57 protein-coding genes and 1 riboswitch (1 of these 58 only partly in view) are annotated in these 54,399 nt (G+C 71.9%); of the genes, 28 read left to right on the top strand and 29 right to left on the bottom strand.

Annotation, left to right across the window (positions count from 1 at the left end; all coding sequences use genetic code 11):
• Positions 1-504 precede the first annotated feature (504 nt).
• The 3 genes from IG05_RS0124235 to IG05_RS0124220 all read left to right on the top strand — a co-directional run bounded on the left by IG05_RS0124235 (position 505) and on the right by IG05_RS0124220 (position 2,487).
• Positions 505-750: a hypothetical protein gene (locus tag IG05_RS0124235; RefSeq protein ID WP_158839006.1), complete on the top strand. Its 246-nt coding sequence runs from the start codon at positions 505-507 to the stop codon at positions 748-750.
• 459 nt (positions 751-1,209) lie between these two features.
• Positions 1,210-2,151: a DUF2637 domain-containing protein gene (locus tag IG05_RS0124225; RefSeq protein WP_063760101.1), complete on the top strand. Its 942-nt coding sequence runs from the start codon at positions 1,210-1,212 to the stop codon at positions 2,149-2,151.
• Between the two features lie 132 nt (positions 2,152-2,283).
• Positions 2,284-2,487, top strand: coding sequence for a hypothetical protein (locus tag IG05_RS0124220; protein ID WP_030345722.1), 204 nt, complete (start codon positions 2,284-2,286; stop codon positions 2,485-2,487).
• A 36-nt stretch (positions 2,488-2,523) separates the two neighbouring features.
• Here the strand turns inward: IG05_RS0124220 and IG05_RS0124215 are convergent, their stop codons facing one another.
• The 4 genes from IG05_RS0124215 to IG05_RS0124200 all read right to left on the bottom strand — a co-directional run bounded on the left by IG05_RS0124215 (position 2,524) and on the right by IG05_RS0124200 (position 7,531).
• On the bottom strand, positions 2,524-3,444 hold the full coding sequence (locus tag IG05_RS0124215) for a hypothetical protein (RefSeq protein ID WP_234335991.1): 921 nt from the start codon (positions 3,442-3,444) through the stop codon (positions 2,524-2,526).
• 503 nt (positions 3,445-3,947) lie between these two features.
• Positions 3,948-4,886 (bottom strand): N-acetylneuraminate synthase family protein, encoded by a 939-nt coding sequence (locus IG05_RS0124210; protein ID WP_030345719.1) that lies wholly within the window; start codon positions 4,884-4,886, stop codon positions 3,948-3,950.
• Between the two features lie 12 nt (positions 4,887-4,898).
• On the bottom strand, positions 4,899-6,188 hold the full coding sequence (locus tag IG05_RS0124205; RefSeq protein WP_030345717.1) for an N-acylneuraminate cytidylyltransferase: 1,290 nt from the start codon (positions 6,186-6,188) through the stop codon (positions 4,899-4,901).
• A gap of 23 nt (positions 6,189-6,211) precedes the next feature.
• Positions 6,212-7,531 carry a DUF6716 putative glycosyltransferase gene (locus IG05_RS0124200; RefSeq protein WP_030345715.1) on the bottom strand — a complete coding sequence of 440 codons (1,320 nt, stop codon included), beginning with the start codon at positions 7,529-7,531 and terminating at the stop codon, positions 6,212-6,214.
• Positions 7,532-7,729: 198 nt separating this feature from the next.
• On the opposite strand from IG05_RS0124200, the gene IG05_RS0124195 reads away from it, so the two are divergent.
• Genes IG05_RS0124195 through IG05_RS0124185 form a run of 3 tightly spaced genes read left to right on the top strand, consistent with a single transcriptional unit; the run spans position 7,730 to position 11,212 of the window.
• On the top strand, positions 7,730-8,707 hold the full coding sequence (locus IG05_RS0124195) for a glycosyltransferase family 2 protein (RefSeq protein ID WP_030345714.1): 978 nt from the start codon (positions 7,730-7,732) through the stop codon (positions 8,705-8,707).
• Positions 8,704-10,038 (top strand): alpha-2,8-polysialyltransferase family protein, encoded by a 1,335-nt coding sequence (locus IG05_RS0124190; protein ID WP_030345712.1) that lies wholly within the window; start codon positions 8,704-8,706, stop codon positions 10,036-10,038. The genes IG05_RS0124195 and IG05_RS0124190 overlap by 4 nt, the downstream gene beginning before the upstream one ends.
• Before the next feature lie 25 nt (positions 10,039-10,063).
• Entirely contained in the window at positions 10,064-11,212 is a 1,149-nt protein-coding gene (locus IG05_RS0124185; protein WP_199808371.1) for an acyltransferase family protein, read from the top strand.
• Here IG05_RS0124185 and IG05_RS0124180 read toward each other — a convergent pair.
• Positions 11,205-11,855, bottom strand: coding sequence for a TetR/AcrR family transcriptional regulator C-terminal domain-containing protein (locus IG05_RS0124180; protein WP_030345709.1), 651 nt, complete (start codon positions 11,853-11,855; stop codon positions 11,205-11,207). The genes IG05_RS0124185 and IG05_RS0124180 overlap by 8 nt on opposite strands.
• Before the next feature lie 71 nt (positions 11,856-11,926).
• Here IG05_RS0124180 and IG05_RS0124175 point away from each other — a divergent pair, with 71 nt between their 5' ends.
• Positions 11,927-13,303 carry an FAD-dependent monooxygenase gene (locus IG05_RS0124175; protein WP_030345707.1) on the top strand — a complete coding sequence of 459 codons (1,377 nt, stop codon included), beginning with the start codon at positions 11,927-11,929 and terminating at the stop codon, positions 13,301-13,303.
• A gap of 145 nt (positions 13,304-13,448) precedes the next feature.
• Here IG05_RS0124175 and IG05_RS0124170 read toward each other — a convergent pair whose 3' ends face one another.
• Entirely contained in the window at positions 13,449-13,811 is a 363-nt protein-coding gene (locus IG05_RS0124170) for a hypothetical protein (RefSeq protein WP_030345706.1), read from the bottom strand.
• A 14-nt stretch (positions 13,812-13,825) separates the two neighbouring features.
• On the bottom strand, positions 13,826-15,058 hold the full coding sequence (locus IG05_RS0124165; protein ID WP_030345700.1) for a helix-turn-helix domain-containing protein: 1,233 nt from the start codon (positions 15,056-15,058) through the stop codon (positions 13,826-13,828).
• Positions 15,059-15,248: 190 nt separating this feature from the next.
• Here IG05_RS0124165 and IG05_RS0124160 point away from each other — a divergent pair, with 190 nt between their 5' ends.
• The 3 genes from IG05_RS0124160 (at position 15,249) to IG05_RS0124145 (ending at position 16,772) form a co-directional block, all read left to right on the top strand.
• Positions 15,249-15,599: a hypothetical protein gene (locus IG05_RS0124160; RefSeq protein ID WP_234335990.1), complete on the top strand. Its 351-nt coding sequence runs from the start codon at positions 15,249-15,251 to the stop codon at positions 15,597-15,599.
• A gap of 363 nt (positions 15,600-15,962) precedes the next feature.
• Positions 15,963-16,193 (top strand): DUF397 domain-containing protein, encoded by a 231-nt coding sequence (locus IG05_RS0124150; protein ID WP_030345698.1) that lies wholly within the window; start codon positions 15,963-15,965, stop codon positions 16,191-16,193.
• A 78-nt stretch (positions 16,194-16,271) separates the two neighbouring features.
• Entirely contained in the window at positions 16,272-16,772 is a 501-nt protein-coding gene (locus IG05_RS0124145; RefSeq protein WP_030345697.1) for a hypothetical protein, read from the top strand.
• A gap of 380 nt (positions 16,773-17,152) precedes the next feature.
• Here the strand turns inward: IG05_RS0124145 and leuE are convergent, their stop codons facing one another.
• Together leuE and IG05_RS0124130 are read right to left on the bottom strand one after the other, a co-directional pair.
• Entirely contained in the window at positions 17,153-17,797 is a 645-nt protein-coding gene (leuE, locus tag IG05_RS0124135; protein ID WP_030345695.1) for a leucine efflux protein LeuE, read from the bottom strand.
• An 86-nt stretch (positions 17,798-17,883) separates the two neighbouring features.
• Positions 17,884-19,503 carry an acyl-CoA mutase large subunit family protein gene (locus IG05_RS0124130; protein ID WP_030345694.1) on the bottom strand — a complete coding sequence of 540 codons (1,620 nt, stop codon included), beginning with the start codon at positions 19,501-19,503 and terminating at the stop codon, positions 17,884-17,886.
• A gap of 87 nt (positions 19,504-19,590) precedes the next feature.
• Between IG05_RS0124130 and IG05_RS0124125 the strand changes: the two genes are divergently transcribed.
• A complete protein-coding gene (locus tag IG05_RS0124125; protein WP_030345692.1) occupies positions 19,591-20,433 on the top strand; it encodes a L,D-transpeptidase family protein in 843 nt (280 codons plus the stop codon).
• Between the two features lie 208 nt (positions 20,434-20,641).
• Here IG05_RS0124125 and IG05_RS0124120 read toward each other — a convergent pair whose 3' ends face one another.
• Both IG05_RS0124120 and IG05_RS0124115 read right to left on the bottom strand, forming a co-directional pair.
• A complete protein-coding gene (locus tag IG05_RS0124120; protein WP_030345690.1) occupies positions 20,642-21,820 on the bottom strand; it encodes a hypothetical protein in 1,179 nt (392 codons plus the stop codon).
• Positions 21,820-22,482 (bottom strand): RNA polymerase sigma factor, encoded by a 663-nt coding sequence (locus IG05_RS0124115; protein ID WP_030345688.1) that lies wholly within the window; start codon positions 22,480-22,482, stop codon positions 21,820-21,822. Before IG05_RS0124115 ends, IG05_RS0124120 begins: the two co-directional genes overlap by 1 nt.
• Before the next feature lie 470 nt (positions 22,483-22,952).
• Here IG05_RS0124115 and IG05_RS0124110 point away from each other — a divergent pair, with 470 nt between their 5' ends.
• Positions 22,953-23,426, top strand: a complete 474-nt coding sequence (locus tag IG05_RS0124110) for a VOC family protein (protein ID WP_030345687.1) — start codon at positions 22,953-22,955, stop codon at positions 23,424-23,426.
• A 34-nt stretch (positions 23,427-23,460) separates the two neighbouring features.
• On the opposite strand, the gene IG05_RS0124105 is transcribed toward IG05_RS0124110, so the two are convergent.
• From IG05_RS0124105 to IG05_RS0124070, 7 genes are all read right to left on the bottom strand, one after another.
• Positions 23,461-24,396: a DUF5996 family protein gene (locus tag IG05_RS0124105; RefSeq protein ID WP_030345685.1), complete on the bottom strand. Its 936-nt coding sequence runs from the start codon at positions 24,394-24,396 to the stop codon at positions 23,461-23,463.
• A 158-nt stretch (positions 24,397-24,554) separates the two neighbouring features.
• A complete protein-coding gene (locus tag IG05_RS47955; RefSeq protein ID WP_051790156.1) occupies positions 24,555-25,445 on the bottom strand; it encodes a hypothetical protein in 891 nt (296 codons plus the stop codon).
• Positions 25,446-25,656: 211 nt separating this feature from the next.
• Positions 25,657-26,274, bottom strand: a complete 618-nt coding sequence (locus tag IG05_RS0124095; RefSeq protein WP_030345682.1) for an RNA polymerase sigma factor — start codon at positions 26,272-26,274, stop codon at positions 25,657-25,659.
• A 131-nt stretch (positions 26,275-26,405) separates the two neighbouring features.
• Positions 26,406-26,753 (bottom strand): hypothetical protein, encoded by a 348-nt coding sequence (locus IG05_RS0124090; RefSeq protein WP_030345680.1) that lies wholly within the window; start codon positions 26,751-26,753, stop codon positions 26,406-26,408.
• 203 nt (positions 26,754-26,956) lie between these two features.
• Positions 26,957-27,532: a hypothetical protein gene (locus tag IG05_RS0124085; protein WP_030345679.1), complete on the bottom strand. Its 576-nt coding sequence runs from the start codon at positions 27,530-27,532 to the stop codon at positions 26,957-26,959.
• Positions 27,533-27,624: 92 nt separating this feature from the next.
• Positions 27,625-28,344: a DUF4328 domain-containing protein gene (locus tag IG05_RS0124080; protein WP_030345677.1), complete on the bottom strand. Its 720-nt coding sequence runs from the start codon at positions 28,342-28,344 to the stop codon at positions 27,625-27,627.
• Positions 28,345-28,488: 144 nt separating this feature from the next.
• Positions 28,489-30,165, bottom strand: coding sequence for a beta-N-acetylhexosaminidase (locus IG05_RS0124070; protein WP_420707620.1), 1,677 nt, complete (start codon positions 30,163-30,165; stop codon positions 28,489-28,491).
• A gap of 154 nt (positions 30,166-30,319) precedes the next feature.
• Here IG05_RS0124070 and IG05_RS0124065 point away from each other — a divergent pair, with 154 nt between their 5' ends.
• From IG05_RS0124065 to IG05_RS0124020, 10 genes are all read left to right on the top strand, one after another.
• Complete coding sequence (locus IG05_RS0124065; RefSeq protein WP_030345674.1) at positions 30,320-30,895, top strand: 2-oxo-4-hydroxy-4-carboxy-5-ureidoimidazoline decarboxylase; 576 nt, start codon at positions 30,320-30,322, stop codon at positions 30,893-30,895.
• A gap of 191 nt (positions 30,896-31,086) precedes the next feature.
• Positions 31,087-31,467, top strand: coding sequence for a succinate dehydrogenase, cytochrome b556 subunit (gene sdhC, locus IG05_RS0124060; RefSeq protein ID WP_043195476.1), 381 nt, complete (start codon positions 31,087-31,089; stop codon positions 31,465-31,467).
• A 5-nt stretch (positions 31,468-31,472) separates the two neighbouring features.
• The gene (locus tag IG05_RS0124055) at positions 31,473-31,955 is read left to right on the top strand and encodes a succinate dehydrogenase hydrophobic membrane anchor subunit (RefSeq protein ID WP_030345670.1); all 483 of its coding nucleotides are present in this window, start codon (positions 31,473-31,475) and stop codon (positions 31,953-31,955) included.
• 19 nt (positions 31,956-31,974) lie between these two features.
• Entirely contained in the window at positions 31,975-33,729 is a 1,755-nt protein-coding gene (sdhA, locus tag IG05_RS0124050) for a succinate dehydrogenase flavoprotein subunit (protein ID WP_030345669.1), read from the top strand.
• Positions 33,729-34,508, top strand: coding sequence for a succinate dehydrogenase iron-sulfur subunit (locus IG05_RS0124045; RefSeq protein WP_030345667.1), 780 nt, complete (start codon positions 33,729-33,731; stop codon positions 34,506-34,508). The genes sdhA and IG05_RS0124045 overlap by 1 nt, the downstream gene beginning before the upstream one ends.
• 190 nt (positions 34,509-34,698) lie before the next feature.
• Positions 34,699-35,109, top strand: a complete 411-nt coding sequence (locus IG05_RS0124040; protein ID WP_030345665.1) for a VOC family protein — start codon at positions 34,699-34,701, stop codon at positions 35,107-35,109.
• Between the two features lie 87 nt (positions 35,110-35,196).
• Complete coding sequence (locus IG05_RS0124035; RefSeq protein ID WP_030345662.1) at positions 35,197-35,604, top strand: hypothetical protein; 408 nt, start codon at positions 35,197-35,199, stop codon at positions 35,602-35,604.
• Positions 35,605-35,609: 5 nt separating this feature from the next.
• Positions 35,610-36,131, top strand: a complete 522-nt coding sequence (locus IG05_RS0124030; RefSeq protein WP_037814588.1) for a thiol-disulfide oxidoreductase DCC family protein — start codon at positions 35,610-35,612, stop codon at positions 36,129-36,131.
• Between the two features lie 11 nt (positions 36,132-36,142).
• Positions 36,143-36,883 carry a TetR/AcrR family transcriptional regulator gene (locus tag IG05_RS0124025; RefSeq protein WP_030345659.1) on the top strand — a complete coding sequence of 247 codons (741 nt, stop codon included), beginning with the start codon at positions 36,143-36,145 and terminating at the stop codon, positions 36,881-36,883.
• A gap of 90 nt (positions 36,884-36,973) precedes the next feature.
• The gene (locus IG05_RS0124020) at positions 36,974-37,582 is read left to right on the top strand and encodes a Uma2 family endonuclease (protein ID WP_030345657.1); all 609 of its coding nucleotides are present in this window, start codon (positions 36,974-36,976) and stop codon (positions 37,580-37,582) included.
• Here IG05_RS0124020 and IG05_RS0124015 read toward each other — a convergent pair whose 3' ends face one another.
• Positions 37,583-39,127: an ABC transporter substrate-binding protein gene (locus IG05_RS0124015; RefSeq protein ID WP_078894413.1), complete on the bottom strand. Its 1,545-nt coding sequence runs from the start codon at positions 39,125-39,127 to the stop codon at positions 37,583-37,585.
• A 235-nt stretch (positions 39,128-39,362) separates the two neighbouring features.
• Positions 39,363-39,602: an SCO4848 family membrane protein gene (locus IG05_RS0124010; protein ID WP_030345654.1), complete on the bottom strand. Its 240-nt coding sequence runs from the start codon at positions 39,600-39,602 to the stop codon at positions 39,363-39,365.
• A gap of 91 nt (positions 39,603-39,693) precedes the next feature.
• Between IG05_RS0124010 and IG05_RS0124005 the strand changes: the two genes are divergently transcribed.
• On the top strand, positions 39,694-40,959 hold the full coding sequence (locus IG05_RS0124005) for a D-alanyl-D-alanine carboxypeptidase family protein (RefSeq protein WP_030345652.1): 1,266 nt from the start codon (positions 39,694-39,696) through the stop codon (positions 40,957-40,959).
• Here IG05_RS0124005 and IG05_RS0124000 read toward each other — a convergent pair.
• A complete protein-coding gene (locus IG05_RS0124000) occupies positions 40,907-41,815 on the bottom strand; it encodes a YihY/virulence factor BrkB family protein (protein WP_030345650.1) in 909 nt (302 codons plus the stop codon). The two genes, IG05_RS0124005 and IG05_RS0124000, sit on opposite strands and share 53 nt — an antisense overlap.
• Before the next feature lie 85 nt (positions 41,816-41,900).
• Here IG05_RS0124000 and IG05_RS0123995 point away from each other — a divergent pair, with 85 nt between their 5' ends.
• Complete coding sequence (locus IG05_RS0123995; protein WP_030345648.1) at positions 41,901-42,656, top strand: decaprenylphospho-beta-D-erythro-pentofuranosid-2-ulose 2-reductase; 756 nt, start codon at positions 41,901-41,903, stop codon at positions 42,654-42,656.
• A gap of 19 nt (positions 42,657-42,675) precedes the next feature.
• Here the strand turns inward: IG05_RS0123995 and IG05_RS0123990 are convergent, their stop codons facing one another.
• The 3 genes from IG05_RS0123990 to IG05_RS0123980 form a co-directional block, all read right to left on the bottom strand.
• Positions 42,676-43,257 carry a 2'-5' RNA ligase family protein gene (locus tag IG05_RS0123990; RefSeq protein WP_030345646.1) on the bottom strand — a complete coding sequence of 194 codons (582 nt, stop codon included), beginning with the start codon at positions 43,255-43,257 and terminating at the stop codon, positions 42,676-42,678.
• Positions 43,258-43,390: 133 nt separating this feature from the next.
• Complete coding sequence (trpS, locus tag IG05_RS0123985) at positions 43,391-44,407, bottom strand: tryptophan--tRNA ligase (RefSeq protein ID WP_037814585.1); 1,017 nt, start codon at positions 44,405-44,407, stop codon at positions 43,391-43,393.
• Between the two features lie 146 nt (positions 44,408-44,553).
• Positions 44,554-46,008 carry a glycine hydroxymethyltransferase gene (locus IG05_RS0123980; RefSeq protein WP_030345643.1) on the bottom strand — a complete coding sequence of 485 codons (1,455 nt, stop codon included), beginning with the start codon at positions 46,006-46,008 and terminating at the stop codon, positions 44,554-44,556.
• A 33-nt stretch (positions 46,009-46,041) separates the two neighbouring features.
• Positions 46,042-46,130, bottom strand: a riboswitch (ZMP/ZTP riboswitch).
• 104 nt (positions 46,131-46,234) lie between these two features.
• On the opposite strand from IG05_RS0123980, the gene rocD reads away from it, so the two are divergent.
• A complete protein-coding gene (gene rocD, locus IG05_RS0123975) occupies positions 46,235-47,443 on the top strand; it encodes an ornithine--oxo-acid transaminase (RefSeq protein ID WP_030345641.1) in 1,209 nt (402 codons plus the stop codon).
• 6 nt (positions 47,444-47,449) lie between these two features.
• On the opposite strand, the gene IG05_RS0123970 is transcribed toward rocD, so the two are convergent.
• Positions 47,450-47,911 carry a nuclear transport factor 2 family protein gene (locus IG05_RS0123970; protein ID WP_030345639.1) on the bottom strand — a complete coding sequence of 154 codons (462 nt, stop codon included), beginning with the start codon at positions 47,909-47,911 and terminating at the stop codon, positions 47,450-47,452.
• Between the two features lie 84 nt (positions 47,912-47,995).
• Between IG05_RS0123970 and IG05_RS0123965 the strand changes: the two genes are divergently transcribed.
• On the top strand, positions 47,996-48,601 hold the full coding sequence (locus IG05_RS0123965; RefSeq protein ID WP_030345637.1) for a TetR/AcrR family transcriptional regulator: 606 nt from the start codon (positions 47,996-47,998) through the stop codon (positions 48,599-48,601).
• Here IG05_RS0123965 and IG05_RS0123960 read toward each other — a convergent pair.
• Together IG05_RS0123960 and IG05_RS0123955 are read right to left on the bottom strand one after the other, a co-directional pair.
• Positions 48,598-49,782: a glutathionylspermidine synthase family protein gene (locus tag IG05_RS0123960; RefSeq protein ID WP_030345636.1), complete on the bottom strand. Its 1,185-nt coding sequence runs from the start codon at positions 49,780-49,782 to the stop codon at positions 48,598-48,600. The genes IG05_RS0123965 and IG05_RS0123960 overlap by 4 nt on opposite strands.
• 13 nt (positions 49,783-49,795) lie before the next feature.
• Positions 49,796-50,209 carry a hypothetical protein gene (locus IG05_RS0123955; protein WP_030345634.1) on the bottom strand — a complete coding sequence of 138 codons (414 nt, stop codon included), beginning with the start codon at positions 50,207-50,209 and terminating at the stop codon, positions 49,796-49,798.
• Between the two features lie 117 nt (positions 50,210-50,326).
• Between IG05_RS0123955 and IG05_RS0123950 the strand changes: the two genes are divergently transcribed.
• Positions 50,327-51,169 carry a hypothetical protein gene (locus IG05_RS0123950; RefSeq protein ID WP_030345632.1) on the top strand — a complete coding sequence of 281 codons (843 nt, stop codon included), beginning with the start codon at positions 50,327-50,329 and terminating at the stop codon, positions 51,167-51,169.
• 264 nt (positions 51,170-51,433) lie between these two features.
• Positions 51,434-52,420 carry a Gfo/Idh/MocA family protein gene (locus tag IG05_RS0123945; protein WP_030345631.1) on the top strand — a complete coding sequence of 329 codons (987 nt, stop codon included), beginning with the start codon at positions 51,434-51,436 and terminating at the stop codon, positions 52,418-52,420.
• Positions 52,421-52,426: 6 nt separating this feature from the next.
• On the opposite strand, the gene IG05_RS0123940 is transcribed toward IG05_RS0123945, so the two are convergent.
• Positions 52,427-53,878, bottom strand: coding sequence for an SIR2 family protein (locus tag IG05_RS0123940; RefSeq protein WP_030345630.1), 1,452 nt, complete (start codon positions 53,876-53,878; stop codon positions 52,427-52,429).
• A gap of 41 nt (positions 53,879-53,919) precedes the next feature.
• Positions 53,920-54,399 carry the 3' end of a GMC oxidoreductase gene (locus IG05_RS0123935; RefSeq protein ID WP_107051402.1) on the bottom strand. It continues 987 nt past the right edge of the window, so 480 of the gene's 1,467 nt are visible here — the last part of the coding sequence; its start codon lies beyond the right edge, outside the window; the stop codon is at positions 53,920-53,922.

Below are 54,399 nucleotides of genomic sequence, written 5' to 3'. Positions count from 1 at the left end.
CCCGTTAGGGGAAGAAAATCTTGACCGGCGGACGCTTGGCGGCGGACTAGGGTGGGTAAAACCTCTCTTTTTCCTCCTCCACGCATACCACGCCTCACCGGGATCACGCGCGCGATGTCCACGCACCGGACCCCCTGGGTTCCCGGTTCCCTGCCGTGACAACCGCCGGGCGGCCCTCGCCTCCGCGGCGACCGGGCCCCGGGAGCCGTACGGGGGACGGAGGCGGGAGGATCTTGTGCTCCTTCGGCCCCCGCGGAGCCGCGCCGGCCGCCGACGGCCTCGGTGCCCGCCTCCGGCTGCTTCCGCTCGCCCCAGGAGACAGGACGTGGGTGTGGTCCACCCCGTTTCCCCGTTGCCGGCAGCCCCCGGCGGCACGGCCACGCTTTCCACGACCAGGGCAAAAGAGCAAGCCGAGGGGGCGCTCGTCCCTCATTTGCTTTTCGGTCCGCTCTTCGAGTGACGAGTTATCCCGTATCGCGCATATTCAGGAGGACGCGCCTCGGGGTGGATAACCTGCGAGCCCATCCGTACGTCACGCAGGAGAAAAAAATGTGGAACATGCTCGTCTGGACGATGATCACATGCACCTCCCTCTGCACCGCGGGATCCATTTTCGTACGACCTCACCAGTGTCAGCGGCAGACCGACACCGTGGAATTGCGACGGCGGCGGCGCATGGTGGAGGTGCTGCAGCGCGAGGTGCGGGCCATGAATGACGCCCCGGGCTACTCCGACGGCAACAAATCCTAATAATCCGCTCCAGGGGCTGCTGGCGAGAGAGAACCAGCCCCCTACGCTTGGCAGAAACTTTTCTCCTGCGCCAGCCGCCAGCGCGTACGACCTGCTTTTCCATTTCTCATACAGGATGGGCATAGGGCCGAACGACACCGGGAAAAGGTGTTTGTCCGGCTACTTTCTTCACTCGTTTGCCGCACACCCATCGCCGCATGGTGCCGTTAGTTGCAGCATGACGAAGGCTCTGAGGGGTCCCGTGCGACTGGGTTCTTACACCTATCTGCCGGCACCCGCCGAAAAGCACAGCGCCAGAGGAGTCCTGATGAGGGGGGGCCTTCCTGTCACACTGGAGGCCACCGAGGAGATCCTCCAGGAATTCATGGACAGAATGAACTCGCTGGAGAGTGACATCTCCCGACGCTGGGTGGGCGCGGACGCCTGGTTCCGTCTTTCGCCGGCGGAATGACATCGCCCATGCAGCACGAGACGATGGGATCGTACCCGGATCTCCCCGCCGACTATGCGGACGACTATTACCACGGCAGGGGGCGGCACCGATCGCCCACGGAGGATTTCTCGCATCCTCTGGTCCCCCCGGACTCCGGCTGGGACCCTGCGGAAGAGCTGGCCTACATGCTCCGGGACACCATGGAGCAGCAGGGGCGGGTCCCGGGCGCGCGCCATGAGGAACACCTCGTGGATCCGGAGCCGAAGACGCCCCGTGAGGCCCTGGTGGAACTCACGGCGGAGCTGCCCCCGGTGAAGGCGGCTCCGCGGGGCCACCGCAAGGACCGCCGCAGGCCCCGTCCCGGCAAGATCAGGGTCGCCAGCCACCTCATCGCCGCCGCCGCGACCGTCATCGCCTCGGGCGTGAGCATCTTCGGCGGCCTGATCGCCTACGACCCGCTGCGCTTCGTCGCGGCGGCCCGGACGGAGAGCGGCGCGGTCTCCTGGTGGCCCCTGCTGGTGTTCGGCCCCTGGCTGGTGGCGTCGCTGTCCATCCTCCGGGCGGCGCTGCACCAGCGCCGGGCCTTCCACTCCTGGTCCGTCCTCCTGGTGTTCTCCGCCATCGCCATGGCGCTGTGTGTGGCGCAGGCGCCGAAGCACATCGTGGACACCGTGGCCGCCGCCCTGCCGAGCCTCGCCTCGCTGGCCTGCTTCCAGCAGGTGGTGCGGCAGGTCACCCTGACCAGGCCGCCCCGGCGGACCTTCCCCCGGCACCGGTCCCAGCCTTCCGAGAAGGCGGCCGTGGAGGAGGCGGCGGCGCCCCGGGAGGGCACGCTGTACACGAGCGGCGACCTGCCACAGGTGGCCTTCGCGGGACCCGTGGGAGAGGCGGTTGCCGGCGGGCCGGCGGCCCATGACCGGCTCTCCGGCCACCCGCGTCGCTTCGGGTGGCCCGGCGACCGTTCCTGACCGTTCACGGCGGCGCCCACCGAGCCTGGGCCCGGTCCCGTCTGGCACAGCTGGAGGTTCCCCATCGATGAGCAGTTTCCGTACGCCGGCGCGGGCAGCCGCCGCCCGGGGCCGGACGGCCGGGGGCGGCGCGTGAACACCCTGGTCTCGGCTCCCCCGCTGCTGCCGGATGTCGCCCGGCTCCGGCCCCGACAGCAGATGGGCATCGACTGCGCCGACTGCGGTCTCCCGCTGGGGCCGAGCGGCCGGGTGCTGGGCGAGGTGCGCTACCGCGGACTGCCGTTCCGGCTCTGGGTCTGCCCGACCGGCTGCGACACCGGTCCGCCCGGCCCCTAGGGGCCTGTCGTTCGGATCAGGTCCCAGCGGCCGTCGTCAGGCCGGGGTCACCGCCGTCAGCCGGTGGACGTCGCGGGCGGTGCCGGTCACGCCGGAGAGGAAGCCCTGGGCCCGCGGGGAGGCGGTGTCCGTGAGCCAGGTGGGGTCGATGTCGCAGACGGCGACGCGGACGCCCGTGCCGGCCAGGGCCAGCGGCAGGGTGTGGACGACCGTGGAGGGGAAGCTGAGGATCGTACGGCCGATGGGGCCGCGCCGGGCGATCAGCTCCAGGGGCAGGTCCGGGCGGACGATCTCCAGGCCGGTCTCGCCCGCCAGGCGGTGCAGTTTCTGGGTGCTCTCGCGGCGGTGGGCGAAGTAGCGGGTCACGCCGTGGGCCCTGGCCAGTTCGCGGACGGCCGCCACATAGCGGTCGCCGTCCACCACCCCCGTCTCCACCAGCGAGGTGCCGACCATGTCCGCGCCGTTGGTGATGCGCGGCGGCCCGAAGCGGTCCCGGGTCCAGGCGAAGTCGTTCGCGGTGACCGTGACGCCCTCCGGGGTCTCCGTCACCGGCATGGAGGAGAACACCTCGACCCGCCGGCCCGCGCTGGGCGTCAGCCGGCGGCGGGCGGAGGAGGACACCGGCGCGAAGAGCAGGTCCCGGGGACCGGGCCGGCCGCCCTTGCGGTGCCAGCGGACCAGGCGTTCACCGCGGGCCAGCTGGGCGACGAACTCCATCGTCGCCGTGCCGTCGTCCACGACCACCAGGTCGCGGGCGCGGGTGATGGTCAGCAGGAGCTGTACGTAGCGGGAGAACGGGTCGCCCATGACGACCCGGTCGGCCCGGCGCAGGGGGCCGGCCAGTCCGCCGATGGTGTGGAAGGGCGCGGTCGTACCGCCCCGCGCCTCCTCCCAGCGCACCCGGTACCCCTCGTCCCGGGCCAGGTCGGCCATGCGCCGCAGCTGGCCGCGGGTCATGGGGTCGGTCGGGGCGAGCACGACGACGGTCAGTTCCGCAGGGGCCGCCGCAGCACCGTCCGCCGCCGCACCGATCGCTGCCGCACCGTCCGCCGCACCTGCCGCCGCAGCACCGGCCTGCGCCCGCCGGCCCTGCGCGGGCACGGCGGACGCGGGTTCGGCGGGCACGGGTCCGGCCGGCGCAGGGCCGGCCGGCGCGGGTCCGGGCCGTGCGGGTCCGGGCGGGGACACGGAGGCCGTGACCGGCCCCGCGCCGCCGGAACGGGACCGCGTGGGCCCGGACGGCGCTTCCCCCTCCGCGCCGCCGGGGCCCGGCGACGCGGTCCGGTCCGGGCCGTGTCCGGGCGGCGGGGAGCCGGGCAGGCCGTGCAGGTGTGCCCACTCCAGTACGTTCAGCAGCTGTACCGGGCTCTCCACGAAGGCGAGCGTGCGGGCGGGGTGGCCGGCCTGGCCGGCGCGGGGGCTCATCGGCGTACGACCGTCCCGTCGTCAGTGACCTGGATTCACACCGCGACCGGCTCGCCCGCCGCCGCGGCGATCTCCGCCTCGGCGACGGCGCCGGCGACGCGGCGCAGCTTCTTCATCGGGCCCAGCTCGGAGTCGTAGACCTTCTTGACGCCGTCACCGAGGGAGGCCTCGATGGTGCGGATGTCGCGGACCAGGCGCGTGAGGCCCTGCGGCTCCACCGACGCGGCCTGGTCGGAGCCCCACATGGCGCGGTCGAGGGTGATGTGGCGCTCGACGAACGTGGCGCCCAGCGCGACGGCGGCCAGCGTGGTCTGCAGGCCCGTCTCGTGGCCGGAGTAGCCGATCGGGACGTTCGGGTACTCCTTCTCCAGCGTGTTGATCACGCGGAGGTTCAGCTCCTCGGCCTTCGCCGGGTACGTCGAGGTCGCGTGGCACATCAGGATGTTGTCGCTGCCCAGGACCTCGACCGCGTGCCGGATCTGCCGTGGGGTGGACATGCCGGTGGAGAGGATGACCGTACGGCCCGTGGCGCGCAGGGCGCGCAGCAGTTCGTCGTCGGTCAGGGAGGCGCTCGCCACCTTGTGCGCGGGGACGTCGAACTTCTCCAGGAAGGCGACGGCCTCGGTGTCCCACGGGGAGGCGAACCAGGCGATCCCCTTCTCCTTGCAGTACGCGTCGATCTGGCGGTACTCGTCCTCGCCGAACTCCACCCGGTGGCGGTAGTCGATGTACGTCATCCGGCCCCAGGGGGTGTCGCGCTCGATGTCCCACTGGTCGCGCGGGGTGCAGATCTCCGGGGTGCGCTTCTGGAACTTGACGGCGTCGCAGCCGGCCTCGGCGGCCACGTCGATCAGCTTGAAGGCGTTCTCCAGCTCACCGTTGTGGTTGATGCCGATCTCGCCGCAGACGTAGACCGGGCGGCCGGGGCCGACCTCGCGCGAACCGAACGTACGCAGACGGGAGTTGCTGCTCATCAGGGGGTGTCCTTACTTGGGGAGGGAATCGAGAGAGGGGCCGAGGATCCAGCTGGCGATCTCTCGGATCGCGCCGTCACCGCCGGGGACGGTGGTGACCGCGCGTGCGGCGCCGCGTACGACGTCGTGGGCGCTCGCGACCGCCACGGGCCAGCCGACGAGGGCGAAGCACGGGAGGTCGTTGACGTCGTTGCCGACGTAGAGCACGCGCTCCGGCGCGATGCCCTGCTCCTCGCACCACTGCTTCAGCGCGAGGTCTTTCCGGTCGATGCCGTGCAGCACGGGGATCCGCAGCTTGCGGGCGCGGGCGGCGACGACCGGGTTCTGTTCCGTGGACAGGATCAGCATCTTCAGGCCGCTCCGGCGGAGGGCCGCGACGCCGAGTCCGTCGCCGCGGTGCACGGCGACGAACTCCCGTCCCTCGGAGTCGATCAGCACCCGGTCGTCGGTCTGGGTGCCGTCGAAGTCCAGTACGACCGCGTCCACGTCGTCGGCGGTCGGCAGCGAACCGGGGCGGTCCGCGTCGAAGAGCGGCGCGAGGGCCCGGGCCCGCGCGAGGTCGTGCGGGTCGTCGATCTCCAGCACCCGGGCCGGGTCGGTGCGGACCAGTTCGGTGTGGCCGAAGAAGCGGTGGCGGTGCTCGCGGAAGCCGGCCGCGTCCATCGCGTAGGCGGCGCCGGTCTCCAGGAAGTCCTGGGGGCGGTCCTGGCGGCGCGGACGGTAGGACTTGTCGTGGTTGACGCCCTGGCCCCCGGTGGTCGCCGCCGTCCGGTCCCCGGTCGCCGTGCCGGTGGCCGACGGGCCGCCGGGCGCGGCGAGGCCGTCGGCCGCTTCGCGCCAGACGAAACCGTGGAAGGGCGCGACCGTCAGCGCGGTGTCCGCGCCGTCCTCGATCACCGCTGACGCGACCCCGTCGATGTCCTCGCGGACGACGAAGGGGCTGGTGCACTGCACGAGCAGCACCACGTCGACGGCGGAGCCGTGCAGCGTCTCGTGGGTGTCCATGGCGTGCAGGACCGCGGCCTCGGAGGTGGCGGTGTCCCCGGCGATGGCGGCGGGCCGCAGCACGACCTCGGCGCCGGCCTGCCGGGCGGCGGTGGCGATGGCCTGGTCGTCGGTGGACACGACGACGTCGGTCACCAGCCGGGCCGCCCGGCACTCGCGCACCGCGCGGGCCACCAGCGGGACACCGCCCACGGGGGCGAGGTTCTTCGCGGGCACGCCCTTGGAGCCGCCGCGCGCGGGGATCACCGCGAGCACCCGGCGGACCGGGGTGCCCGGGCCCGCTTGCGAGTGGGACATGGGGTTCACTCCTTGGGGTGAGGTCACAGCTCGCCCATCCGCCGGATCACGGGGGCGACCCGCTGGACGCCGTGCCGGTAGGCGCCGCGTGCCGCGCGGCGCACGATCTGCCGGACGGGGCCGGGCGCCTTGTCGGCGGCGGGCGCGCCGGGCAGCGGGACGCCGTCGGGGCCGAGGTGGTGGCGGGCGAGGATGCCGGGCAGGTAGCCGGGCGCGGTCTCGGGGGTGTAGTAGGGGTTCAGGGGCGGCAGCCCGCCCGGCCGGTCCAGCAGCCGGGCGATGCGCTCGCGGGCGGTGTCGAAGGCCGTGTCGTACGCCCCGTCGGCGGCCACGCCCTGCCGGGCCACCCACTCCTCGTCCGGCACCGGCCGGTGCCCGGCGTCGAGCTGGTCCCAGGAGGCGAGGCAGCCGGAGCCGGTGAAGTGGTGGTTGCCGAGCACCTCGCGCACCCCGAGGTCGGTGAGGACCGCGGTGGGGATGCGGCGGTGCAGGGCCTCCAGGGCGGCCGTGGAGCTGACCGTGACCAGCAGGTCGGTGCGGTCGAGCACCTCGCCCATGTGCCCGTACACCAGGCGGAAGTTGGCCGGCGGGTCCTGGCCCTGGACCAGTTTCTGGTACGGCAGTTCCTCGATGTGGGTGGTGTGCTCGCCGGGCTTGGAGCGCAGCTTGAGCAGCACCTCGCGCTCGGGGTGCCGGCGGGCGTGCTCGACGAGCCGGCCCAGCAGGTAGGCGCGGTCCCGGCGGTTGTCCGGCACCGACGGCTGGGCCGCGAACACCACGGTGAACGGGTCGTGTCCGCCGGTGTAGGGCGTACCGCCGAGGAAGGGCAGCGCGACCTCGGTGACCGCGGAGGCGTCGGCGCCGACCCCCTCGTACACGGTGCGGAACCGGTCCGCGTCGTGACGGGAATTGGCGAGGACGAGGTCCGCGCCGTGCCGCAGCAGCAGCCCGTCGGTGAGCTTCTCGTAGACGACTCCGACATAGCCGGTGACGACCACGGGACGGGGCCCGGAGCCCCAGGCGGCGCGCAGTCCGTGCAGCATCGCCTGGACACCGCCGCCGACCAGGGCGAGGACGAGGACGTCGTACCGGTCCTCGGGGTCCTCGGTCATCGCGCGCAGGAACTCCACGCCGGTGACCTCGCGCAGAGAGTCCGCCCGGACGCCGACCTCCCGCAGCTGGCGGGCGGTGGGGGTGGCGCGTCCCCGCAGGAGGTAGCCGTCGAGCCGGACCCCGGTGGCCGCGGGCATGAGCCGCTGCGCGGTGAGCGCGCCCCACTTCCACCGGGTGTCCGAGTCGGCGAGGACGGCGACTCGCAGGGAATTCGTTGCACTTGCTGGCACGCCGGAGACGCTAGGAAGCGTGGAAGAGGTTCCGCCCAACCGGAATGCAACAAACGGTTAACAGCACATCGCCGAATGGCGAATCGGGCCCCGATCGCCTTGTGAAACAGCCTGGTTCACGGCTTCGCCATGTGTCGTTCACCCGGCATCAAGCAGGTCGTCAAGACGAATGGCGGGCCACGCCCTAACGTCCTTGGCGTGGTCAAGCTCTCCGTCATCGTGCCGTTCTACAACGTGCAGCAATACGCGCCCGACACCCTCAGGAGTCTGAAGGCGAACGCGCGTGAGGACTTCGAATTCATTCTTGTCGACGACTGTTCCCGCGACGGGACGCCCGAGATTCTCGCGCGTGCGGAGCGTGAGCTGCCGGGTGCGGTCCTGGTCCGGCACGAGCGGAACGGAGGGCTGGCGACCGCGCGCAACACCGGGATCGACCGGGCGCGCGGCACCTATCTGACGTTCCTGGACGGCGACGACTGGCTGGCCCCCGGCTACCTCCCGCGGCTGCTCGCCGCGATCGAGGAGCTGGGCTGCGACTTCCTGCGCACCGACCATGTGCAGTGCACCGCCCGGTCGCGCAGCGTGCACCGGGTGCCGGTGGGCCGGCGGAACACCGTGCTGGACCCGCGGGGGGCGATCCTGCCCGCCGACCGGTCCACCTCGGTGGACTACGCGTACGCGTGGGCCGGTGTGTACCACCGGCGGCTGGTGGACCAGGGGGTGCTGCACTTCACGGACGGGCTGCGCACGGCCGAGGACCGGCCGTGGATCTGGAAGCTGCACCGGGAGGCGGAGTCCTTCGCCGCGGTGAGCCTGCTCGGGGTGTTCTACCGGCGCGGGGTCGCCTCGTCCCTCACCCAGATCGGCGATGTGCGGCAGCTCGACTTCATCCGGGCGTTCGACCAAGTCGTCGCGGAGACCGCGGCGGACCGGGAGGCCGGCGCCCTGCTGCCGAAGGCCGTCCGCACCTACTGCGCGATCATCGCCCATCACCTGGGATCCATCGAGAGGTTCGAGCCGGCGGTGGCGAGGAAACTGAAATCCCTGAGCGCCGCCGCGCTGCGGCGCATGCCGCAGGACGTGCTGGACGAGGCCCTGGACTCCATGGACCTCCAGCGCGCCACCCGGCTGCGCCGGCTGCGCCGCCGTCCCGCCGCCTCGGGAGCCGCCGCGTGACCACCCAGATCTTCCAGGCGTCGACGCTGTACGGCACGGCCACGCTCGCCGCCGCCCTGGACTCCGGCTGCTTCCGCCCGGCCGACCGGCGGATCCTGCTGGTCTGCAACAACGCGGCCACGCCCGAGACTTCCCCGGCGCTGGACGGGATGCCGGGCTTCGAGCGGCTGCGGGACCGGTTCGACGACGTGGTGTCGTACAACGCGGCGATCTTCCCGTTCCACCCGGGCGGCTGGACGCCCCGCGGGGACGACCTGCCGCTGTGGGAACGGTACCTGCGCCACGAGTGGCGGCTGGGCACCGACGACGTGGAGCTGGCCGTCGAGTCGATCCAGGTGAACCCGTCGCTGGCGCTCGCCCAGATCTTCACCGGCGCGCCGGTCACCGTCTACGCCGACGGCCTGATGAGCTACGGCCCCACCCGCAGCAAGATCGACCCCCTGGTCGGCACCCGCGTGGACCGGGTCCTGCACCTGGACCTGGTGCCGGGGCTGCGGCCGCTGCTGCTCACCGAGTTCGGGGTGCCCGGCGAGCTGGTGCCGACGCCCGCCTTCACCAAGGTGCTCGCCGAACTCGCCCCGCTGGGCGAGGGGCTGCCGGCACTGGAGGAACCGGCGCTGCTGCTCGGCCAGTACCTGTCCGCGCTGGACATCCTCACCGCCGAGCAGGAGGAGGACCTGCACGTGCGGATGCTGAGGGGCGCGGCCGCCCTCGGCCACACCACCGTGGTGTTCAAGCCGCACCCGTCCGCGCCGGCCCGCTTCGCCCGCTCCCTGGAGCAGGAGGCGGAGCGGCTGGGGGTCGGGCTGACCGTGCTGGACACGCCGGTGCTCGCGGAGGTGCTGTACCAGCGGATGCGTCCCGCGCTGGTCGTCGGCTGCTTCTCCACCGCGCTGCTCACCGCCTCCGCCCTGTACGGCCTCCCGGTCGCCCGGGTGGGCACCGAACTGCTGCTGGAGCGGCTGACGCCGTACGAGAACAGCAACCGGATCCCGGTGACGATCGTGGACGCGCTGCTGCCCGGGCTGAGCGACCGGCGGGCCGTCGCCGAGCAGCGGCAGGGCATGGACGCCGAGGAGCTCGGCGCGCTGGTCCGCGCGGTGGGCTTCGCGATGCAGCCGAAGATCTACCCGAGGCTGCGTCCGCAGGCCGAGACCTGGCTCGCGGGGCACCTGGACCAGCACACCATGCGCTACTTCAAGCGCCGGCGCCTGTCCGCCCTGGCGCTGCCCGGCGGGGTGCCGGCCCAGCTGGCGTTCATCCCGCGCAACGCGACGGTCCGCCGGGTGGCCCGCAAGGCGCGCAGCCTGCGCCGGGGCGCACGCGGCTGACCACGGATCAGGAAGGACACCGCACATGGCCGCTTCCCCCTCCGGCGTCGCGCCGGCGCCGGACCCCCTCATACGCCGGGCGGCCGGAGCCCCGGCCGCCCGGGTCCCGCGCCGGGGCCGCCTGCTCGCCCTGGACGGTCTGCGGCTCGTCGCCGCGCTGATGGTCTGCGCCTACCACTACACCGGTCGCGGTGGTGTGGTCTCCGCGTCCTGGCACGCGAGCCCGGACCGCCTCTTCCCGTCCCTGTACCGGGTGGCCGTGTACGGCAACCTCGGCGTGCAGTTCTTCTTCGTCATCAGCGGTTTCGTGATCTGCATGAGCAGTTGGGGCCGCACCCTCGGCGACTTCTTCCGCTCCCGGGTCGCCCGCCTGTATCCCGCGTACTGGGTCGCGCTGGCCCTGGTCACGGCCGCGTCCTTCGCGCTCCCGGTCGTCGTCCGCCCGGTCCGCCTGGACGAGTTCCTGGTGAACCTCACCATGCTCCAGCAGCCGATGGGTGCCACACGGGTCCTCGGTGTGTGCTGGACGCTCTGGGTGGAGCTGCGGTTCTACGTCCTTTTCGCCCTGTTCGTCGTGGTGCGGGGGGTCACCTACCGCCGGGTCGTGCTGTTCGCCTGCGTGTGGACGCCGGCGGCCGTGCTGTGCCACTCGTCCGGCAACGAGCTGCTGCGCCAGGTGGTCATGCCCGAGTACGCGCCCTTCTTCGTCGGCGGGCTGGCGCTGTACCTGATCCACCGCTTCGGCAGCGACCTGCTCACCTGGGGCATCGTGGTGATGTCCTGGCTGCTCGCCCAGAGCGAGGCCACCCGCGGGCTGTGGGGCCCGCACCCGCACCGCGACCCGTACGTCGTCATCCTGGTCGTCACCGCCGCCTACGCGGCCGTCGCCGCCGTGGCGCTGGGCTGGACCCGGTGGGCCTCCTGGTCCTGGCTGGTCACGGCCGGCGCGCTGACGTACCCGTTCTACCTGGTCCACGAGCACCTGGGCTGGTTCGTCATCCGGGTGCTGCACCGGGGCCTCGGCCTGGCCCCGTGGCCGACGCTCGCCGTGACCGTGGCCGGCATGCTGGCGCTGGCCTGGCTGATCCACCGGTTCGTGGAGAAACCGTTCGGCCCCCGGCTGAAGAGGGCGCTGAAGAAGGCCGGTACGCCGGGGACGGCCGCCCTCAGCTGATCCCGTAGCGCGCCGCGATACCGGCGACGACCAGCGCCAGTCCCTCCTCGAACTGCCGGTCGTAGTCGTCGAAGAGCAGCGTCCCGGCCTCGGCCGCGAGCGGGAACCCGGCCATGCGGCGGGCGCGCTCGCCGACGTCGTAGCCCTCCCGGCGCTCCCCCGGGAGGGGGCGTACGCCCTGCTCCTCGGTGACGAAGCCGAGGGTGTAGGCGTGCGCCGTGCGCCCCGCGGCGACCGCCTGCGCGAGGCTGAGCCCGGCGCCGGTGAGCACCCCCAGGTTCGCCTCCAGCTCCGCGGCGTGGTCGGTGCCGGTGAAGCGCGAACCGCTGAACACCTTGGCGCCGTCGCGGTAGCCGAGCAGTGCGGCCCGCAGCCCGCGCTGGGTCTTCAGCAGCCGCTCCCGCCAGGTGTCGGCGGGGTCGAGCGCGGCGCCGGCGGCCATCCGCCGGTACATCTGCGTCGCCATCTCGTCGAGCAGCGCCTGCTTGTCCTTGAAGTGCCAGTACAGGGCGGGCGCCTTGACGTCCAGCTCGCGGGCGATGGCGCGCAGGGTCAGCCCGTCCAGACCGACCTCGTTCAGCAGCCGCAGTGCGGTGTCGGCGACTCGTGCGCGATCCAGGGGCGCGCGCTTCTCGGAATTCACGCTTGACAGCTTAACAGCGTTAAGGGCGCCCTCGTCGGCGACGGCACTTAACGACGTTAAGGAGACATGCGATGGATGTCGTGATCGTGGGCGCGGGCGCGACCGGCCTGACCCTGGGCATCGACCTGGCACGGCGCGGAATCCGGGCGCTGGTGGTGGAGCGGGCGGAGGCGCTCTTCCCCGGCTCGCGCGGCAAGGGCATCCAGCCCCGCACCCAGGAGGTCTTCGCCGACCTGGGCGTCCTGGACGCGATCCGGGCGGCCGGCGGCCCCTACCCGCCCCGCCTGCTGTGGGAGAACGGCGAGCGGCTCGGCACGCGGCCGATGTTCGAGGAGATCCCGGCGGACGAGGGCACGCCGTACACCGAACCGCTGATGGTCGCGCAGTGGCGCACCCAGGAGGTGCTGTACGCGCGGCTGACCGAACTGGGAGGCCGGGTCGCCTTCGGCCGCGAGGTGACGGGTCTGGCACAGGACGCGGACGGCGTGACGGTGGACTTCGCGGACGGTACGGCCCTGCGCGCGGCGTACGCGGTCGCGGCCGACGGCGGGCGCTCGGCGGTCCGGCGCGCCCTGGGCGTCGGCATGACCGGCGAGACGGTCGACCCGGCACCGTTCCTGGTGGCGGACGTACGCGTGAACGGCCTCGACCGGGACCACTGGCACACGTTCCCGGGGCCCGACGGCACCGGCCTCGCCCTGTGCCCGCTCGCCGGTACCGACGACTTCCAACTGCAGGCGCGCCTGCCGGAGTCAGCCCGGCTCGACCTGTCCCTGGACGGCATCCGCGCCCTGGTCGCCACGTACACGCACCTCGGTGCCCCGGACGTGACGGAGCTGCGCTGGGCCTCCGACTTCCGCCCGCGCGCCGCTCTGGCCGACCGCTTCCGGGCGGGCCGGGTCCTCCTCGCCGGGGACGCGGCCCACGTCCACTCCCCGGCGGGCGGCCAGGGCCTCAACACCAGCGTGCAGGACGCCTGCAACCTGGGCTGGAAGCTGGCCGCGGTGCTCCGGGGCGCCGCACCGCAGGCCCTCCTGGACACCTACGAGGAGGAGCGCCGCGCGAACGCCGCCGCGATGCTGGACCTGACGACCGGGGTCCACCGCGGAGAGGTACGCCGGGGCAGGGCGACGGTGCAGCTCGGCCTGGACTACCGGGACTCGTCCCTCAGTGTGGACACGCGGGGCGAGACCGACGGCCTGCGCGCCGGCGACCGCGCCCCGGACGGCACGGTGTCGGGCGTCCGCCTCTTCGACACCTTCCGCGGCCCCCACTGGACCCTGCTGGGCGCCTCGGTCCCGGGCCTGCACTCCCTCCCGGCGGCACCGCCGTCGTACGGCCGGGGCGTCTTCCTGATCCGCCCGGACGGGTACGTGGGCTGGGCGGGCGGGACGACGAAGGGCCTGCGGGAGTACGCCGAGCGGACGGGAGCCTTCGCGACCGCCTAGGCCGACGCGAGCGACAGCTTGACCGCGAAGCCCAGGAACAGCGCCCCCGCGGCCGACGTCGCCGTGGCCGACAGCCGCTTGCGGCGGCGGAACGCCGCGGCCAGCCGCGTGCCATGGGTTGTTTGCGAGCACGAATCGGTAGGCGTTAATTCAGACTCTTCTCAATGGCCTCGAAGATGCCTGAGTCCGTCTCCTTCTGCCAGTCCGGCAGATCAGGCCAATCGGCCACGTACCCCGGCTTCGGGTCCTCGAAGTGCTTGAACATCTGCGCCGTCCAACACGTCGCGACGAACCGTCCCTTCTGCTCGCGCGACAGGCGGGAGGCATGCCCGGCGCTCAGTTCGAGGAACTGACGCACCTGCTCATACACGGCGCCCGCAGCCTCACGCTCCCATTCAGGCGTCTCTTCCCACGGAGTTACGTAGCTTGGCTTCGGCTCACCAGGGAAGTGCTTCCGCACTCCAGCGATCCACGCCTCGCGAAAGACTCGCGCGCCCTCGGTCGTCATGCCATCCCCTCTCGTCATGCCGTCAGGGTGCCGATCCCGGCCTTCAACTCGGCGATGTGCCGGTCGCGCCCCAAGGTGCCCAGCTCGGCAGTCAGCGTCTGGAGTCTACGGGCGACGTAGCCGGACCCGGAGGCTCGCGCCAGGCGCAGGGCTTCGAATCCGTACTGCATGACCTGCTCCGAATCCTTTCGCTTGGCGCCGATGGCGGCCAGGTCGACGAGCACCGCGCCCCGGCGCCGGAAGGAATGGCCGGCGGCCAAGGGAGCGAGCTTCAGCGCGTCCTTCAGGGCGGTCTCGGCCAAGACGAGCCGGTTGAGCTGCAAGTACCGGGCGCCCCGCTCCTCCGCCAAGCGCGAGCCATCGAAGCGCAGCCATCCGCCGTTCGCTACCGGGCCGCTCAGGCTGGCCACCTCCTCGGCCTCGTCCAAAGCCTCCTCGCAGGCGTCGAAGTCGCCGAGCCAGGCGAACGCCTCAGCCTGCACGGCTGCGGCCCAGTGCTTGGTCGCCAAGCTACTGTCTCCACGCAGGGCGACGCGCCGCGCGGCCCCGACAGTGTCCGCGGCCTGCCGGTAACGGCGCTCGGAGAGGTCTACGTAGGCGCTGCGGATCAGGGCGCACGCCCACAGGTCGTAGGCGCGGGCCTCCTTGCTCGCGCTGGCCGCGAGCGCGTACGAGGCGGCGGCAGCGTGGTAGCGGTTGGCGTCGAAGGCCAGCTCGCCCGCCAACTGGAACAGGTCGCCGGCCGCGATGCAGAGCGAGCCCATCTGCGCCCGCCCATCGCGCAGGGCATCGTTCAAGGCGGTGAGCTGGGACTGCACCACGGGGTACACCGAGTGCTTGGCGCGGGCGAGCTGGTAGACCTGCCACAGGTGGCCATTCATGCGCCCGAAGTCGTCGGCGCCATCCGCCAGGGCCTCCACCTCGCCCGCGGGTATGGCAGCGACCGCACCTGCCACCGTCAAGAGGCGCAGAAACTCGCGTCGGATCATCTCGTCTGGGTCCCCTGGGCCGTGGTGGACACTCGACGCTAACTGCGCGGGCTTCGGCAGCACCTCGGCCGGGGTGAGCAAGGCGTCGAGTTCGTCGAGGTCCATCTGTAGCACCTCGGCGACCTTGGGCCGCTGGGGAGGCTGGGGCCTGGATTTGCCCGTCTCCCACCGGCCTACGGTGCGCCGGTCGACGCCTACCGCTTCGGCGAACCCCTCTTGGGTGAAGCCCAGAGCCCTACGCCTGTCGGCGATGCTCATGCAGGCCCCCTTCCCCGGCTCTTGCAGCTCTCAATCATGGCGCCTGTCCCATGTCCCAGAGATGTCCCAACACTGACCCATGAACGCCGTGGTCGGCACGCCTTTCGCGCGGAACGCTGGTCTCCATCCGGTGAAACCGCCGTCAGCCAGCGAGGGACACGCCGTGAAGACCGAGACGAGCAGATTCGAAGTGACGAGGGCGACCGAAGACGGCGTACCGATCGACGTCGAGCTGATCACGGACAGCACCGACGCGGCCCTCGCCATGAGGCTGGGCACCTCGACCCGCGAGGACATCAACGCCAGGACACCGGCCCTGATCGGGCACCTGCAACTCCTCCTCGGCGAGGAGCTGGGCGCCGACGAGGACGAGCTGGTGATGGCCCAGTTCCGCAAGGCGTACAAGGTGCTCGACCTGAAGAACCGCCCCAGTGCGGAGGCACCGGTCTTCACGGCCTACTTCTTCATGCGCGAGGTCGCCGACCTGACGCGCCGACTGCTGTGGATCTACACCCAGAGGAGCGGGACGGGTGCAGCGTGAGCCCCAAGGCGCAGCAGGTGATTTACGTGATCGCCCTGCTCGGACTCATGGCCGCTCTGGCGGCCGGAATCTTCACCGATCGCGAGGTAGGCACAGACGCCCGCTCGGCTGGCATCAGTGGATCTTCCAGGGGCTCGTGATCCTCGCCTCTGTATCGGTCATGGCCGCCTACTGGCGACTGACCACCTGAACATCCGTCCCCGAGGTGACTCCCCGGTCGTTCCCCCACGGCCACACCCCTCGGGGGCGGAGCCAAGCGCCCACCCCGGCCGGGAACAGGAAGGCCGGGCCGGGGTGGGTCGGCAAGTGCACCACGGCGCGGAGACCGCATCTCCGCATCGCTGCACCAGAGAGGACTACCCGATGGACGGCAACCTCTACACCCTCCCGGCGGACGGCATCGAGACGACGAACTTCTGCGGAGGCCCCTGCACCGAGGGCTGCGTCGACTTCGCCGCGATCCCCGGTGCCGCCGACTCCTTCGTGGTCCGCGACTCCAAGCCCGAGGGCGCCGGCAAGGAACTGCGGTTCACCGCAGCCGAGCTCGACGACTTCGCCCTCGGCTGGGTGAAGAACCGCGGCCTCACCGCCTGACCCTGCTAAACCTCTCATCCCTGGCGGGTCGTCCTACGCGCATCAGGGCGGCCCGCCCTCCCCTCTCGGAAGGCGCGCATGAGCTGGACAGGACACTTCCACGGCTACGGCCCGTGGATCGGATCGCCCGACAGCTACCACCGGGAGGGTGACCGGCGGCCTCCGCATCCTGACCCCCCTGCTCCTCCCGCCTCGGACGAGGACAAGGTGGCCATCCGCATCCTTCAGCGGTACCGCGAAGTGATGGCCGAGTTCCCGACCTCGGACCTGCCGCCCATGATGTCCGGGCACTGGCTGATGAAGCGGAACCAGGCGGCCCGTGAGCGCACCTGGACGGACGCCACAGCGGCTCTCGACTGGATGGTCAAGCACTTTCTTGACAACCCCCCGATGCAGCGCGAAGACGGGCGTCAGGCGTACGCGAGCCTGGACACGAGACGCGAATACGTGCTGGATGTCCTGCCGGTCGGCGTGGACGTGAGCTGGGTGTACTACAACCGGCCGGGCAATATCGTCTCGCTCAACCTGGTGTGCTGCCCGGACCGTCACCACCCCGACCTCACATGCCCGCTCGCGTAACCGGTGACAGCCCCGCGCATGACGAAAGCCCCCACCTTGCGCGGGTGGGGCGAAGGTCGCTCCCGAGATGGCAGCGGTCCACCCAACGAGCATGGAACTGACCCGAGTACTCGTGTCCCAGCACATGCGAAGTAACGAGCGGCTGACCAAGTTGGCCAAGCGGGCCGGTATCACCCTCTGAGCACCGTCACGGTGATCGGCTGCCGCTTCCGCCTACTCGGCCTACTGCTCAGAGCCGCGAACGGGGTGACGGCAGGCTCCTGGGGCTCCTTCTGGAGCCTCTCAGGCAAGCCCAGGGCTCCTAGTGCCCGCTGCTGCTCCTGGGGGCTCATGCGGGCGAACACGGCCGCAGCATCGTCAAGGTGAGACATGCCAGCCCCCTACACGCTTGCCAGAGACAGCTTGACGGCGAAGCCGAGGAAGAGCACTCCGGCGGCCGAGGTAGCCCCTGCGCTGAGCCTCCTCCGACGACGGAACGCAGCAGCCAGACGAGACCCACCGAAGATGAGCGCAGACAGGTACAACACGCTTGCCAACTGGGCGAGTACACCTAGGGTCACGAACCCGATGACTGGGTTGGATTCCGACACGAACTGCACGAAGAAGGCGACGAAGAAGAGGATCGCCTTGGGATTGAAGAGGCTGACCACGAGCGCACGGCGGAAGGGCCGCTCGTCGGCGTCCTGGGCGTCCGCCGCCGCCTCGACGGCCGGCTCCCGCCGGGTCCGCCACATCTGCAGGGCGGCCCGCAGCATGCCGATCGCCAGCCAGCTCAGATATCCGGCACCGGCGTACTTCACGATCCCGAACAGCAGCGCGTTGCCCTGGAGCAGCGAGGCGACTCCGGCGGCGGACAGCGTCATCAGTACGGTGTCCCCGCACCAGACCCCGGCGGCCGCCGTGTACCCGGCCCGCACGCCGCGCCGGGCGGCCACGGAAAGGACGTAGAGGGAGTTGGGGCCGGGCAGCAGGACGATCAGGATCAGACCCGCGAGGTAGGTGGGGAGGTCGATGACACCGAACATGCCATGGAGTGTCGCACGGGGGTACGACAACCGGTCCTCCCTGTCCGGAACCCCTCGTCCGGAACCCCTCTCCGGAACCGCCCCGCTCAGAACGCGTCCGCCGGCACGTGGCTGCCCCAGACCTCGCGGAGCGCCCCGCACACCTCGCCCACCGTCGCCCGTGCCCGCAGCGCCTCCTTCATCGGGTACAGCACGTTGTGCTCCCCGTCCGCCCCGCCCTCTCCGCCCGCCGCCTCCGCGGCCTTGCGCAACGCGTCGAGTGCCGCGGTCACCGCGCCCCGGTCGCGTCCGGCCCGCAGCCGGGCGAGGCGTTCGGCCTGCCGGGCCTCGATGGCCGGGTCCACGCGGAGCGGCTGGTACGGCTCCTCCTCGTCCAGCCGGAAGCGGTTGACCCCGACGACCACCCGCTCCCCGGAGTCCGTCTCCTGCGCGATGCGGTACGCGTTCCGCTCGATCTCGGCCTTCTGGAAGCCCTGCTCGATCGCCGCGACCGCCCCGCCGAGGTCCGCCACCCGCCGCATCAGGCCGACGGCGGCCTCCTCCACCTCGTCCGTCATCCGCTCGACCGCGTAGGAGCCGGCGAAGGGGTCCACCGTCGCGGTCACGTCGGTCTCGTGGGCCAGCACCTGCTGGGTCCGCAGCGCCAGCCGCGCGCTCTTGTCCGTCGGCAGGGCGATCGCCTCGTCGAAGGAGTTGGTGTGCAGGGACTGCGTGCCGCCGAACACCGCGGCCAGGGCCTGCACGGCGACCCGGACGAGGTTCACCTCCGGCTGCTGCGCCGTGAGTTGCACCCCCGCCGTCTGGGTGTGGAAGCGCAGCATCAGCGACCTGGGGTTCCTCGCGCCGAACTCCTCCCGCATCACCCGGGCCCAGATCCGGCGGGCGGCGCGGAACTTGGCGACCTCCTCCAGCAGCGTGGTCCGGGCCACGAAGAAGAACGACAGGCGCGGGGCGAAGTCGTCGACGTCCATGCCGGCCGCGATCGCCGTGCGGACGTACTCGATCCCGTCGGCGAGGGTGAACGCGATCTCCTGCACCGGGGAGGCACCCGCCTCGGCCATGTGGTAGCCGGAGATCGAGATGGTGTTCCACCTCGGGATCTCGGCGGTGCAGTACCGGAAGATGTCCGCGGTCAGCCGCAGGGAGGGCTTCGGCGGGAAGATGTACGTGCCGCGCGCGATGTACTCCTTCAGCACGTCGTTCTGGATCGTGCCCGTCAGCCGGTCGGCGGCCACGCCCTGCTCCTCCGCCACCAGCTGGTACAGCAGCAGGAGCAGGGCGGCGGGCGCGTTGATCGTCATCGACGTCGAGACCTGGTCCAGCGGGATGCCGTCGAACAGCAGCCGCATGTCCTCGATCGAGTCGACGGCCACACCGACCTTGCCGACCTCGCCGTGCGCGAGGGGCGCGTCGGAGTCGTGGCCCATCTGGGTGGGCAGGTCGAACGCGACGGACAGGCCGGTGGTGCCGTGGGCGATCAGCTGGCGGTAGCGGGCGTTGGACTCCGCCGCCGTACCGAAGCCGGCGTACTGGCGCATGGTCCAGGGGCGGCCGGTGTACATGGTCGGGTAGATCCCGCGGGTGAACGGGTACGCGCCCGGTTCGCCCAGCTTGCGGTCCGGGTCCCAGCCCGCCAGGACGGCCGGACCGTACACCCGTTCGACCGGCAGGCCCGACTCGGACCGACGTGCCGACTCCTGTGCCATGGCTGCCTCCGCGGTACGACCGGTACACCGGTACTCCTCACCATGCCCCGTAGTTCGACGCGGGTCACGCGGGGAAGCATCCCGGGCATGAGGATCCCGGGGAGACCTGCCGTCCTGCTCGCCTCGGCCGCCGTGCTCGCCGCGCTCGGCGGGTGCACCGTGCAGCCCACGGACGCCGACGGCAAACGCGGCCTGCCGGTGCAGGCCCAGGCGCCGGGCGGCCCGGGTGCCGGGCCGGCCCGGCCGGCACCGGCCGCCACACCGACCAGGCCGGCCGTCGCACCGGCCGCCCCCGCGCCACGGGTGCTGTGGTCGCGCGGGGACAGCGGGCCCCGCGTGCGGGAACTCCAGGCGCGGCTGCGCCAGGTGGGCTGGCTGCCCGTCGGGCCGACGGGGTCGTACGGCGAGCTGACCGAGCGCGCGGTCCGGGGCTTCCAGGGCAAGCGCGGGCTGCCGCGGACCGGCGCCGCGGACGCCGTCACCTGGCAGCGGCTGGTGGCGATGACGCGTCCGCCGGGCCCGTCGGACCTGTACCCGATGGCCGGCCGGCCGGCCGCCGCGCCGGATCCGCGGTGTCTGACCGGGCGGGTGCTGTGCATCGACAAGACCAGCCGGACGCTGCGCTGGATGGTGGACGGGCGGACCCTGTCCACGATGGCGGTGCGCTTCGGCGCGCAGTACACCCCCACCCGTGAGGGTGTGTTCCGCGTCTACTGGAAGTCGCGGCACCATGTGTCGACCCTCTACGACTCACCGATGCCGTACGCGATGTTCTTCAGCGGTGGCCAGGCGGTCCACTACTCGTACGACTTCGCGGCGCGCGGGTACGCGGGCGGCTCGCACGGATGCGTCAACGTACGGGACGAGACGGCGATCGCCCAGCTGTTCGCCCAGGTCCGGGTGGGCGACAAGGTCGTCGTCTCCCGGTGAGGATGCGGGGCGCGGGCGGGACCGGGGGAACGTGCCCCGCCCGCGCCAGGTGCACGAGCCGTGGGTACGGGGGGAACCCCGGCTCAGTGCGACGGCCGATGACCAGTCGGCTCACTCAGTACTGCGTCACGGGCTCCAGAAACGTCACACCTCGCACCGAGAATTTTCCGGCGACCTCAAAAGCGCAGGTCAGAGTGGGTGCTCTCGGTCAGAGTGCGGTGTACGTCGGAGACGGTGAGGGGGACGCGGGGGTGCTGCGCGGTGCGCCGGGGTGCGCCGGCGCGAAGGCGGAGGGAGCGGGGTCGGCGCCGCCGCGGTGCCGGCCGCCGCCCTTGCCGCCGGCCGGGCCGTGGTCACCCTTGCCCCCGCCGCCGCCTTTCCCTCCGCCCCCGTCCTTGTCCTTGTCCCCGCCCTTGTCTCCGTTCTTGTCCTTGTCCCCGCCCTTGTCTCCGTTCTTGTCCCCGTCCCCGTCCTTGTTCCCGCCCTTGCCCTGGTCGCCGCCCTTGCCCGGGTTCCCGCCCTTGTCCTGGCCCTTGCCGGTGCCGCCGCCCCCGGTGCCGGCCGTGCCGCCGTTCGCGGTGCCGGAGGCCGCGTCACCGGCGGCCAGCAGGATCTTGCAGTACCGGGTGACACGGGCGGGACCGCCCGCCAGGTGCTCCAGCGTGCGCTTGCGGCCGGTGTCCAGCTCCTTGCCGTCGCGCAGCGCACGGCAGGCCGAGGAGGCGCCGAGCCACCCGGTGCCGGACGTGGGGGACCCGGAGCCGGGCGCGGTGCCGTCGTCCGTCCCGGCGGCCTCGTCACCGGTGCCGCCGCGCCCCTGCGCACTGCCCTCCGGCGTCCCCGTGCCGGGGCCCGGGGTGGCCGTTCCGGAGCCGGGGACGAGCGGCTGTCCGGTGGACTCCCCGGCGGAGACCGAGGTGGCCGGGCGGGGGTGGTCGTTGTCGAACGGTGTGGGCAGCACTCCGCTGCCGGCGGCCATGGCGACCCCGCCGAGTGTGCCGACGGCCGCGGCGGCGGCGAGCGCCAGGCGCACCGGACGGCCCCAGTGCGGGCGTTTGGTGCGCGTTCCGGTACGGGCCGGGGCACCGATGCGGACCAGGCCGGCGCCGGTTCCGGGTGCCGGGGTGCGGGCGGCGGCGGGGGTGTGGACGGCGGCGGTGCGCTCCGCCTCGGCGGCCTCCCGGGCCTTGCGGAACGCGGCCAGGGCGGCCTGCTCACCGGGGAGTTCACCGGGCGCGGGGGCCGCCTCCGCGGACAGCGCGCCGAGCGTCCGGGAGAGGCGTTCGGCCTGGTCACGTGCGGCAGGGTCGACGGCTTCCAGCGACTCACCGCGCAACAGGCGTTCCGCCGTCTCACGGTTCAGCCACTTGTACTGCTCGTCGGCCATCACATGTCCTTCTGCGTCCGCGTACGCGTATGCGTCACAGTTGCGGACGTCACCGCGCGGTGGCGCGGTTCTCGCTGAGGCGGGAGCGAGTCGAGTCCGCCCGCCGATTCCGGATCGGCGCCGATCAGCTCCGCGAGCCGCTTCAGACCGCGGTGCGCCGCGGTGCGGACGGCACCCGCGCGTTTGCCGAGGGTCTCGGCGGCGGTCTTGGCGTCCAGGCCGACGACCACGCGCAGGACGACCGCCTCGGCCTGGTCCTGGGGGAGCCGGGCGATCAGGGAGAGGGCGCTGTCGGTGGCCAGGGCCTCGATGGCCTCGCCGGCCGTGTCGGACTCGGCGGCCCGGCCGGTCAGCTCCGTCTCGTCGCCGCCTATGGCGGGGCGGCGGCCGCGCATGCGTATGTGGTCCAGGGCGCGGTTGCGGGCGATCCGGGCGGCCCAGCCGCGGAACCGGTCGGCATCGCCGCTGAACCGGTCCAGGTCGCGTGCGATCTGCAGCCAGGCCTCGGACGCGACGTCCTCGGCGTCCGGATCGCCGACCAGTGTGCGGACGTATCCGAGCAGGCGGGGATGGACCGCGCGGTACACCGTACGGAACGCGGTTTCGTCACCGTCCTGTGCCGCACGCACCGCGGCGGTCAGCTCCGCGTCGTCCCCCAGCACCGTACTCCCTTTACGCCTGTCTTCGGTCGGCGCGAAAGGCACGTTACGGCGTGAAAGCACTGCTCGTCCATGTCCGTAGAAGATGCAACTAACTCGTGACCGGGTGCGGATGTGCGCAGGGTGAGATCCGGCCGTGGCCGGGTGTGACAGAAACCGCACGCACGGCGCTGAGCAAAGTACGGGCCGTGCGCGGCCCGTCCGCGCGACGGCCGGGGCCTCTCCTGTGGGGGGTGGCGGCCCCGGCCGTTGCCTCGGCGGCACCGGCCGGCTCAGCCTGAGCGAAAGCCGGCCCGAGAACCCCCAGCCCGGCTGGTCGAAGAGCCTCGGGCTTCACGCGGCTCGGTGTCCAGTACGTGATCCTGTCGACAGAAAGCGCCTCTGACCAGCCGCACCAGTCGGAGGCACTTGCCAGGTGAAGAAGCGCACCGGCTGAGAATGCCGCACGCCCATGCGCGCCATACGCTCGACATATGTCCGACGTCACGTCTGCCAGCGCCGCAGCCGACGACCTTCCCGCACCGGCCGAGGGTCTGCTGCTCACGCACTTTCTCACGGTCGGCGACGTCCCTCGCTCGCGGGCGTTCTATGCCGATGTGCTGGGCGGGCAGGTGGTGCTGGAGGAGAACCCCTGCATCATCAAGGTCGCCAACAGCTGGATCATCATGAACCCCGGCGGCGGGCCCACAGCTGACAAACCCGACGTCGTCCTGCGTCCGCCGGAGGACCGCCACACCGTCTCCAGCTTCCTGAACGTACGGGTGGCGGACATCCACGGCTTCTACGCGGCAGCCCGCGCCAAGGGAGCCGAGTTCCTCACCCCGCCCATCGACCGGCGCGCCGAGCTGCGCTGCTACATGCGCGACCCGGATGGCTACCTCATCGAGGTCGGCCAGTCCACGGGCCTGCTCAAGGGCATCCTGGCGCGCACCGATACCGAAGCCTGACCACTGCACCGCGCTGCGCTGCTGACCGAATTCGTCAGATGCGACGGACCGGGTCCGTGATTCCGCCGGGGCACGCAAGCGCCGCGATGTCCCATCCGGCGCGTCCGGCCCCGGCCTGGTAGGCGCTTTCGTAGAAGGCGAGCACGGCGGCACGTGGGTCGGCCTCGGCGCGGGCCGCGTCGTAGCGCAGCACGGCCAGGTGGCTGTCGCCGCGCGCGACCCACTGCGCGGACGCCGGGCTGAGCGGCGCTTCGGCCAGGCCGGCGGGCTCGGGGGCGGTGTACGAGTAGAACGCGGGCTCGGCGAAGGTGTCGTCGCCGAACCAGAAGCCGAAGCTGATCACTTCCGAGGAGTACGCCTCCCGGGTGACGGGGTCGACCTGCGCGGGCTGGTCGACCCGGCGCCCGGAGAACCGGCTGTGGGCGATGTCGAAGGTGTGCCAGAAGTGGTGCACCGGGCTGGCCTTTCCCGAGTAGCCCGCCGCGAACTCCTCCAGCACGGATGCCACTTGGCTCAGCACCCGCCAGTAGCGGTTTGCGGCCACCGGGTCGTAGGTCGCGTGCTCGGTGTCCTCGGCGAACGGCCGGTCGGCGTCGGACAGATCGAAGGGCCTGGGAATAGCGATGTCCACCCGGACGCCCAGTGCGGCCAGAGCGGCCAGGGTCTGGTCGTAGAAGGATGCGACGGACTGGCCCGGAAGCGGAAAGGACCGCTCTTCGCCGTCGAGCGTCATGACGGCGAGCCGGTGGTCGACGAAGTCGAAGTCGATCGTGAAGATCGGATTCCCGTCGACCTGACCCATCGGTCGGGTGGTGATGCCGCGCCCAGTGACATGGAACGGGACGTTCCACCAGTGGTTGCGCCGGGCGCTCGCGGCCATGCGGATCTTGCCGACGATCTGCGCGAAGCGGTGCAGCGTCTCCTTGGTGTCCCGCCACTCCGCGAGCGGCACCGGCGGGAACAGCTCCATCGCCTGCCCCTTCCCGCCCGGCGCTCCCGCGGCGGCCGGGCCGTCCCATCATGACCCCGCCGGGGACATCCCGCACGCCGCCGAGGGAGCAGTTCAGCCCGGGGCCGCCGCACGGGCCGCCGCCCAGGTCACGCCGTCGTCTGGGAACCAGCGGACCGTCACGAAGGATCGAGGTCAGGGACAGAACCTAGCGTCGGGCTCTCACGAAGCAGGCTGTCCGACAGGTGATCAAACAAGCGAGAAGTGCCTCTGACCAGTGGGTCGCCGGTCGGCTCCCTGCGGCCGACGCCTTTGCCCTGGCCGTTGCCCCGGGCGTTGCCGTCGCCCTCGCCGGTGGCGCCGGAGTGGCCGGGCCGGGCCGTCGTGCCGGTGGTTCCGCCCCGTGTACGGGCCGTCCGGGCGGCGCAGTAGGCCGCGACCCTGTCCCGGCCGCCCGCCGCGGCGACCAGCCGCTGCCACGCCGTCGCCTCCAGGGCGCCGCCCCGCTCCCCCGCCTGCGCGTAGGCACGGCAGTGGGCCGGGGTGTCCCCGGCGGTCGTCGGGTGCGCGGGCCTCCCGGAGGGCACGGCGGTGCCGGTGTCCTCCGGCCGGGCCGTCGTACCGGCGGCCGTGGCGTGCGCCGCCGGGGCGGAGCGGGCGCCCGGCGAGGGGTGCGCGGAGCGCGGGGCGTGCCGGGCGCCGTCCTCGGGCCCGGACCGCGCGGAGCCGATCGCGGCGACGGCGGCTCCGCCCAGCGTGAGGCTCGCCAGGGCCAGCGAGAGGGTGGTCCGCAGGGAGCGGCGGGCGCGGCGGGGCCGCCCGGGCCGCCAGTCGTCCCGGGCGCGGGTCCTGGCGTCGTGCGCGCCCGCCTCGCGCGCGGCCCGGAACGCGGCGACGGCGTTGCGCTCGGCCTCGGGGCCGGCGTCCCGGGCGCGCAGCGCGGCGCCGAACCGTGCCTCCAGCTCCGTGCGGCCCGGGGAGGTGCCGGGCGGCTCGGGCGCGGCGACGGTGCCGTCGGGGTGTGCGCGCCGGGCGCCGGGCAGCCCGTCGCCGCCGTGCCGTTCACCCATGCCCGTTCCCGTCCTCATCCGGTCCGCCCGGAACTCCGTACACCGGTCCACCCGCCCTGCGGGCACCCGCCGCGGGACCGGCCGGGCCGCCACCCGCGAGCCGCAGCGGGCAACCGGCCGAGCCCGCCGGCCGCCAGGACCGCCACCCGCGGGCCGGCTGCCGGAACGGCCGCGGCGGACGTCCGTACATACGTCCCGCGCCCGCTCTCGTTCATCCCGACTCACCCAGCGTCGGCGGTTCCGCATCCGTCACACCGTCGGCGCCGAGCTGGCGGGCCAGGCGGCGCAGCCCCCGGTAGGCGGCGGTGCGGACGGCGCCGGGGCGTTTGCCGAGGACGCGGGCGGCGGCGGGGCCGTCGAGGCCGACGACCACCCGGAGCAGCACCGCCTCGGCCTGGTCCCGGGGCAGCCCGCGCACCAGGTCCAGCGCGCGTTCGGTGGACAGCGACTCCAGGGCCTGGTCGTGGGTGCTGTGCCGGCCGGGCAGCTCCAGGGCGTCCTGTTCGAGCTGCGCCGCCCGGGGCCGTACCCGCTGCCGGCGCAGGTGGTCCAGCGCGCGGTGCCGGGCGATGGTCGCGGTCCAGCCGCGGAAGCCGGCGCCGTCGCCCCGGAACCGGCCGAGGTCGCGGGCGATCTCCAGCCAGGCGTCGGAGGCGACGTCCTCCGCGTCGTCGCCCACCAGGCCCCGCAGGTAGCCGAGCAGGCCGGGCTGCACGATCCGGTAGGCCACCGCGAAGGCGGTCTCGTCACCGTCCTGGGCCCGCGCGACGGCCGCGCCCAGCTCCCCGTCCCGCGGCTGCGGGCGGCGGGGTTCCCCTCCCTGGCCCAAGACCGTCCTCGTTCGTGCCGAGTTCCTGGCCACTGCGTGGCGCTTTCCGTCACCGGTGCGACACGCTCCGGCCGTGTCTGTCGCCCTCCACGATCATCAGCGTCGGCCCCGACGGAAGTGTCACAGGCAGCTCAGCCGGAGGCGCTCGCGGTCGCGTCCCGGCACAGCAGCCGGAGCGAGCCGTGGCCGCCGTAGCAGCGGCGCGCCTCGTCGAGGGGGTCCCACAGCCGGCCGTCGGGGGTGCGCAGCCAGTGCTCGCCGCCGGTCGCCCACCACTCGGCGCCGGTCTGCCGGACGATCACCTCACCGGCGTAGGCGCCGAAGCCGCGCAGCACGCTCTGGACGGCCGCGTACGGCGGTCCCTCGCGGCGTATCTCCTCGATCATCCGGTCCACCCGCCACAGGCTCTGCGCCGAGTAGTCGAGCCGGATCCGCGCGCCCTCGCGCATGGTCGCCACCGCGTCCGCCGCCCACCGCACGGGCTTGGCCGCGGCGGGCGGCCTGGTCTCCTGCTGCGCTGTCCCGTACCGGGCCGTCACATGAGCTGTCACATCGGCTGTCACATAGGGAAGAGCGAGCCGGGGCGAGGTTCCGTCACGGGGGCACGGGACGTTTCCCGAAACGTTCCGCCAACCGTCGCAGGACCACCCCAGGTCCGCCGCACGAACGGCACAGGCCCCCGTCACGCCCCCGGTTCCGCGGCGCTGCGCGCCCGGCGGGAGACCACCGCGCGCAGCACCCGGCGGCCCTCCACCGACACCTCCAGCGCCCGCCGCAGGCCCTGCGCGCCGTGCCCGGCGAGCAGTTCCAGCACCGCGGCCTGGCGGCGCAGTTCGGCGGCGACGAGCGGCGGCAGGTCCGCCGGGTCGCCCGCGCGCCCGGCGGCGAGGCCGTCGGCGTCCCCCGGGTCCGGGCCGTCGTCCGTGGCGGGGTCGAGCAGCCGGTGGACCCGCAGCGAGGCGACGGAACAGGCGTCGGCCCAGGGCCGTACCGCGTCGGCGGTGCGCTCGGCCGGGGCCGACCGGAGCATCCGGCGGGCGAGCCGCGCGGCCTCGTCGGCGGGCTCCGCGGAGCCGAGCGCCTCGCGGGCCCGGCTCAGCTCGGCGGCCCAGCCGGAGCCGTCGGCGAGGCGGGCCCACAGCGGGCGCAGCAGCTCGTCGTCGCCGCCGAGCAGCGGCAGACACCGATCCAAACAAGCCAATCCGCTGGCGGCCAGTCCGCGCTCGTCGGCCTGTGCGATCAGGTCCACCAGGCTCATGAATGCCTCCCTCGCCAGGGCACCGACCGGTACGGAGCCCGCACTTCCCCTTACTGCGTGCGACGGAGCGGGAGTGTCACAGCCAGGGGTTTTCAGCCAAGCGCGGGAGCCGGCAGCTCGCCGGAGTGGACCTTGCGCTCCTGCATCCGGGTCAGCTGGACGACCACCACGACGGCCAGGGCGGCGGCGGCGATGTCGAGGCCGTCGGAGAGCAGCATCGCCTTGGCGGCCTCCTTCAGCTCGTCGGCCGTCTCGGCGTGCCGGGAGCTGGTGTCCGCGAACCGGCCCACGAGCAGGCCGGCGAGCCACACCGTCCACCAGGCGTTGACCGGGGAGTGGCCGGACCGCGAGCCCCAGGGAGCGCTGGCGTCCCAGCTGTCGGCGACGATCCGGCGCGGGAACCACAGGTTCACCACCGGGCAGAACCAGGCGCCGATGGTCCAGCCGCGCTTCATGCTGTGCCGGGAGGCGTCGAACACCTCGGCGTTCACCCGGATCCGCCACAGCCAGCACAGGTAGACGACGGCCGTGGCCACCAGCGCGACCCCCTGCGCGATGCCGGCGGCACCGTAGAGGGAGTCCGCCCGGTCCGCCCGGTCGATGACGTCGGCTCCGGTGACGCCGGCCGCCAGGTCGCCGGTGACGTCCATCTCCAGGAAGTCGGCGTAGCAGGCGAACAGGTCGGTGGCGATGACGAGACCGAGCAGCACGGCGGTGGCGCGGCCGAGCGCGGCCGGCGAGCGCAGCCAGGCGCCGCCGGGCGGGGCGGCGTACGGCGGAGTGGGCATGGGCGCGGGCATGGGCGTGGTCATGAAGGTGTTCCCCCGAGAAGACGAGATCCGGGCCGGCGCGCGGCTCTCCCCGAACCGGCGCGCGTCCTGATGCCGGCGCGCATGCGAACACGCGCGCGGACACCGGAACATATGGCCGGACGCCGTCGTGCGTCCACTCGGTTCTCAGCCCAGCCGGTTCGCCAGACTCCGGAAGCCGGCCCAGGAGAGCGCCGGTGTGCGCGCGTCCCACAGCTTCTGCGCGGTGGCCCGCAGCGGCATCCGGATGCCCGCGGCGACCTGGGCCTCCGTCTGCGCGTTCGGGCGGTCGGACCAGACCGCGAACGAGCCGCCGAGGATCTGGCCGTCGTAGCGCGCCGGGACGGCGGTCGTGCCGCGCAGCACCCGCGGGTTCCACTGCTCGTAGATGCGCTGTCCTGTCGGGTAGACGAAGGTCTGCGGCTGGCCGAGCACGTAGTAGAGGTACTCGTCGTTGTAGTTGAGCACCTTGCGGCCGGCGCTCAGGTACTCCGCCGGCGGCCGGGCGCCGATCTCCTTGCCGGTCCAGTAGGCGACCTGGAGGTCGCCCGCGGGCTGCACGGAGGTGCCGCGGAAGAAGCCGTCGTTCCAGGCGCGCATGGTCCGGTGGTGGGCGCGGACGGTGGCGGCGCGGTCGTCGAGCCAGCCGGTGGCGAGGTCGGCGACGGTCCCGCCGGCGCCGTACCGCTGCCGGGCGGCGGCCGCCAGCTGCGGGTAGGAGGCCTGCGGGTCCCGCACGGTGAGCGCCTGGTACTCGTCACCGCCCAGGTGCCACTGGCCGCCGGTGAACAGCCCGGCGTACTCGTTCAGCAGGTCGTCGACGAGCCGCGCGGAGGCGTCCTTGGAGATGTCGATCGCACCCCTGGTCGCCACTCCGTTCACGTTGCGCAGCTGCAGGTCCGGGTGGGCGGCGAGGACGGCGCCCAGGTGTCCGGGCGAGTCGATCTCGGGCACGACGGTGATGTGCCGGCTGTCCGCCAGTGCCACGATCCGCCTGACCTGGGCCTTGGTCAGATGGACCGGGGAGACGATCTCCGGGTGGCTGCTGGACTCGATCCGGAAGGCCTGGTCGTCGGAGAAGTGCAGGCCCAGCTCGTTGTACTTCAGGTCCCCCAGCTCGCGTATCCGGTCCTCGATCCAGGCCTCGGAGTACGGCTTGCGCGCGATGTCCAGCATGAACCCGCGCACCGGCTTGGCCGGCTGGTCGCGTACGACGCCCTCGGGGGCCGTACCGCCGCCGTGGACCTCCTGCTTCAGGGTGCGGGTGCCGTAGAAGACGCCCGCCTCGCCGGGCCCGCTGATGTCGACCCGCCCGCCCCGGACGGTCAGCGTGTACGACTCCCGGTTCCCGCCCCCGCCGCCGAGCGCGAGCCGCACGTCGCCCGCCCGGACGTCGCTCTTCTCCCCCGCGTAGGCGAGCCCCAGCTCCCCGGCCATCAGCCGGCCCTCGTCGGCCAGCGCGGGGTCGCTCACCACCACCCGCTCGCCGTGCCGCGGCTTCCAGCCCGGACCGCGCGCCGGGGTGTGGGAGCGGACCGCGGGTATGGTGCGCGGCGCCTGCGAGAGCGGGTACGACCGGCTGGGACTGGGGCGGGGGCTGGCCGACGCGGTCGCCGGCTGCCCCGGGCCGGCCGCGGTGCCGGCCGCCCGCCCGGGGGACGGCTGCCGCGCGCCGCTCACGGCCGCGCCGCCCCCGTCCGCCGAGGCCCAGACGGCGACGCCCGTGCCGAGCGCGACCGTCCCCACGACCGCGGCGGCCACCACCGCCCGCTTGCGTATCACCTGTCGCGCCGAGCCCCGGCGCCTGAGCCTGTGCTGGGTCACCCTGCCAACGTACGACCGATCGCCGGCCCATCCGTCACCCAAGCGGCCTCAAACTCTTCCGTTCGGGTGAAATTCAGCTATCCCTCGGACACAGCGTGACCACTCTCGATAACCTGACGACACACCTTTCACAGCATCCCCTGCCACGCCACATGTGACGCGAGGACCCACGCTGCCCGCCCACCGCCTGCCGTATCTCCCCACGCCCCTCGACGCCTTCAACACAGCCCGCGCCGACGAGGCCCGCACCCTGCTCCTGCACTGCCTGCACAGCCTGCGCTGGGCCGACCGGATCGCCGACCACCGCCCCTACCCCGACCTGGACGCCCTGCTGGCCGCCGCGGACGAGGCGGCGTACGACCTCTCCCCCGCCGACCTGGCCGAGGCCCTGGCCGACGAGACCCTCCCGGAACTCCCCGAGGACACGTACTCGGCGGCCCACACCGCCCTGGGCGCCGCGCGCGCCGCCTACGAGGCGAGATTCGGACACGCGTTCGTCATCTATCCGGGTGACGTCCCCCGGGACGAGGTCATCGACCACATCCTCGAAGCGATCCGGTCACGATTGGCAAACGATCCGGAGGAGGAGCGGGTGACGGCGGCCGAGGAACTGCGGCGTCTGGCCCGGGGACGGCTGCGAGTCCTGCTCAGCGGCGCCGAGCCGTTTTCGATTTGTGGCCACCGCCACGCGGGCGCTACCAGCCCAAATGCCCCCACACCCGGCAAATGACCACCGGATCCGGCCCGCAAGCCGCGTCGGCTAGCCCAACCGCGTGCCACTTTGATCACACCGGTAGGCCCCCCGTAAGCACCACGGCGGCACGTGGATACCATGCAGAGGGCCGGTGGACCGTACCCGGCCGGGCCCGACCGACAGTGAAGCCGGCGCGGCCCTAGTCCCCGCTCCCGGAGGGTTCTTCCGTGCCGGCTGGAACGCTGTACCGCGGCCGGGAAGGAATGTGGTCCTGGGTGGCTCATCGAGTCACCGGCGTCCTCATTTTCTTCTTCCTGTTCGTTCACGTGCTGGACACCGCTCTCGTGCGTGTCTCCCCCGAGGACTACGACAAGGTCGTAGCCACGTACAAGACGCCGATCGTCGCGCTGCTGGAGTACGGCCTCGTCGCCGCCATCCTCTTCCACGCGCTCAACGGCCTGCGCGTCATCGCCGTCGACTTCTGGTCGAAGGGCCCGCGCTACCAGAAGCAGATGTTCTGGACCGTGATGGGCGTGTGGATCGTGCTGATGCTCGGGGCGATCTACCCGGTCCTCGGCCACGCCTACCGTGTCCTGTTTGGGAGCTGACGCCGATGTCCACGACTGAAACCGCGGCCTCCGGAGTCGGCCCCGTCGAGGGTGCCCCCGTCTACACCGTCGACAACCCGGCCCCGTTCATCGAGGCGCCCCGCAAGCGCACCAAGAAGTCCCCCAAGTCGACCCGGGGCAACTTCGAGCTGGCGGCCTGGCTGTTCATGCGCCTGTCCGGCATCGTGCTGGTCGTCCTCGTCCTCGGCCACCTGCTGATCCAGCTGGTGCTGGACGGCGGTGTGTCCAAGATCGGCTTCGCCTTCGTGGCCGGCCGCTGGGCGTCCCCGTTCTGGCAGGTCTGGGACCTGCTGATGCTGTGGCTGGCGATGCTGCACGGTGCCAACGGCCTGCGCACGGTCATCAACGACTACGCCGAGCGGCCGAACACCCGGCTGTGGCTCAAGGGCCTGCTCTACACCGCCACGGTGTTCACCATCCTGCTGGGCACGCTGGTGATCTTCACCTTCGACCCGAACATCCGCTAGGCACGGGGCTGCGAGAATCATGAAGATCCACAAGTACGACACCGTCATCGTCGGCGCCGGCGGCGCGGGCATGCGCGCCGCCATCGAGGCGACGAAGCGCAGCCGCACCGCCGTGCTGACCAAGCTCTACCCCACCCGCTCCCACACGGGCGCCGCGCAGGGCGGCATGGCCGCCGCGCTCGCCAACGTGGAGGAGGACAACTGGGAGTGGCACACCTTCGACACGGTCAAGGGCGGTGACTACCTGGTCGACCAGGACGCCGCCGAGATCCTGGCGAAGGAGGCCATCGACGCCGTCCTCGACCTGGAGAAGATGGGCCTGCCGTTCAACCGGACCCCGAACGGCACCATCGACCAGCGCCGCTTCGGCGGTCACTCCCGCAACCACGGCGAGGCCCCGGTCCGCCGGTCCTGCTACGCCGCGGACCGCACCGGCCACATGATCCTCCAGACGCTGTACCAGAACTGCGTCAAGGAGGGCGTGGAGTTCTTCAACGAGTTCTACGTCCTGGACCAGCTGATCACCGAGGTCGACGGCGTCAAGAGGTCCGCCGGTGTCGTGGCGTACGAGCTGGCCACCGGTGAGATCCACATCTTCCAGGCGAAGGCCGTGATCTACGCCTCGGGCGGCACCGGCAAGTTCTTCAAGGTGACCTCCAACGCGCACACCCTGACCGGTGACGGCCAGGCGGCGGTCTACCGCCGCGGCCTGCCCCTGGAGGACATGGAGTTCTTCCAGTTCCACCCGACCGGCATCTGGCGCATGGGCATCCTGCTGACGGAGGGCGCCCGCGGTGAGGGCGGCATCCTCCGCAACAAGGACGGCGAGCGCTTCATGGAGAAGTACGCGCCGGTCATGAAGGACCTCGCGTCCCGTGACGTCGTGTCCCGCTCCATCTACACGGAGATCCGTGAGGGCCGCGGCTGCGGTCCCGAGGGCGACCACGTCTACCTGGACCTGACCCACCTGCCGCCGGAGCAGCTGGACGCCAAGCTCCCGGACATCACCGAGTTCGCGCGGACCTACCTCGGCATCGAGCCGTACACGGACCCGATCCCGATCCAGCCGACCGCGCACTACGCCATGGGCGGCATCCCGACCAACGTCGAGGGTGAGGTCCTGGCGGACAACACCACGGTCGTGCCGGGCCTGTACGCGGCCGGCGAGGTCGCCTGCGTGTCCGTCCACGGCGCCAACCGCCTGGGCACCAACTCGCTGCTGGACATCAACGTCTTCGGCCGCCGCGCGGGCATCGCCGCCGCCGAGTACTCGGCCAAGGCCGACTACGTCGAGCTGCCGGAGGCCCCGGAGTCCTTCGTCGTCGAGCAGATCGAGCGGCTGCGCGCCTCCACCGGCAGCGAGCGGGTGGCGACCCTGCGCCGCGAGCTGCAGGAGACCATGGACGCCAACGTCATGGTGTTCCGCACCGAGCAGACGATCAAGACGGCCGTCGAGAAGATCGCCGAGCTCAAGGAGCGCTACCAGAACGTGGCGATCCAGGACAAGGGCAAGCGGTTCAACACGGACCTGCTGGAGGCCATCGAGCTGGGCAACCTGCTGGACCTGGCCGAGGTCATGGCCGTCTCGGCGCTGGCCCGCAAGGAGTCCCGCGGCGGTCACTACCGCGAGGACTACCCGAACCGCGACGACGTCAACTTCATGCGCCACACCATGGCGTACCGCGAGGTCGGCGCCGACGGCTCGGAAACCGTCCGTCTCGACTACAAGCCGGTCGTCCAGACCCGCTACCAGCCGATGGAGCGTAAGTACTGATGGCTACCCCTGTTCTGGACAAGGCGGACGCGGCCGGCCAGCCCGAGCCCGGCTTCGCCGACTCCCCCTACATCACGGTCACCTTCCGCATCCGCCGGTTCAACCCGGAGGTCGCGGCGGAGGCCGTCTGGGAAGACTTCCAGCTGGAGATCGACCCGAAGGAGCGCGTCCTCGACGGCCTCCACAAGATCAAGTGGGACCTCGACGGCACCCTCACCTTCCGCCGCTCGTGCGCGCACGGCATCTGCGGCTCGGACGCGATGCGGATCAACGGCAAGAACCGGCTTGCCTGCAAGACGCTGATCAAGGACATCAACCCCGAGAAGCCGATCACGGTCGAGCCCATCAAGGGCCTGACGGTCCTGAAGGACCTGGTCGTGGACATGGAGCCGTTCTTCCAGGCGTACCGGGACGTCATGCCCTTCCTCGTCACGAAGGACACGAACGAGCCCACGCGTGAGCGGCTGCAGTCCGCCGAGGACCGTGAGCGCTTCGACGACACCACGAAGTGCATCCTCTGCGCGGCCTGCACCTCCTCCTGCCCGGTGTTCTGGAACGACGGCCAGTACTTCGGCCCGGCCGCGATCGTGAACGCCCACCGCTTCATCTTCGACTCGCGTGACGAGGCCGGGGAGCAGCGGCTGGAGATCCTCAACGACCGCGACGGCGTGTGGCGCTGCCGTACGACCTTCAACTGCACGGACGCCTGCCCGCGCGGCATCGAGGTCACCAAGGCCATCCAGGAAGTGAAGCGCGCCCTGATCACGCGCCGCTACTGACCCGCGGTACGCCTGCGACGAGGGCCCCGTGCCCCGGAACGATGTTCCGGGGCACGGGGCCCTCGTCATGCCGGCCTGGACCCGGACTTCCCGCAGTGGTCACACGGCCGGATCCGTCGCGGGGCCCCGCCGTCCGTCCGCTCCGGTGGGGCTCCTCGCTTCCGCGGGGCTGGGCTCCTAATGTGACGACATGTCAGACGAAGAGTCGTACGAACTGCTCGGTTTCGACAACGTGCTGCTCCCCGTCGGCGACCTGGCCGAGGCGGTCGCCTTCTACGAGCGGGCCGGGTTCGCCGTGGGATTCCGGTTCGACGAGGCCGGGATCGCCCTGCTGAAGGTCGGCGCGGAGACGCCGGGCATCCTGCTGCGCGCCGAGGAGGGGCTGCGGCACCGGCCGCCGCACTGGCCCTCGCCGCGGATCTGGCTGGAGGTGCCCGACGCGCGGGCGGCGGCGCGGAGGCTGGCGGCCCTGGGCGTCGCACCCCTGGACGAGGTGTTCCAGGGGGCCACCGGCTGGACCGTGGAACTCGCCGATCCGTGGGGGAACGTCCTCGGCCTCACGGACTACACAAAACGCCCGGCGCTGGCCCGCCGGAACTGAACCCCACCCCCGTGTTGAACGCGTTCAAAAACAGGTCTACAGTCATTCCTGTCAGCGTTTTTGAACGCGTTCAAGAAGGGGTGGGGCATGGACCGCACCGTCATCGCCTACGTCATCTACCTGGTCGTCAGCATCGCGCTGACCGTCTGGGTGGCCCGCACGCTCAGCCGCAACGGCCGGATCTTCCTGGCCGACGTCCTGCGCGGCAACGAGAAGCTCGCCGACGCCGTCAACCACCTCCTGGTGGTCGGCTTCTACCTGGTCAACCTCGGCTTCGTGGCCCTGTACCTGGGGGACGACGCGACCATCGAGGACACCCGCGGCATCTTCGAGGCCCTGTCGACCAAGCTCGGCGTGGTGCTGCTGGTGCTCGGCGTGATGCACCTGGGCAACGTGTACGTGCTCAACCGGATCCGCCGGCGCGGGGTCATGGAGCGGGAGCAGCGGCCCCCGGTCGGCCCGCAGGAGTGGATCGCGCCGACGGCCGGGGCGTGACCGGCATGACCTCCGTGACCACCACGGACGGCCGGGGCGCCGCGGGCGCCCCGGTCCGCGCCCTGACCGTCCTGTACGACGCCGAACGCGTCCTGTGCACCCATCTGCGCGGCTGGCTGGCCCGCCAGCCCCAGCTGGTGCCGCTGGAACTGCTGCCGGCCGGTTCGGCCGCGGCCCGCGCCCGCTTCCCGGGGCTGGACCACTCGTCGGGCCTGGAGGAGGTCACCGTCGTCGGTGACTCCGGGCAGGTCTACCGTGGATCGCGCGCCTGGATCGTCGTCCTGTGGGCGCTGCGCGAGCACCGCCCGCTCGCCCACAAGCTCGCCACCCCGGCGGGCGCCGGGCTGGCCCGGGGGGCCGCGCTCGCCGCGGCGAAGTGGCGGGACGCGCGGGGACCGGGCCGGAGGCGGGGCGGGCCGTGGGGCGGGCAGGCGTACCGGCGGGCGGACGGCTGGTCGTACCACCCCCGCACCGGCTGGAGCTACTCCCCGCCGTCCCGCGCCGGTGCCGCTCCCACCAGTGGTTAGGCTCTTCTACCGTGCCCGCGAAGAACGACGGCCCCGACGCGGCCGGCCCCCAGAGCAGCAAGTCCGAGCAGACCCGCGCGCTGATCCTGGAGACCGCGATGCGGTTGTTCCAGGAGCGCGGGTACGACAAGACGACCATGCGGGCCATCGCCAAGGAGGCCGGGGTCTCCGTCGGCAACGCCTACTACTACTTCGAGGGCAAGGAACACCTGATCCAGGGGTTCTACGACCGGATCGCCGCCGAGCACCGGGCGGCGGTCCGGGAGGTGCTGGACCGGGAGACCGACCTGGAGGCACGGCTCGCGGGCGTGTTGACCGTGTGGCTGGACATCGCCCGGCCTTACCACGAGTTCGCCGTCCAGTTCTTCAAGAACGCCGCCGACCCCGACAGCCCGCTCAGCCCCTTCTCGCCGGAGAGCGAGCACGCCCGCGAGCAGGCCCTCAGCGTGCACCGGGAGGTGCTGGCCGGCTCCAAGGCCAAGGTAGCGCCGGAGCTGCGGGAGGTCCTCCCCGAGTTGATGTGGCTCTCCCAGATGGGCCTGGTGCTGTACTGGATCTTCGACCGCACGGAGGGGCGGGAGCGCAGCTACCGGCTGGCACGGCGGGGCGCCCGCCTGACCGCCCGCGGTGTCTCCCTGGCCCGTTTCCGGGTCCTGCGGCCCCTGGTCCTGGAGGTCCACGAACTGTTCACGGACTTCCTGCCGGGGATGACGAAGGCGCTGCCGGACCCGGGGCGGGAGCGGGCCGAGTGATCACTTTCGGGTGAAGGCGCGGGAACGGGACGCCCGGGGGTCCGGCTGCCTACGATGATGCTCTCGACACCAGCCCACAGGAGGCACGCGATGTCCGCAGCATCCGTCGAGCGGCCCCATGAGTACCGACCGCTGATCGCGGAGGCCAATCGGCTCATGGAGCGCAATCCGGGCAACCGCGTCGAGATCATCGGAGGCCAGATCCTCGTGTCCCCCCCTCCCGACGGCGCCCACGGCGTGACGCTGACCGAGCTCATGGTCCCTTTCCTGGCCGCAGGCCTCCACGGGCAAGGGTCGGTGGTGGTCCAAGGCGTCGGCCTTTGGCTGCCCACCGGCGTCGAGGACTACGCGATCCCGGACCTCTCTCTGGTCGACGCCGACTTCGAGGACCACCACGCCGAGAACAACTGCTACGACCCCGTCTGCTTCCGTCTCGTGCTGGAGGTCACCTCCAGCAACTGGAAGACCGACCTGCGCGACAAGGTGAAGGCGTACGCCAGTGCGAAGATCCCGGTCTACGTGATCGTCGACCGCAAGCACCAGCGCCTGCACGTCCTGACCGGTCCCGCAGGGGACGCGTACGACAGTCACCGCACCTGCTCGCCCGGTGAGACCGTGACCCTGCCCGCGGTCGTCGGAGCCGAGGTCATCCTTGACGTCACCCGGATCCTCAAGGCCGGTCGGCCGGACGCCGGCTGATCAGATCCAGTTCAGCCGCCACAGGCGGAACACGCCCGTGCCGTCCGTCAGGTACTGGCCGCCGCCCACGTCCTCGGTGCTGACCACGTACTCCTTGCGCTGCCACAGCGGGATCAGCGGGACGTCCGCGGCCACGTCCGCCTGGATCTCCTTGAAGTCCTTCGCGACCCGGCCGCGGTCGGCGAACTGCCGGCTGTCCAGGATCAGGTGGTCGACCAGCTTGTTGCTGTAGCCGGTGCTCATGGTGGACCCGGTGCCGACGAGCGCGGCGCCGAAGGTGTCCGGGTCGGGGTAGTCGGCCGACCAGCCGACCGCCCAGGCGTCCATCCTCCCGGCGGCCCAGCGCTTCTGGAAGTCGGTCCACTCGTAGCTCTTGACGTCCACCCGGAACAGGCCGCTCGCCTCCAGCTGTTTCTTCAGCTCCGCGGCCTCCTCGGCGCCCGCGCCCCGGCCGGCGCCGTAGCCCAGGGTGAAACGCACCGGCAGGCTCACCCCGGCCCCGGCGAGCAGCTCGCGGGCCCTGCGGGTGCTCGGCGCCGGGTAGTCGTCGAAGAACGACGTGGTGTGGCCGGTGATGCCGGTCGGGATCACCGAGTACAGCGGGTCGACCGTGCCGTGGTAGACCGTCGCGGCCAGCTGCTCGCGGTCGACCAGCCAGGCCATCGCCCGGCGCACCCGCGGATCGTGCAGCGGGGAGCGGGAGCGGGTGTTCAGGTACAGGTTGCGGGTCTCGGTGCTGTCGGACTCGGTGACCCGCTGATCGGGGTCGCTCGGGTTCAGCGCGGACAGCGCCCGCGGCGGCAGCGTCCGGGTGGCGACGTCGACCCGCCGGTCCTTCCAGGCCTGGTCGAGCCTGGCCGCGTCGGCGTAGTAGCGCAGCTCGATCGGGCGGCCGGTACCGCTCAGGTACCCCTCGTAACGCCCGTACGGCGCGAGGACGGCCTTCTCGCCCTTGGTGTACGCCGTGAGGGTGTACGGCCCGGTGCCGTCGACGGCGGCGTCCGTGCGCAGGGCGCCGGCCGGGTACTTCTCCCGGTCCACGATCGAGCCGGCGCCGGTGGCGGCCTTCAGCGGGAACGTGGCGTCGGCGGAGGAGAGGTGGAAGGTGACGGTGTGCGCGTCGTCGGCGGTCACCGAGGCGAGCGTGGCGAACAGGGAAGCCGGTCCGACATCGGCGTTGATCCTCTTGACCCGGTCGAAGGAGTACTTGACGTCCTCGGCCGTCATGGCGCGCCCGCTCGGGAAGGTGATCCCGGAGCGCAGGGTGCACCGGTACGTCTTCAGGCCGCTGCCCTCGAACCCGCAGCTCTCCGCCGCGTCCGGGACCGGCTCGACGCCGCCCGGCTCGAAGGTCAGCAGCGTCTGGAACACATTGCTGAACAGGGCCCAGGAACCGGAGTCGTAGGCGCCGGCCGGGTCCAGTGCGGTGACCGCGTCCGTCGTGCCGACGGTGATGGTCCGGTCGTCGCTCCCCTGTGACGGCCATAACTGCCGGCCGCCGATCCCCACGACGGCGAGCGCGAGCAGCGTCACGAGAAGCCGCATGCGAGCAGATCGCATGGTGATGCCCTCCCCAGCCACTTCCCCTTGAGTGACGCGGCTCACCTAATCACACGGGTTTCACCCCGCGGAAGGGCTTTCTGTCCAGTTGTGGAAGAACTAGGACGGGGTTTACCGTCACGCGCGCAGGGCGGCCAGTCCGATCACCGTGACGTCCGACGGCGCCCCCACGCGCGTGGGCGGGCCCCAGGCCGACGATGATCACCCCGGCCGGTCCCCGCTATGAGTTCCGGCGCAGTGCGCGCAGCCCGCGCAACCCGATGACCCCGATGGCCGTCCCCCATACGAAGGACACGACCGCCAGCAGCAGGTGCACCCAGAAGTACGCGGTCGGCTGGCCGTCGTCGAAGGCGAGTCCGCTGCCGTCCTTGATCAGGTTCTTGACGAAGGTGACCCAGATGACCCAGGACCACACTCCAAACACGAGCAGGAACCAGGAGACCGGGCGGCTGAGCTTCATGAGTCCAGTATCGCCGTCCGGTGTCCGGCTCCGTGCCGGGGGTGGGGCGGCAGGCGGGACTTCGCGGTCCGGTGCGGGTACGTTCTCGACCGTGCCCGCACCGAAGACGACCGGCCGGCGATCCCTGCTGGTCACCTCCGCCACCCTGCTGTCGCTGACCGTCACCGCACCCGCCGCGCTCGCCGCGCAGGCCCCCTCGCCGAGCCCGACGGCCACTCCCCCGGCCGGGATGTCCACGCTGGGCGGCGCCCGGCTCGGGCAGCCGGGCACCCAGGTCAACCTCGCCCCCGGCGTCCCCGTGCTGCCCAAGGAGCTCACCGCCCGGTCCTGGATCGTGTCCGACGCCGAGTCGGGCGAGGTCCTCGCCGCGCACAACGCGCACTGGCAGCTGCCCCCGGCGAGCACGCTGAAGATGCTGTTCGCGGACACCGTGCTGCCCCGGTTCCCCAAGGGCACCCTGCACAAGGTGGCGCCGTCGGACCTCAAGGGCATGGGCGCCGGCTCCAGCGTGGTCGGGATAAAGGAGGGCGGCACCTACTCCGTGCACGACCTGTGGCTCGGAGTCTTCCTGCGCTCGGGCAACGACGCCGTGCACGTGCTGTCCGCGATGAATGGCGGTGTCGCGCAGACCGTCCAGGACATGCAGGACCACGCCGAGGAACTGCAGGCCCTGGACACCCATGTGGTCTCCCCCGACGGCTACGACGCGCCGGGACAGGTGTCGTCGGCGTACGACCTGACGCTGTTCGCCCGCTCCGGACTGCAGAAGCGGGACTTCCGGGACTACTGCTCGACGGTGAGCGCGACGTTCGGCTCCACCGAGATCCGCAACACCAACCGGCTGCTGAGCGGCGACAGCGACGTCCCCGTCTACCCGGGCATCGCGGGCGTGAAGAACGGCAACACCACGCACGCCGGCGCCACCTTCACCGGGGTGGCCGAGCGGGGCGGCAAGGTGCTGCTGGTCACGGTGATGAACCCGGAGAAGCACGAGCACAACGAGGTCTACAAGGAGACCGCGAAGCTGCTGGACTGGGGTTTCCAGGCGGCCGGCAAGGTCGAACCGGTGGGCGAGCTGGTGCCGCCGAGGAGCGCCGCCACCGCGCAGCCCGATCCGAGCGCGTCCGCCGGGCGGGACGCGGCGCAGGCGGCGGGCAAGGCGGCCGGGCGGGGTTCCGGGACCGGCGGGCCCGGCGTGAAGGCGGCGGCGAGCGCCACCACTCCGTCCGGCACCGGCGGGGCGGGGATCGCCCTGGCCGTCGCGGGCGGGCTGCTGGCGCTGCTCGGGGGCGGGGCGTTCCTGGTCAACCGCCGGTGGCCGCTGCCCGACCTGATGCGCCGTCGGGCGCGTCCGTGAGTTCGGCCTCCTTGCTGCCGGTCGCCGTCCAGGAGGCGCAGAACAGGACCAGTTTGGCGGTGAAGTTGATCCACAGCAGCAGGGCCACGGGGACGCCGAACGCCCCGTACATGCTCTTCGCGGCGACTCCCTGGATGTAGCCGCTCAGCAGCAGCTTGAGCAGTTCGAAGCCGATCGCGCCGAGCAGCGCCGCGACCAGCAGGCGCCGGCGCGGCGGCTCGACCCCGGGCAGCAGGGTCAGGACGTAGAGCAGGACGAGGAAGTCGGCGAGCACGGCGACGACGAACGCGGCGATCTGCAGCAGGACGCTGCCCCAGCTGTGCTCGTCCAGGCCGATCTGCCGGGACAGCCAGCCGACCGCGGCCGAGGCGAGGGTGGACGCGGCGAGGGTGACCAGCAGGGCGCCGCCGAAGCCGAGCAGGATGCCGGCGTCCTTGGCCTTGGTGACGACCGGGTTCTCCTCGCGGTCCGGCAGCTCCCACACCACGCGCAGGCAGTCCCGCACCTGCCCGACCCAGCCGATGCCCGTGAGCAGCAGGACCGCGCCCGCGATGACGCCGACCGTGCCGGCGTTCTGCACCAGGGAGGTGAGGTCCAACTGGTCGGACAGGCCCGGGAACTGGTCGGCGATCCGGTGTTCCACGGTCTTCTGGCGGCCCGGGCTGAGCGTGGCGGCGGTGATCGCGGCGGCCACGGTCAGCAGCGGGAAGAGCGCCACGAAGCTGACGAACGTCATGGCGGCGGCCAGCCGGGTCCACTTCACCCGGTCCAGCCGCTCGTAGGACCGCCACGCGTGGGTGGCGGTCAGCCGGGTGACGATCGGCCCGATGCCGGGCAGCTTCTTCAGCCAGTCCATGATCCGACTCTGCCCGGTCCGCGGGAACGTCAACACCGCGTTTCTGCGCCCGAACGGGCATATGGGGGCGATACGGTCAACTGTCATGAAGGATGCCACCGAACTGCCCCGGTCCCTGCTCGTCCTCGGCGGCACGTCCGAGATCGCGCTGGCCACCGCGCGCCGGCTGATCTCCCGCCGCACCCGCACGGTGTGGCTGGCCGGCCGCCCCTCCGTCGCGCTGGAGAACGCCGCCGGGAGCCTGCGCGCGCTCGGCGCGGACGTGCACACCGTCGCCTTCGACGCGCTCGATCCCGAGTCCCACGAGACCGTCCTCGGCAAGGTGTTCACCGAGGGGCCCGTCGACCTGGTGCTGCTCGCCTTCGGCATCCTCGGCGACCAGGCGCACGACGAACGCGACCCGGCCCGGGCCGTGCAGGTCGCCCGGACCAACTACACCGGGGCCGTCTCGGCGGGCCTGGTCGCCGGCGGCGCCCTCCAGGCCCAGGGCCACGGCTCCCTGGTCGTACTGTCCGCCGCCGCGGCCGAACGCGCCCGCCGCGCCGACTTCATCTACGGCTCCAGCAAGGCCGGCCTCGACGCCTTCGCCCAGGGGCTCGGCGACGCCCTGCACGGCACGGGCGCGCACGTCATGGTCGTGCGCCCCGGCTTCGTGCGGACGCGGCGGACGGCGGGCCGGCCGCGGACCCCGCTCGCCACCACCCCGGAGGCGGTCGCCACGGCCATCGAACTCGGCCTGCGCCGCGGCTCGGAGACGGTGTGGGTGCCGGGCGCGCTCCGGTTCGTGATGTCGGTGCTGCGCCACACCCCGCGGCCGTTGTTCCGCAGGCTGGGCGTCTAGCGCCTCGGGCGGGGGCGGCTCACTGCGCGACGCGCGGGGCCCACACGTCCGCGTGGCCCGGCTGCGGCGGTACGACGGAGCCGCCGAAGGTGTACTCGCGCAGCTTGCGCCAGACGCCGTCGGCGCCCTGCTCGTACAGCGCGAAGCCGGTGCACGGCCATTCGGCCTCGAAGTCCGCCAGTTCCTCGAAGGCGCGGTCCATCGCCGCGTCCTCGATGCCGTGCGCGACGGTGACGTGCGGGTGGTACGGGAACTGCAGTTCGCGCGCCATCGGTCCGGAGGCGTCCCGGACCAGCTGCTGCAGCCGGGTGCAGGCCTCGGCACCCTGGACAACACGGACGTAGACCACCGGCGACAGGGGCCGGAAGGTGCCGGTGCCGGACAGCCGCATCGGGAACGGCCGGCCGGCCGCGGCGACCCGGGCGAGGTGCGCGTCGACCGCCGGCAGGTCGGCCTGGTCGACCTCGGTCGGCGGCAACAGCGTGACGTGGGTGGGGATGCCGTGAGCCGCGGCGTCGCCGAAGCCCGCGCGCCGCTCCTGGAGCAGGCTGCCGTGAGGCTCCGGGACCGCGATCGAGACGCCGATCGTTACGGTCCCCACGTCGTCTCCTGTCGTCGTGTCTGTTTTCTGCTCGGCCGTCGGCTATGACTGTACGGCCATGAGTGTCCTGTGGGCAGGCGCAGCGGAAGTGATGTGCAGCGCTCCGCCGCGCGGGCCCCTGCGGTCGTACGCCTCAGTGCTTGGCGGGGAGGAAGCCCACGCGGTCGTACGCCTGCGCGAGGGTCTCGGCGGCGACGGCGCGCGCCTTCTCGGCGCCCTTGGCGAGGATCGAGTCGAGCGTCTCGGCGTCGTCCAGGTACTGCCGGGTGCGCTCCCGGAACGGCGTCACGAACTCGACCATGACCTCGGCGAGGTCGGTCTTGAGCGCGCCGTACATCTTGCCCTCGTAGTCCTGCTCCAGCTCGGCGACCGGCCTGCCGGTGAGGGTGGAGTAGATGGTGAGGAGGTTGGAGACGCCCGGCTTGTTCTCGACGTCATAGCGGATCACCGTGTCCGTGTCGGTGACCGCGCTCTTGACCTTCTTCGCCGTGGCCTTCGGCTCGTCGAGCAGGTTGATGAGGCCCTTGGGCGTGGACGCCGACTTGCTCATCTTGACCGTCGGGTCCTGGAGGTCGTAGATCTTCGCCGTCTCCTTGAGGATGTACGGCTTCGGGATCGTGAAGGTGTCGCCGAAGCGGCCGTTGAAGCGCTCGGCGAGGTCGCGGGTCAGCTCGATGTGCTGGCGCTGGTCCTCGCCGACCGGCACCTCGTGGGCCTGGTACAGCAGGATGTCGGCGACCTGGAGGACCGGGTACGTGAACAGGCCGACGGAGGCCCGGTCGGCGCCCTGCTTGGCGGACTTGTCCTTGAACTGGGTCATGCGGCTGGCCTCGCCGAAGCCGGTGAGGCAGTTCATGACCCAGGCCAGCTGGGCGTGCTCGGGGACGTGGCTCTGCACGAAGAGAGTGCAGCGGTCCGGGTCCAGACCGGCCGCCAGCAGCTGCGCGGCGGCCAGCCGGGTGTTGGCCCGCAGGTCCTCCGGGTCCTGCGGGACCGTGATCGCGTGCAGGTCGACGACCATGTAGAAGGCGTCGTGGGACTCCTGCAGGGCCACCCACTGGCGGACGGCGCCGAGGTAGTTGCCGAGGTGGAACGAGCCGGCGGTGGGCTGGATGCCGGACAGCACGCGGGGGCGATCAGCAGTGGCCATGTAGCCCATTCTCTCAGAGGCTCAGGGTGTGATTGGCCCGAGAGGTGGGGGTGGGCGCGGGGCGCGGGGGCCGCTGCCGTGGTGGCCGGTGGCGCCCCGCGGCGGAGCCGCATACCGGATGCGCCCCGCGCCCCTCACGAGGCGCTTCAGCCGAGGTCGACCTGCGGGTAGAGGGGGAAGCCCGCCACCAGGTCCGTCGCCCGCTGGGAGATCTCCTCGGCGACCTTCTCGTCCAGGATGTGGGCCGCCTTGGACGGGGCGCCCGACTTGGTGGTGCCCGGCTCGGTGGTGGTGAGGACGCGGTCGATCAGCGCGGCCACCTCGTCCATCTCCGCCGTGCCGAGGCCGCGGGTGGTGAGCGCGGGGGTGCCGACGCGGATGCCGGAGGTGTACCAGGCGCCGTTGGGGTCGGCCGGGATGGCGTTGCGGTTGGTGACGATGCCCGACTCCAGCAGGGCCGCCTCGGCCTGGCGGCCGGTGAGGCCGTAGGAGGTGGCGACGTCGATCAGGCTGAGGTGGTTGTCCGTGCCGCCGGTGACCAGGGTCGCGCCGCGGCGGATCAGGCCCTCGGCGAGGGCGCGGGAGTTGTCGACGATGCGCTGGGCGTAGTCCTGGAAGGCGGGCTGCCGGGCCTCGGCCAGGGCGACGGCCTTGGCGGCCATGACGTGCGGGAGCGGGCCGCCGAGGACCATCGGGCAGCCCCGGTCGACCTGGTCCTTGAGGGAGTCGTCGCACAGGACCATGCCGCCGCGCGGGCCGCGCAGGGACTTGTGGGTGGTCGTGGTGACGATCTGGGCGTGCGGGACCGGGTCGAAGTCGCCGGTGAGGACCTTGCCCGCGACCAGGCCGGCGAAGTGCGCCATGTCGACCATGAGGGTGGCGCCGACCTCGTCGGCGATCTCGCGCATGATCCGGAAGTTCACCAGCCGGGGGTACGCGGAGTAGCCGGCGACGATGATCAGCGGCTTGAACTCGCGGGCCTGGGCGCGCAGGGCGTCGTAGTCGACGAGGCCGGTGGCCGGGTCGGTGCCGTAGGAGCGCTGGTCGAACATCTTGCCGGAGATGTTCGGGCGGAAGCCGTGGGTGAGGTGGCCGCCGGCGTCCAGGGACATGCCGAGCATGCGCTGGTTGCCGAAGGCCTGGCGCAGCTCGGCCCAGTCGGCCTCGCTCAGGTCGTTGACCTGGCGGACGCCGGTCTTCTCCAGGAAGGGCGCCTCGACACGGTCGGCGAGGACGGCCCAGAAGGCGACGAGGTTGGCGTCGATGCCGGAGTGCGGCTGGACGTAGGCGTGGCGGGCGCCGAACAGTTCGCGGGCGTGCTCGGCGGCGAGGGCCTCGACGGTGTCGACGTTGCGGCAGCCGGCGTAGAAGCGGCGGCCGATGGTCCCTTCGGCGTACTTGTCGCTGAACCAGTTGCCCATCGCGAGCAGGGTCGCCGGGGAGGCGTAGTTCTCGGAAGCGATCAGCTTGAGCATGCCGCGCTGGTCGGTGACCTCCTGGCCGATGGCGTCGGCGACGCGCGGCTCGACCGCGCGGATGACGTCGAGGGCGGCGCGGAAGGCCGTGGTCTCGGTGGAGGGGGAGACGGAATTCTCGGGCATCGGGGACCTCCGGACGGTGTGCGTACAGCGTTCACGTTCGGCCCAGGCGCACGGCACTCTTCCCGCTCGGGCCGCTCCCTGATGGTCCGTCCCATCCCAGCGCGCCAGTCACGGCCCGTTCGTCAGACTACCGGGCGCGCCGCGCGCCGCAGGTCCCGCGTCCACCATGCGAGCGGGGTTATGAAGGGGTTCCCCGTCGGTTTCCGGACGTACCCGGGAGAGGCCCGTGACCGCTGCAGAGGACCTGATCGCCGCCGCCGACGCGCACTGCGCGCCCACCTACCGCCCGCTGCCCGTGGTGATCGCCACCGGTGAGGGGGCGTGGCTGACGGACGTGGCGGGGCGGCGGTACCTGGACCTGCTGGCCGGTTACTCGGCGCTGAACTTCGGGCACGGCAACCCGCGGCTGGTGGAGGCCGCCCGGCGGCAGCTGGACCGGGTGACGCTGACCTCCCGCGCCGTCCACCACGACCGGTTCGCGGCGTTCTGCACCGAGCTGGCCGAGCTGTGCGGGATGGAGATGGTGCTGCCGGTGAACACGGGCGCGGAGGCGGTGGAGAGCGCGGTCAAGATGGTCCGGAAGTGGGGCTACCGGGTGAAGGGGGTGCCCGCGGAGATGGCGAAGGTCGTCGTGGCGGCCGGCAACTTCCACGGCCGTACGACGACGGTGATCAGCTTCTCCACGGATCCGGAGGCGCGGGCGGACTACGGGCCGTACACGCCGGGGTTCGAGATCGTGCCGTACGGCGATCTGACCGCGATGCGGGCGGCGCTCACCGAGAACACCGTGGCCGTGCTGCTGGAGCCGATCCAGGGCGAGTCCGGGGTGATCGTGCCGCCGGCCGGTTATCTGGCCGGCGTGCGGGAGCTGACGCGCGAGCGGAACGTGCTGTTCGTCGCCGACGAGATCCAGTCGGGCCTCGGCCGGACCGGGCGGACCTTCGCGTGCGAGCACGAGGGGGTCGTACCGGACGTCTACCTGCTGGGCAAGGCGCTGGGCGGCGGGATCGTGCCGGTGTCGGCGGTGGTGTCGGGCGCGGCGGTGCTCGGGGTGTTCCAGCCGGGTGAGCACGGGTCGACGTTCGGCGGGAATCCGCTGGCCTGCGCGGTGGCGCTGGAGGTGATCGCGATGCTGCGGACCGGGGAGTTCCAGGAGCGGGCGGCCCGGCTGGGCGAGCGGCTGCACCGGGCGCTGGACGAGCTGCCGGGCACGGGCCGGGTGACGGCGGTGCGCGGGCGCGGGCTGTGGGCCGGGGTGGACGCGTCGCCGGCGGTCGGCACCGGGCGGCAGCTCTCGGAGCGGCTGCTGGCCCGCGGGGTCCTGGTCAAGGACACCCACGGGCCGACCGTCCGGATCGCGCCGCCACTGGTGATCGGCGAGGAGGACCTGGACTGGGGGCTGGAGCAGCTGCGGGCGGTGCTGGAAGCCGCCTAGCGGCCGTCAGTGCAGGGGGATGTCGGTGCCGTGTTCGGCGGCCGGCCGGGGTCCGAGGATGCGCCGGTCGGCTTCGTCGATGGGCACGTCGTTGATGCTGGCCTCGCGGCGGCGCATCAGGCCGTGCTCGTCGAACTCCCACAGTTCGTTGCCGTAGGAGCGCCACCACCGGCCGTCGGCGTCCCGGCACTCGTACTGGAAGCGGACGGCGATGCGGTCGCCGTCGAAGCTCCACAGGCTCTTGCGCAGGGCGTAGTCCCGTTCGCGCTGCCACTTCTCGGTCAGGAAGGCGACGATCTCGTCCCGGCCGGCCAGGAACCGGTCCCGGTTCCGCCACACGGAGTCCGGGGTGTAGGCGAGGGCGACCCGGTGGGGGTCGCGGGTGTTCCAGGCGTCCTCGGCGGCCTGCACTTTGCGACGGGCGGTCTCCAGGGTGAAGGGCGGACAGGGCGGGCGGTCTTCGGGCACGGCGGCCTCCTAGGTCGAGAACGAGCGTTCTCCATCGTGCGCCTAAAGTAGAGAACGGCCGTTCTCGACGTCAAGGAGCCCCGGATGCCCGCGCCGATCACCGAGGAACAGACCCGCCTGGACCGCGAGGCGCTGCTGGACGCGGCGGAGGCGCTCTTCTACGCGCACGGCATCCAGGCGGTCGGGATGGACCGGGTCCGTGAAACCTCCGGCCTGCCGCTGAAGCGGATCTACCGGCTGTTCGCGACCAAGGAGGACCTGGTGGTCGCCATGCTCCGGCGCCGCGACCGGCGCTGGCGGGCGAGCCTGGCCGCCCACGTGGAGAGCGTGCCGGACCCCCGCGCCCGGGTGCTCGCGGTCTTCGACTGGCTCGCCGGCTGGTTCGCCGAGCCCGGCTTCCGCGGCTGTGCCTGGATCAACGCCCACGGCGAACTCGGCTCCTCCTCCGCGCTGGTGCTGGCCGAGGTCCGCGCCCACAAACGGGCCTTCCACGACCAGCTCGCCGGCTGGGTGCGCGCCACCGGCACACCGCTGGCCGAACCGGTCTTCCTGCTCGCCGAGGGAGCCGTCGTCACCGCGGGCATCACCGGCGACCCGGCCCCCGCGCGGCACGCGCGGGCGGCGGTGGAGCGGCTGCTCGGGCCCCGGCGGACCAGCCCCGGGGAATCAGCCCCGGAGGATCGGCTCTAGAGGATCACATGGGGCAGGAAGCGGGCGTACTCGTCGGTGATCAGGCCGGAGGACTCACGGATGCCCAGGCCCGCCGGTTCGTCCCGGACCACCCAGGCGCCCAGGACCACGTGGTTGCCGTCGAAGGCGGGCAGCGGGGCCAGCTCCTGGTAGCAGCAGGGCTCGTCCCGCGGGACCGCCGGGGTGCCCGGGGGGTGGACGGTGACGCCCTCGCCCTCGCGGCCGAGGAGGGGCTTGGCGACGTAGCCGGTGGTGCGGGGCAGGTCGCGGGGGCCGTCCAGGTAGGCGGGCAGGAGGTTCGGGTGGCCGGGGTACAGCTCCCAGAGGACCGGCAGCAGGGCCTTGTTGCTCAGGAGCATCTTCCAGGCCGGTTCGATCCACAGGGTGCTGCCGGTGCCGCCGCCGTTGTCCAGGGTGTCCAGGACGTGCCCGCCGAAGGCGTCGGTGGTGAGCCACTCCCACGGGTAGAGCTTGAAGATGCCGCGGATGAAGCGGAGCCGGTTGTCGACGAAGCGGCCGGACAGGGCGTCCCAGCCGATCTCCTCCATGGCGAGCCAGTCGGTGGTGAGGCCGGCCTGCTCTGCGGTCTCCTTGAGGTAGGCGACCGTCATCAGGTCCTCGCCGAGTTCGTCGGCCGAGGAGTGCGCGAAGTGCAGCGGGCTGCCGGGGGGCAGCAGCGCCGCCTGGGAGCGCCAGGCGTCCACCAGGCGTTCGTGCAGGGAGTTCCACTGGTCGGCGCCGGGGAAGCGCTCCTCCATCCAGAACCACTGCGGGGAGGCGGCCTCGACCAGGGAGGTCGGGGTGTCCGCGTTGTACTCCAGCAGCTTCGCCGGGCCGGTGCCGTCGTAGCGGAGGTCGAAACGGCCGTAGACGGAGGGGAGTTCGGCACGGCGGTGCCAGGCCTCGGTGACCGCGGCGGCCACCCGCGGGTCGGTGATGCCGAGGTCGGCGAGGCGGTCCTCGGCCACGATGTGCCCGGCCGCCGCGAGGCACATGCGGTGGAGTTCCCCGACGGTCTCCTCCAGCGCCTCGACCTCCTCCAGGGAGAAGACGTAGCAGGCGCTCTCGTCCCAGTACGGGCGCAGCGAGCCGTCGGGGTGGCGGGTGAGCGGGTAGACCAGGCCCTGGGCCTCGACGGTCTGCTGCCAGCCGGGGCGGGGGGTGAGGGTACGGCGTTCCATGCGCGTGTTCCGGTCAGCCGCCGGAGCTGCCCTTGCCGCCGCCGAAGCCCCCGCGGTGGACTCCGCTCCCGCCGTGGTGGTCGTCGTCGTCACCGCCGGACGAGCCGCTGCCCGAGCCTCCGCCGGGCTTGGTGAAGGAGCCGCCGTCGACCCAGCCGTTCTTCTCGTCGCCCTCGTAGTACCAGGCGGCGTCGACCTGCTTCTTCAGCTTCTTCCGGCCGGCCTTGCCCGTCGTCTTCGCGGGCGTGCCCGTCGTCTTGCAGTTCTTGTCGGAGACGACCTTGTACCCCTTGGCGAGGTGGTGGCTGTCGCGGTCGACGCAGCGCTTGTCCGGTTCGGACGAGCAGGCGGTGAGCGCGGCGGCCAGCAGGCCCATGCCGCCCAGGACGACCGTGCCGGAACGGAGTTGCCGGCGTGTGCGCTCCATGGTGTGTCTCCCCCGTCGGATGTGGTGTTCGGCGGCCAGCCTAGAGATCGGTGTGAGTACCCGCACGAGGGGGTCCGCCATCCCCCGCTCGCCTAGAGTCGCCTCGTGTTGTTCGGAATGGTGTGCGCTTTGGGCGCGGCGGTCTGCTTTGGAACCGCGACGGTGTTGCAGGCGGTGGCCGCGCGGGCGGCGAGCGCCAAGGAGAGCGGGGGCGGGGATGCGGCGCTGCTGCTGCGGGCGCTGCGGCAGTGGCGCTACCTCGCCGGGCTCGCGCTCGACGGGCTCGGTTTCCTGCTGCAGATCGCGGCCCTGCGGTCGGTGCCGATCTACGCAGTCGGCGCGGCCCTGGCGGCGAGCCTCGCGGTGACCGCCGTGGTGGCGGCGCGACTGCTGGGGGTCCGGCTGAACGGCCTGGAGTGGGGCGCCGTCGGGGTGGTGTGCGCCGGGCTCGCCCTGCTGGGGCTGGCCTCGGGCGCCGAGGGCGACCGGAGCGGCCCGGACTGGCTGCCGTACGCGCTGGTCGCGGGCGCGGTGGGCGTGCTGCTGCTCGGCGGGATCGGCGGACGCCTGTCCGGCCGGGCCCGGGCGCTGCTGCTGGGGCTCGGCGCCGGGTGCGGGTTCGGGGTCGTGGAGGTGGCGGTACGGCTGATCGACTCGCTGCGGCCGGGCGATCTGCTGACCGACCCGGCGGCGTACGCGCTGCTGCTCGGCGGCGGCGGCGCGTTCCTCCTGCTCACCTCGGCCCTCCAGCGGGGCTCGGTGACGACCGCGACGGCGGGGCTGGTGATCGGGGAGACGATCGGTCCGGCCGCGGTGGGGGTGGTCTGGCTCGGTGACCGGACCCGGGAGGGCATGGCCGGGGTGGCGGCGCTCGGCTTCGCGGTGGCGGTGGCGGGGGCGTTGCTGCTGGCGCGGTTCGGGGAGGCACCGGCGCAGGAGGGGGCGGCCGAGAGGGTGTGAGTGCCGCGTCCGGCCCCATCGTGTTCTTTCGCGGGATACCGCAATCGGCCCACGCCTTATGCACCGGTGTGGTCGGTGCGCTGGGACTCGACCGATTCACCACCGATAACCCCTGATCGGACGTTTAGCACAGGGCCGCCAGGGGATGATGTCGCCGCGACCAGTAACCGATCCCCAGATCGAGCCGTTTCCTGCATGGGTGAGCGACCGTATCCGTGTCCCGCAACGCCCTGAAAGACACGATCACCGTCTCTAGGAGCCAGAATGACGCGCTGGGGCATCGTCGGTACGGGAAAAATCGCAGTCGCGTTCGCCGAGGCGCTGCGGGTGACCGAAAGCTCGCACCTGGTGGCCGTCGGCACACGCGACATCAGAAACGCGGCGCGGCTCACGCGTTCGGCACCCGAGATCCGCGTGCACTGCGGTTACCAGGCACTGATGCAGGACGCCGAGGTCGATGCCGTGTATGTCGCCACCCCGCACACGGAACACCGGTCGGCTACGCTCCTCGCACTTGAGCACGGAAAGCCCGTCCTGTGCGAAAAGCCGTTCGCGATCAATCATTCCGAGGCGGCGGACATGGTGCGGGCGGCGCGCGAGCGCGGCGTCTTCCTGATGGAAGCCATGTGGACGAGATTCACTCCCGCGATGCGGGAGGTCATGCGCCTGGTCGCCAACGGCGCGATCGGCCAGCCGCGTGCCCTCGTGGCCGAACTGGGCTGGTACAGCGACCCGGATCCGACGCACCGGCTGCGGAACCTGGAGCTCGGCGGCGGCGCCCTGATGGACATCGGCATCTACCCGGTGTCGCTGGCCCACCAGCTGTTCGGGCCCCCCGCCGGCATCGCGGCGACCAGCACCCGTGCCACGACGGGCGCGGACGAACAGACCGGGGCCGTCCTCACGCACGACGGCGGGCAGCTGACCAGCCTCATGTGCAGCATCCAGGTCGACTCGCCCGCGCATGCCGTGATCCTGGGCACCGGCGGGCGCATCGAGATGGACCGCTGGTACAACCCCACGGCCTTCGACCTGCTGCTGAGCGACGGGAGCAGGGTCCCCCACCAGTTCCCGCACCGCGGCAACGGGATGGAGCACGAGGCGGAGGAGGTCAGCCGGTGCCTGGCGGCCGGCCGGCTGGAGAGTCCGCTCATGCCGCTGGACGAGACCCTGTCCGTCATGGAGACGATGGACGCGATCCGGTCCAAGATCGACCTGCGTTTTCCGGCGGACGCGATTTTCGCCGGCTGAGGCGCCTCACAGGACCTCGTGCAAGGCCACCTCGTAATCGTAGTTGTACGGGTCGTGATCGACGAACGACACCCGCAGCAGGGCGACCGAGTCCTCCGGATCGTCGGGCAGGTGACGGTAGTTCATGAGGTTCGACAGGTACTGCGAGATGGCGTGCGTCCCGATGGCGTAGATTCCGGCGAACAAGTAGATGTGCTTGCTCGGATTCCACGGGTTGCGGTACCGGGCGACGACGCAGTAGTCCGACATCTCGGTTTCCCCGGACGACTGCGAGGGATCGTCCGCGACGTAATTCCTTGCCGTTTTCAGGTCTTGGATGTATCGCTTTCCGTCCGTGTGGCAGAAACGCACGCAGATGTTTCCGGGACTCAGCTCCTCGAAGACCCGGCGAGTGAATTTGTTGCCGAAGGGTGAGCAGATCAGGACGACATTGTCGCCCATGTACGTGTCCGCCTCCTCCAGGGCCACCTGATCGGCCACCCAGCGGGTCGACACCCCCATGCGCTCCAGCGCACGTTCCACTTGCTGGGCGACGCGGACGTCGCAGTCCGGGTAGAAGACGAACTGCTCGCCGTCGTTCAGGGTCGAGCTGATGACCAGCGGCACCCGGTCGCCGTTCCGCAGGCCCTTGAAGAACCGCTCGATGTGCACGAGATCGCTCGTGGCGTTGGCGAGGGCCGACAGGAACGACTTGAGCTGCTCGCTGGGGTTCGCCCCGGGCCAGACCGAGAGGTCGATCGTCTTGATGCCCCGGCGCGCGAGATCGTCGATCTCCATCGGCGAGGCGTGCGGCACGCACAGGTAGTGCGTCTGCGCCATGTTCCCCATGTTGTACAGGACGTTGTCGTAGATGTTGTTGAAGTCGGGGTCGCTCAGGCTGTACCCCACGAACAGGAACATGTGGTGGATCAGGTCGCTCTGGAGCGTGTTGATCGTGACGCTGTTCGCGTTGACGAACCTCGCGTAGTCGTCCCTCGTGATGATCAGCGTCTGCGGCTGGGAGAGCGTGCCGTGGATCTTCCTGACGACGTGTCCGTGGATGTCGGAGGAGGCCCGCGCCGCCTCCTCGCTCGCGACCACGTTGAACCTCTGCCCCTGGTCCCGGAGGGCGTCCTCCAGCAGCTCGTCGTAGTTGGTGGTGTAGAAGGTGGTGCAGGGCAGCCGGGCCAGGAGGCGGTGCACCTCGGAGCCGACGTTGCGCCGGTCGCTCAGCAGCTCCTGCACCGCGGACAGCAGCGACCTGCGGTTGAACCGGTTCTCGTAGTACTGCGGGATCTTGTTCAGCTCGGCCGTGGGGAAGCCCCCGTCGGGGCCCGGGACGACGTCCAGTTCCGCGGCGAGCCGGGTGACGAACTGCTGCCAGGTCGGCAGGCCGGCGTCGACCGAGGCGCCGGCGCCCACGAAGACCGCGCCGCGTCCGCCGCGGAAGGCCGATACCAGGTCGCTGGGAAGGTGCACGGGTGCCTCCGAGGGATGTCACGCGGTCGTGTCGCGGGTGGTCACAGACTCAAGGCCGTGGCCCTGGCCTGTCCGGCGGCCAGGGCCATGGTGGTCAGCGAGGGGTTCGCCGCACCGGACCGGGGAAAGGCGGCGGGGCCCGCGACGCGGACGGCCGGCAGGCACCGCAGGGCTCCGAAGTCGTCGGCGACCGGGGAACCGAGCGGGAGCGTGCCGGACTCGTGGTCCACGCTGCCCAGGGGGTAGACGTAGGGGAAGAAGGCGATGCCGTCGCCGTCGCCACGATGGGCCCGGGCCCGGGTGCGGGCCGGGAGGTACTCCGGTGAACCCGCGGCGAAACGCCACTCCCCGGTGAGCACCGGGTTCCCCGCCAACCGCTCGGCGAGGTCGCGCAGTTGCCGCGTCTGACGGCTGATCACCCGGTGGTCCCGCGCGCCGAACCGGACGTCCACGACGGCCGGGGCACGGGGGTCCTTGGGGACTCGTACCGCCGAGTCGCCGCTCATCTGCTCGCCCATGGT

Origin of the sequence: Streptomyces sp. NRRL S-1022 (genome assembly GCF_000720135.1) — a bacterium.
Classification (GTDB): Bacteria; Actinomycetota; Actinomycetes; order Streptomycetales; family Streptomycetaceae; genus Streptomyces.
This window is presented reverse-complemented; position numbering and strand designations above follow the sequence as displayed.

Excerpts from the sequence above, each read along its gene's own strand:
- IG05_RS0124225 (WP_063760101.1), top strand. The coding sequence starts at position 1,210 with ATGCAGCACGAGACGATGGGATCGTACCCGGATCTCCCCGCCGACTAT.
- IG05_RS0124215 (WP_234335991.1), bottom strand. The coding sequence starts at position 3,444 with ATGACCCGCGGCCAGCTGCGGCGCATGGCCGACCTGGCCCGGGACGAG.
- IG05_RS0124210 (WP_030345719.1), bottom strand. The coding sequence starts at position 4,886 with ATGAGCAGCAACTCCCGTCTGCGTACGTTCGGTTCGCGCGAGGTCGGC.
- IG05_RS0124205 (WP_030345717.1), bottom strand. The coding sequence starts at position 6,188 with ATGTCCCACTCGCAAGCGGGCCCGGGCACCCCGGTCCGCCGGGTGCTC.
- IG05_RS0124185 (WP_199808371.1), top strand. The coding sequence starts at position 10,064 with ATGGCCGCTTCCCCCTCCGGCGTCGCGCCGGCGCCGGACCCCCTCATA.
- IG05_RS0124175 (WP_030345707.1), top strand. The coding sequence starts at position 11,927 with ATGGATGTCGTGATCGTGGGCGCGGGCGCGACCGGCCTGACCCTGGGC.
- IG05_RS0124170 (WP_030345706.1), bottom strand. The coding sequence starts at position 13,811 with ATGACGACCGAGGGCGCGCGAGTCTTTCGCGAGGCGTGGATCGCTGGA.
- IG05_RS0124165 (WP_030345700.1), bottom strand. The coding sequence starts at position 15,058 with ATGAGCATCGCCGACAGGCGTAGGGCTCTGGGCTTCACCCAAGAGGGG.
- IG05_RS0124150 (WP_030345698.1), top strand. The coding sequence starts at position 15,963 with ATGGACGGCAACCTCTACACCCTCCCGGCGGACGGCATCGAGACGACG.
- IG05_RS0124145 (WP_030345697.1), top strand. The coding sequence starts at position 16,272 with ATGAGCTGGACAGGACACTTCCACGGCTACGGCCCGTGGATCGGATCG.
- leuE (WP_030345695.1), bottom strand. The coding sequence starts at position 17,797 with ATGTTCGGTGTCATCGACCTCCCCACCTACCTCGCGGGTCTGATCCTG.
- IG05_RS0124130 (WP_030345694.1), bottom strand. The coding sequence starts at position 19,503 with ATGGCACAGGAGTCGGCACGTCGGTCCGAGTCGGGCCTGCCGGTCGAA.
- IG05_RS0124125 (WP_030345692.1), top strand. The coding sequence starts at position 19,591 with ATGAGGATCCCGGGGAGACCTGCCGTCCTGCTCGCCTCGGCCGCCGTG.
- IG05_RS0124120 (WP_030345690.1), bottom strand. The coding sequence starts at position 21,820 with ATGGCCGACGAGCAGTACAAGTGGCTGAACCGTGAGACGGCGGAACGC.
- IG05_RS0124110 (WP_030345687.1), top strand. The coding sequence starts at position 22,953 with ATGTCCGACGTCACGTCTGCCAGCGCCGCAGCCGACGACCTTCCCGCA.
- IG05_RS0124105 (WP_030345685.1), bottom strand. The coding sequence starts at position 24,396 with ATGGAGCTGTTCCCGCCGGTGCCGCTCGCGGAGTGGCGGGACACCAAG.
- IG05_RS47955 (WP_051790156.1), bottom strand. The coding sequence starts at position 25,445 with ATGGGTGAACGGCACGGCGGCGACGGGCTGCCCGGCGCCCGGCGCGCA.
- IG05_RS0124085 (WP_030345679.1), bottom strand. The coding sequence starts at position 27,532 with ATGAGCCTGGTGGACCTGATCGCACAGGCCGACGAGCGCGGACTGGCC.
- IG05_RS0124080 (WP_030345677.1), bottom strand. The coding sequence starts at position 28,344 with ATGACCACGCCCATGCCCGCGCCCATGCCCACTCCGCCGTACGCCGCC.
- IG05_RS0124055 (WP_030345670.1), top strand. The coding sequence starts at position 31,473 with ATGTCCACGACTGAAACCGCGGCCTCCGGAGTCGGCCCCGTCGAGGGT.
- sdhA (WP_030345669.1), top strand. The coding sequence starts at position 31,975 with ATGAAGATCCACAAGTACGACACCGTCATCGTCGGCGCCGGCGGCGCG.
- IG05_RS0124045 (WP_030345667.1), top strand. The coding sequence starts at position 33,729 with ATGGCTACCCCTGTTCTGGACAAGGCGGACGCGGCCGGCCAGCCCGAG.
- IG05_RS0124040 (WP_030345665.1), top strand. The coding sequence starts at position 34,699 with ATGTCAGACGAAGAGTCGTACGAACTGCTCGGTTTCGACAACGTGCTG.
- IG05_RS0124035 (WP_030345662.1), top strand. The coding sequence starts at position 35,197 with ATGGACCGCACCGTCATCGCCTACGTCATCTACCTGGTCGTCAGCATC.
- IG05_RS0124030 (WP_037814588.1), top strand. The coding sequence starts at position 35,610 with ATGACCTCCGTGACCACCACGGACGGCCGGGGCGCCGCGGGCGCCCCG.
- IG05_RS0124020 (WP_030345657.1), top strand. The coding sequence starts at position 36,974 with ATGTCCGCAGCATCCGTCGAGCGGCCCCATGAGTACCGACCGCTGATC.
- IG05_RS0124015 (WP_078894413.1), bottom strand. The coding sequence starts at position 39,127 with ATGCGGCTTCTCGTGACGCTGCTCGCGCTCGCCGTCGTGGGGATCGGC.
- IG05_RS0124010 (WP_030345654.1), bottom strand. The coding sequence starts at position 39,602 with ATGAAGCTCAGCCGCCCGGTCTCCTGGTTCCTGCTCGTGTTTGGAGTG.
- IG05_RS0124000 (WP_030345650.1), bottom strand. The coding sequence starts at position 41,815 with ATGGACTGGCTGAAGAAGCTGCCCGGCATCGGGCCGATCGTCACCCGG.
- IG05_RS0123995 (WP_030345648.1), top strand. The coding sequence starts at position 41,901 with ATGAAGGATGCCACCGAACTGCCCCGGTCCCTGCTCGTCCTCGGCGGC.
- trpS (WP_037814585.1), bottom strand. The coding sequence starts at position 44,407 with ATGGCCACTGCTGATCGCCCCCGCGTGCTGTCCGGCATCCAGCCCACC.
- IG05_RS0123980 (WP_030345643.1), bottom strand. The coding sequence starts at position 46,008 with ATGCCCGAGAATTCCGTCTCCCCCTCCACCGAGACCACGGCCTTCCGC.
- IG05_RS0123965 (WP_030345637.1), top strand. The coding sequence starts at position 47,996 with ATGCCCGCGCCGATCACCGAGGAACAGACCCGCCTGGACCGCGAGGCG.
- IG05_RS0123960 (WP_030345636.1), bottom strand. The coding sequence starts at position 49,782 with ATGGAACGCCGTACCCTCACCCCCCGCCCCGGCTGGCAGCAGACCGTC.
- IG05_RS0123955 (WP_030345634.1), bottom strand. The coding sequence starts at position 50,209 with ATGGAGCGCACACGCCGGCAACTCCGTTCCGGCACGGTCGTCCTGGGC.
- IG05_RS0123950 (WP_030345632.1), top strand. The coding sequence starts at position 50,327 with ATGGTGTGCGCTTTGGGCGCGGCGGTCTGCTTTGGAACCGCGACGGTG.
- IG05_RS0123945 (WP_030345631.1), top strand. The coding sequence starts at position 51,434 with ATGACGCGCTGGGGCATCGTCGGTACGGGAAAAATCGCAGTCGCGTTC.